This is a genomic window from Psychromonas sp., from assembly GCF_047632995.1.
Lineage (GTDB): Bacteria > Pseudomonadota > Gammaproteobacteria > Enterobacterales > Psychromonadaceae > Psychromonas.
In genome coordinates this window covers 1-44,068 of record NZ_JBLIEK010000021.1, presented here as the reverse complement: position 1 = coordinate 44,068, position 44,068 = coordinate 1, and the positions used below count along the sequence as shown (strand labels likewise).

General features: G+C 41.3%; 44 protein-coding genes. 38 read left to right on the top strand and 6 right to left on the bottom strand.

Annotated features, from left to right (window positions below; translation table 11 throughout):
• Positions 1-131: 131 nt before the first annotated feature.
• A complete protein-coding gene (locus tag ACJAT7_RS05865; RefSeq protein ID WP_415225870.1) occupies positions 132-1,022 on the bottom strand; it encodes a LysR family transcriptional regulator in 891 nt (296 codons plus the stop codon).
• Between the two features lie 140 nt (positions 1,023-1,162).
• Between ACJAT7_RS05865 and ACJAT7_RS05860 the strand changes: the two genes are divergently transcribed.
• From ACJAT7_RS05860 to ACJAT7_RS05850, 3 genes are all read left to right on the top strand, one after another.
• The gene (locus tag ACJAT7_RS05860) at positions 1,163-2,584 is read left to right on the top strand and encodes a coniferyl aldehyde dehydrogenase (RefSeq protein ID WP_415225869.1); all 1,422 of its coding nucleotides are present in this window, start codon (positions 1,163-1,165) and stop codon (positions 2,582-2,584) included.
• A gap of 78 nt (positions 2,585-2,662) precedes the next feature.
• The gene (locus ACJAT7_RS05855; RefSeq protein ID WP_415225868.1) at positions 2,663-3,568 is read left to right on the top strand and encodes an HlyD family secretion protein; all 906 of its coding nucleotides are present in this window, start codon (positions 2,663-2,665) and stop codon (positions 3,566-3,568) included.
• Positions 3,568-4,575 carry a DUF2955 domain-containing protein gene (locus ACJAT7_RS05850; RefSeq protein WP_415225867.1) on the top strand — a complete coding sequence of 336 codons (1,008 nt, stop codon included), beginning with the start codon at positions 3,568-3,570 and terminating at the stop codon, positions 4,573-4,575. Before ACJAT7_RS05855 ends, ACJAT7_RS05850 begins: the two co-directional genes overlap by 1 nt.
• 403 nt (positions 4,576-4,978) lie before the next feature.
• Here the strand turns inward: ACJAT7_RS05850 and ACJAT7_RS05845 are convergent, their stop codons facing one another.
• From ACJAT7_RS05845 to ACJAT7_RS05825, 5 genes are all read right to left on the bottom strand, one after another.
• On the bottom strand, positions 4,979-5,548 hold the full coding sequence (locus ACJAT7_RS05845; RefSeq protein ID WP_415225866.1) for a hypothetical protein: 570 nt from the start codon (positions 5,546-5,548) through the stop codon (positions 4,979-4,981).
• Positions 5,549-5,682: 134 nt separating this feature from the next.
• Positions 5,683-6,651 (bottom strand): lipoyl synthase, encoded by a 969-nt coding sequence (gene lipA, locus ACJAT7_RS05840; RefSeq protein WP_415225865.1) that lies wholly within the window; start codon positions 6,649-6,651, stop codon positions 5,683-5,685.
• A complete protein-coding gene (lipB, locus tag ACJAT7_RS05835) occupies positions 6,644-7,294 on the bottom strand; it encodes a lipoyl(octanoyl) transferase LipB (protein WP_415225864.1) in 651 nt (216 codons plus the stop codon). Before lipB ends, lipA begins: the two co-directional genes overlap by 8 nt.
• A gap of 16 nt (positions 7,295-7,310) precedes the next feature.
• The gene (gene ybeD, locus ACJAT7_RS05830; RefSeq protein WP_415225863.1) at positions 7,311-7,580 is read right to left on the bottom strand and encodes a DUF493 family protein YbeD; all 270 of its coding nucleotides are present in this window, start codon (positions 7,578-7,580) and stop codon (positions 7,311-7,313) included.
• Between the two features lie 75 nt (positions 7,581-7,655).
• Complete coding sequence (locus tag ACJAT7_RS05825) at positions 7,656-8,813, bottom strand: serine hydrolase (RefSeq protein ID WP_415225862.1); 1,158 nt, start codon at positions 8,811-8,813, stop codon at positions 7,656-7,658.
• Between the two features lie 425 nt (positions 8,814-9,238).
• On the opposite strand from ACJAT7_RS05825, the gene ACJAT7_RS05820 reads away from it, so the two are divergent.
• The 35 genes from ACJAT7_RS05820 to ACJAT7_RS05650 form a co-directional block, all read left to right on the top strand.
• Entirely contained in the window at positions 9,239-9,577 is a 339-nt protein-coding gene (locus ACJAT7_RS05820) for a P-II family nitrogen regulator (RefSeq protein WP_415225861.1), read from the top strand.
• Between the two features lie 32 nt (positions 9,578-9,609).
• On the top strand, positions 9,610-10,827 hold the full coding sequence (locus tag ACJAT7_RS05815) for an ammonium transporter (RefSeq protein WP_415225860.1): 1,218 nt from the start codon (positions 9,610-9,612) through the stop codon (positions 10,825-10,827).
• Positions 10,828-10,995: 168 nt separating this feature from the next.
• Positions 10,996-13,791, top strand: a complete 2,796-nt coding sequence (locus ACJAT7_RS05810) for an EAL domain-containing protein (RefSeq protein WP_415225859.1) — start codon at positions 10,996-10,998, stop codon at positions 13,789-13,791.
• A gap of 207 nt (positions 13,792-13,998) precedes the next feature.
• On the top strand, positions 13,999-14,325 hold the full coding sequence (gene fliE / locus ACJAT7_RS05805; protein ID WP_415225858.1) for a flagellar hook-basal body complex protein FliE: 327 nt from the start codon (positions 13,999-14,001) through the stop codon (positions 14,323-14,325).
• Between the two features lie 30 nt (positions 14,326-14,355).
• Complete coding sequence (fliF, locus tag ACJAT7_RS05800; protein ID WP_415225857.1) at positions 14,356-16,071, top strand: flagellar basal-body MS-ring/collar protein FliF; 1,716 nt, start codon at positions 14,356-14,358, stop codon at positions 16,069-16,071.
• Complete coding sequence (gene fliG / locus ACJAT7_RS05795) at positions 16,061-17,140, top strand: flagellar motor switch protein FliG (protein ID WP_415225856.1); 1,080 nt, start codon at positions 16,061-16,063, stop codon at positions 17,138-17,140. The genes fliF and fliG overlap by 11 nt, the downstream gene beginning before the upstream one ends.
• A gap of 30 nt (positions 17,141-17,170) precedes the next feature.
• A complete protein-coding gene (fliH, locus tag ACJAT7_RS05790; RefSeq protein WP_415225855.1) occupies positions 17,171-18,091 on the top strand; it encodes a flagellar assembly protein FliH in 921 nt (306 codons plus the stop codon).
• Positions 18,084-19,415 (top strand): flagellar protein export ATPase FliI, encoded by a 1,332-nt coding sequence (gene fliI, locus ACJAT7_RS05785; RefSeq protein ID WP_415225854.1) that lies wholly within the window; start codon positions 18,084-18,086, stop codon positions 19,413-19,415. Before fliH ends, fliI begins: the two co-directional genes overlap by 8 nt.
• Before the next feature lie 31 nt (positions 19,416-19,446).
• Positions 19,447-19,893: a flagellar export protein FliJ gene (gene fliJ, locus ACJAT7_RS05780; RefSeq protein ID WP_415225853.1), complete on the top strand. Its 447-nt coding sequence runs from the start codon at positions 19,447-19,449 to the stop codon at positions 19,891-19,893.
• Positions 19,894-20,053: 160 nt separating this feature from the next.
• Positions 20,054-21,802 (top strand): flagellar hook-length control protein FliK, encoded by a 1,749-nt coding sequence (locus ACJAT7_RS05775; RefSeq protein ID WP_415225852.1) that lies wholly within the window; start codon positions 20,054-20,056, stop codon positions 21,800-21,802.
• A gap of 95 nt (positions 21,803-21,897) precedes the next feature.
• Positions 21,898-22,428 (top strand): flagellar basal body-associated FliL family protein, encoded by a 531-nt coding sequence (locus ACJAT7_RS05770; protein WP_415225851.1) that lies wholly within the window; start codon positions 21,898-21,900, stop codon positions 22,426-22,428.
• Between the two features lie 168 nt (positions 22,429-22,596).
• A complete protein-coding gene (gene fliM, locus ACJAT7_RS05765; RefSeq protein WP_415225850.1) occupies positions 22,597-23,625 on the top strand; it encodes a flagellar motor switch protein FliM in 1,029 nt (342 codons plus the stop codon).
• A gap of 100 nt (positions 23,626-23,725) precedes the next feature.
• Positions 23,726-24,124 (top strand): flagellar motor switch protein FliN, encoded by a 399-nt coding sequence (gene fliN / locus ACJAT7_RS05760; RefSeq protein ID WP_415225849.1) that lies wholly within the window; start codon positions 23,726-23,728, stop codon positions 24,122-24,124.
• The gene (gene fliO / locus ACJAT7_RS05755) at positions 24,121-24,534 is read left to right on the top strand and encodes a flagellar biosynthetic protein FliO (RefSeq protein WP_415225848.1); all 414 of its coding nucleotides are present in this window, start codon (positions 24,121-24,123) and stop codon (positions 24,532-24,534) included. The genes fliN and fliO overlap by 4 nt, the downstream gene beginning before the upstream one ends.
• Positions 24,527-25,270 (top strand): flagellar type III secretion system pore protein FliP, encoded by a 744-nt coding sequence (gene fliP, locus ACJAT7_RS05750; protein WP_415225847.1) that lies wholly within the window; start codon positions 24,527-24,529, stop codon positions 25,268-25,270. The genes fliO and fliP overlap by 8 nt, the downstream gene beginning before the upstream one ends.
• Positions 25,271-25,278: 8 nt before the next feature.
• Positions 25,279-25,548 (top strand): flagellar biosynthesis protein FliQ, encoded by a 270-nt coding sequence (gene fliQ / locus ACJAT7_RS05745; RefSeq protein WP_415225846.1) that lies wholly within the window; start codon positions 25,279-25,281, stop codon positions 25,546-25,548.
• Positions 25,548-26,339, top strand: a complete 792-nt coding sequence (gene fliR, locus ACJAT7_RS05740) for a flagellar biosynthetic protein FliR (protein ID WP_415225845.1) — start codon at positions 25,548-25,550, stop codon at positions 26,337-26,339. Before fliQ ends, fliR begins: the two co-directional genes overlap by 1 nt.
• Positions 26,340-26,407: 68 nt before the next feature.
• Positions 26,408-27,547, top strand: a complete 1,140-nt coding sequence (gene flhB, locus ACJAT7_RS05735) for a flagellar biosynthesis protein FlhB (protein ID WP_415225844.1) — start codon at positions 26,408-26,410, stop codon at positions 27,545-27,547.
• A gap of 148 nt (positions 27,548-27,695) precedes the next feature.
• On the top strand, positions 27,696-29,792 hold the full coding sequence (gene flhA, locus ACJAT7_RS05730; protein ID WP_415225872.1) for a flagellar biosynthesis protein FlhA: 2,097 nt from the start codon (positions 27,696-27,698) through the stop codon (positions 29,790-29,792).
• A 13-nt stretch (positions 29,793-29,805) separates the two neighbouring features.
• Positions 29,806-31,269, top strand: coding sequence for a flagellar biosynthesis protein FlhF (gene flhF / locus ACJAT7_RS05725; protein WP_415225843.1), 1,464 nt, complete (start codon positions 29,806-29,808; stop codon positions 31,267-31,269).
• A 48-nt stretch (positions 31,270-31,317) separates the two neighbouring features.
• Positions 31,318-32,187: a MinD/ParA family protein gene (locus tag ACJAT7_RS05720; RefSeq protein WP_415225842.1), complete on the top strand. Its 870-nt coding sequence runs from the start codon at positions 31,318-31,320 to the stop codon at positions 32,185-32,187.
• Positions 32,188-32,898 carry an RNA polymerase sigma factor FliA gene (locus ACJAT7_RS05715; protein ID WP_415225841.1) on the top strand — a complete coding sequence of 237 codons (711 nt, stop codon included), beginning with the start codon at positions 32,188-32,190 and terminating at the stop codon, positions 32,896-32,898.
• A gap of 166 nt (positions 32,899-33,064) precedes the next feature.
• Positions 33,065-33,448, top strand: coding sequence for a chemotaxis response regulator CheY (cheY, locus tag ACJAT7_RS05710; protein WP_238740426.1), 384 nt, complete (start codon positions 33,065-33,067; stop codon positions 33,446-33,448).
• A gap of 11 nt (positions 33,449-33,459) precedes the next feature.
• Positions 33,460-34,215, top strand: a complete 756-nt coding sequence (locus tag ACJAT7_RS05705; protein WP_415225840.1) for a protein phosphatase CheZ — start codon at positions 33,460-33,462, stop codon at positions 34,213-34,215.
• 11 nt (positions 34,216-34,226) lie between these two features.
• On the top strand, positions 34,227-36,416 hold the full coding sequence (locus ACJAT7_RS05700; protein WP_415225839.1) for a chemotaxis protein CheA: 2,190 nt from the start codon (positions 34,227-34,229) through the stop codon (positions 36,414-36,416).
• A gap of 18 nt (positions 36,417-36,434) precedes the next feature.
• A complete protein-coding gene (locus ACJAT7_RS05695) occupies positions 36,435-37,625 on the top strand; it encodes a protein-glutamate methylesterase/protein-glutamine glutaminase (RefSeq protein WP_415225838.1) in 1,191 nt (396 codons plus the stop codon).
• Positions 37,618-38,370 (top strand): flagellar motor protein, encoded by a 753-nt coding sequence (locus ACJAT7_RS05690; RefSeq protein ID WP_415225837.1) that lies wholly within the window; start codon positions 37,618-37,620, stop codon positions 38,368-38,370. The genes ACJAT7_RS05695 and ACJAT7_RS05690 overlap by 8 nt, the downstream gene beginning before the upstream one ends.
• Positions 38,370-39,302 (top strand): flagellar motor protein MotB, encoded by a 933-nt coding sequence (locus ACJAT7_RS05685; RefSeq protein WP_415225836.1) that lies wholly within the window; start codon positions 38,370-38,372, stop codon positions 39,300-39,302. The genes ACJAT7_RS05690 and ACJAT7_RS05685 overlap by 1 nt, the downstream gene beginning before the upstream one ends.
• 2 nt (positions 39,303-39,304) lie before the next feature.
• Complete coding sequence (locus tag ACJAT7_RS05680) at positions 39,305-40,078, top strand: ParA family protein (protein WP_415225835.1); 774 nt, start codon at positions 39,305-39,307, stop codon at positions 40,076-40,078.
• The gene (locus tag ACJAT7_RS05675) at positions 40,079-40,768 is read left to right on the top strand and encodes a chemotaxis protein CheW (RefSeq protein WP_415225834.1); all 690 of its coding nucleotides are present in this window, start codon (positions 40,079-40,081) and stop codon (positions 40,766-40,768) included.
• A 68-nt stretch (positions 40,769-40,836) separates the two neighbouring features.
• A complete protein-coding gene (locus ACJAT7_RS05670) occupies positions 40,837-41,325 on the top strand; it encodes a chemotaxis protein CheW (RefSeq protein WP_415225833.1) in 489 nt (162 codons plus the stop codon).
• A gap of 12 nt (positions 41,326-41,337) precedes the next feature.
• Positions 41,338-41,730, top strand: coding sequence for a DUF2802 domain-containing protein (locus tag ACJAT7_RS05665; protein WP_415225832.1), 393 nt, complete (start codon positions 41,338-41,340; stop codon positions 41,728-41,730).
• A 191-nt stretch (positions 41,731-41,921) separates the two neighbouring features.
• Positions 41,922-42,557, top strand: a complete 636-nt coding sequence (gene ccmA / locus ACJAT7_RS05660; RefSeq protein ID WP_415225871.1) for a cytochrome c biogenesis heme-transporting ATPase CcmA — start codon at positions 41,922-41,924, stop codon at positions 42,555-42,557.
• Positions 42,550-43,218 carry a heme exporter protein CcmB gene (ccmB, locus tag ACJAT7_RS05655; protein ID WP_415225831.1) on the top strand — a complete coding sequence of 223 codons (669 nt, stop codon included), beginning with the start codon at positions 42,550-42,552 and terminating at the stop codon, positions 43,216-43,218. The genes ccmA and ccmB overlap by 8 nt, the downstream gene beginning before the upstream one ends.
• Before the next feature lie 119 nt (positions 43,219-43,337).
• A partial coding sequence (locus ACJAT7_RS05650; RefSeq protein ID WP_415225830.1) for a heme ABC transporter permease occupies positions 43,338-44,068 on the top strand: 731 nt, incomplete at its 3' end.

Genomic DNA, 44,068 nt, shown 5'->3' with positions numbered 1-44,068 from the left:
CTAGGTTCGGCATGTTATACGTCAGAATCATGCGCTTTGAGCAGGCAACGAAAGGTTACTAAATGAGTGTAAGTGACCTCGTTAAACATGTTGAAGGCGATGCTCTGTTTGTTATTGAAAATGTACAGGGCTTATCGGTAATATCGTAATCCTTGTAGTAATGTTTGTCTAGCATGAGCAACTCGGACTTGACGAAGTGCGCTTGGCGCCCAAATAAGATAATAATGAACTTCGCAGGTTCCAACCGGAGAGGGAATTTCAACAAGTTCATTCTTTTCAATTTGATCCCTACACAAAAATTCTGGTATGACAGACCAACCAAAACCTTGGATAAGCAGTTTTCGTTGCGCCCTTAAGTCCTGACTAACAACAGCCGGGATTAAGCGTTCACTTTTTAATTTATTTTTTATTATCCAATTATCAATCAACGAGAGTTCTAAATTGTAAGCCAGCATAGGCTCTGTTGTGAGCGCTAAGGTCAAATATTCCGCATCAATAATCCGCTGTGCAACGGCAGGCGAAGCGACGGGTAACGCACGGCTGGTCATGATTTTTTCACTTTTTAAGCGACTGTCGATAACGGGATGAGCTGAAATACCAAGATCACAATGCCCTTCAATGAGCATATTATTGACAAAGGGGCCATCACCGGTATGCATCCTAACCCGTATTCCCGCTTCGAGGAGCGGTAAAAGTTGTTCTGATAACACCTCGGAAATAAAGTCCGCATGGCCAACAAACTGCAATACACCGGCAACATCCATCGACCTTGCTCTTGCTGAGGCTAAAGCGGCTTCCGCTAAATCTAATTTATCACCGATATCAAGTGCTAATTCATCGGCTGCGGCAGTAGGGCTAACACCTGTTGCTAATCTTTCGAATAAAGGACGACCAACGGCGACTTCTAATCCTGCAATATGTTGCGATACAGCAGGCTGGGTAAGATTGAGCATGCGAGACGCGCTACTGATGGATCGTTGGCGATATACTTCGATAAAAGTGCGCAGACGAACAAGTGACATTAGAAACCTCAGTGGGTTAGCTACCCATAAATTTATTTATACCCCTATGAAAATAACACTGTTGGTAGCAGGGCACCACTTTTATTACTATTAACGCATCAAAGCAAACGAAACTCTTTTACGTACAAGGATTTATTATCATGATGAAATCATCAAACTCGCATTTAGAATTACAGCAAGTATTACAAACAATGAAACGGGCGCATTTAACCCATGGTCCTGCCGATGTTAAACTTCGTCAAGATCGCTTACTGCGCAGTATCAATTTAATCCGCACAAACTATCAAAGACTCACCGAGGCAATGAATGCCGATTTTGGACATCGTAGTTCATACCAATCACAGGTCGCCGATCTGGCAACTACCATGAAGATGCTGCAGCATGCACTTGAAAACCTGCCATCGTGGATGGAAGCAACACTCATTGATCCCCCAGAGTCTGGTATGCAAACGCGTATTCAACACCAGCCTCTTGGTGTGGTTGGTATCATCAGTCCATGGAACTTTCCCATTAACCTTGCTTTTGGTCCGCTTGCGGGGGTTTTTGCGGCAGGTAACACTGCTATGTTAAAACCATCGGAGCTGACACCACGCACATCCGAATTGTTAGCCGAACTGGTGGGCGCGAGCTTTGGCCCCGATGAGCTGGAAGTTGTTTTAGGAGACGCAGAAGTCGGCCAAGCCTTTAGTGCATTACCTTTTGATCATTTGATTTTCACCGGTAGTAGCGCTGTTGGTAAACATGTTATGCGCGCTGCAGCAGAAAACTTGGTGCCCGTTACCCTTGAGCTAGGGGGGAAATCACCTGTGATGATTGATACCGATGCTGATATTACTGACGCTGTAGAAAAAACTTTAACGGTGAAAACCTTCAATGTAGGGCAAATTTGTCTCTCCCCTGACTATGTACTGCTTGCAGAAGATAAATTAGCCGGTTTTGTTGAAGCTTCGAAACAGTTTGTTAATAAAGCCTTCCCGTCTATTGCGGATAATCCAGATTACACCAGCATCATCAATGATAAACATTACCAGCGTTTACTTGGTTTATTAAAAGATGCCGAAGACAAAGGGGCACAAATTATCAGTTTAGCGCTTGCGGGAGAAGCACCTTACAATGCGCTTACCCGCACTATCGCACCCCATTTGGTGATTGGCGTAAATGATCAGATGGCGATTATGCAGGAGGAGATCTTTGGACCGCTATTACCGATTAAAACCTATACGGATCGCCTGGATGCGATTGCCTACATCAATGCCAACGCACGGCCTTTAGCTGCATATTATTTCGGTAATAATCCGGAAAATCAGCAACATTTTGCCGATCATACTACCTCAGGTGGTTTGGTCATCAATGATGTGATGACGCATGTCAGCATCGACAGCCTGCCTTTTGGTGGTGTTGGCCATTCAGGCATCGGCGCCTATCACGGAGAGCATGGTTTCAAGCAATTTTCTCATGCTAAACCCGTTGTTATTCAAAGTGCAACTAATGCAGATACGTCACGTTTAAGAGCCCCTTATGCTGACAAACAAATCGCGCTCGAAGCACTGTTGAAAGGTTAAATAAACATTCCCCCTTTTTTTGTACTATAAATCAAGGGGTTATTAATCATTGAAAAATAACATGCAGGTACATAATAAATGAAACGTGATGTTTATGCATATATAACCACAGTCACACTGGTGATTGCATTCGGGTTTAGTGCATTCCTTATTTACAGCGATAATGTTTTGCCGTTCACCACGCAAGCAACAGTCAAAACCACATCGGTGAATGTTGTGCCGGAAGTGAAGGGTTATATCCAGGAGCTGTTTGTTCATGAAGGTGAGAAAGTTGCACCAGGGACAGCACTGTTTCAAATTGATCCACAACCCTATCAGATTGAAAAGCAAAAATCACAAGCCGCCGTTGTAAAGATGAAAAGTCGTTGGACTCAGGCGCAAAATTATTTAAGACGCGTTAAATCATTAAGTAAAGATTCATCTGTCAGTAAAGAAGCACTTGATGATGCACAATCAGATGAAACAATTGCCTATGCCGAGTATTTATCAGCGCAAGCCAGCCTAAAAATGGCGCAACTTAATCTTGATCGGACGCTGGTTAAAGCAAAAGAAATCAGTATCGTCACTAATTTGAGTTTCACCGAGGGGATGTATGCCTCACCATTAATCTCTGTGATTCATTTGGTTAAAGATGGTAAACAATGGATTGAAGCCGATTTTACTGAAAAAGGGTTAAGCGCGTTGCAACGCGATCAAGAAGTAAATATTGTTTATGATGCGCTGCCAAATAAAGTCTTCAGAGGAAAAATATCATCGATAGATCAAGCCATTAGTAGTGGCTTGAGTGATCCTGATCACCTGGGTGAAATAACCTCAGAAACGCGCTGGATTCGTCCTCAACAGAAGATACGAGTGCGCGTGATCCCTCTGCAAAAATTAAATTCAATCGTTGCAGGAAGTCGCGCAAGTGTAATGCTCAGAGGTGGCTCGATCATTTCAGATAGTTGGATGAGACTATTAAGCTGGTTAAGGTTTATTTATTAATGTATGAGTTAATTCGCAAAACACTGATTATCGTATTGTGTTTGATGTTAAGTAAAATGCTTCATCTAACGGTCAGTGTTTATATCGTGTTATTTTCTATCGTGATTGCAACGAGCTGTGATTCCAGCCATATTTGGGAAATTACTAAACGTATATTGCCCTCGTTATTTGCGGCTTTGGGAGCGGTAGTGGTAAATCAAGTATTTGCGACCCACCCTTTTATCATTTGGACATGCAGTATTTTGTACTTCGACCATGTACGCCGTAAAGTCGATTCAAACCTGAAAGCAAGAATGGTAACCCTGCCGCTATTTATGATCATCTTCATTGATACCTATGCCAATAGCACTGCATATATCTTATCGATACCCGATATTGTAAGAGATCTTGTTTTAAGCACTCTTATTACCGCTTTAGCTGCCAGTTTTATCAACCATATTATGCCCATAAAACAAAAGATGCCCATGGTGCATATTGTTTCCATGCCGGTGAGTGGGGCGGATCGTTTGAAAATGCTGCTGCTGGTGGGTGTTGGTCTGGCGTTTATTATGATTAACCAAGTGACCAGCGCCGTATTTTGTTTAGTGCCACTTATTACATCGGCAATGCAACCGACACACGATCTGATGAAAACACATTCCCGAAATAAAATGCTTTCACAGGTGGGAGGATGCAGTCTTGCCATTATTGTTTCGATGTTTTTTTCCGGTACTGAAATTAACTTATTTACCTATTTATTTATTTCCAGCGTATTGGTTTTCACCATTTTATGGTGGTGTAACCATCCGGATAAAAATGAAGGACTGATTCACAGCGACGCATTAATGGGTTTTTTAATTCCATATCAACTTTATATTGGCCAATATGGTAATAACTTTGGACTAAATTCAATCATTTTGCGTGCCTTTGAATTGCTTGTCGTGCTGTTAATTATTTACGCCACCGCGTATTGGTTAGAGAGGTTAACAACAAATAGTGAGGAAGGTGTAAAACCCATTGTAATGTAGAATTAATTGCTCAGGATATGATAGCGCGATGAAAGGGCGCTAAGCTGCTATCGTGGCTAGTCTAAATGTAAAATTTAGTATGCCATTATTCACTTCGCCCCCGCTTTTTTTTGGGGGGGGGGTAATACTTAGAATAATAGTTTATTGATAGGCTTCGCTTGTGCATGTTCGACGTATCGTGCATCGCTGGGTTTCGCCATGAGTGCGTGTAGACGATAAGAAACTTAAGCTCAGTTTCGCAATTCCAAAGAGTCATGCTCTTTGAAGCGCCAAAGAAAAGTGACACGCCGTCAAGAGCGGAAGACCAACAAAGAAAGTTACATCAAGCGCTCACAAGCGAAAGCTTATGCGTTATCGACATACCATGTAGAGCACTGCCATCTAAAGCTCCATGCTTGTTGTTTTATTTAGTTTCATCATCGATTTGTTGTTCAATATCATCAACAACTTCTATCGTGGCATCTGCGCTGTCATCGTAAGCATCCATGGTCGCATCCGTTACATCATCGGCCATCTCTTGCGTCGCATCGACTGCATCATCTAAGGCATCTGCGCTGTCATCGTAAGCATCCATGGTCGCATCCGCTACATCATCAGCCATCTCTTGCGTCGCATCGACTGCATCATCTAAGGCATCTGCGCTGTCATCGTAAGCATCCATGGTCGCATCCGCTACATCATCCGCCATCTCCTGCGTACCATCGACTGCATCCTCTAAGGCATATTCGTTGTCATCGTAAGCATCCATAGTCGCATCCGCCACATCATCCGCCATCTCCTGCGTAGAATCTACTGCATTCCCGGCGGTATCTTTGACGGTATCAAGCATGTTTTTTGTCTTATTATGAATATCTTCATTAAGCTGCTCTACGGGCATCTCTTCAGCTTTGTCTTGGTCGATGGCTTTATCATTACGGTCACAAGCTGTGATCGCGCTTAATATAAACGCGCTAATTAAAAAATTACGTATCATAGTAATTACCCCTACGGATCTTGTATTGGAAGGCATCGTTGGCTCAGCTTAATAATCGCTGCGCCTTAGAGGATAGCAGTAAATATAAAAAAAAAGAGCGCATTAAGCGCTCTTCTTATTGCATGAAGGGAGAGTTATTTAACCTCTTCACCCGCTGCTTGTAAGTCTGCATGGTATGAGGAGCGAACAAACGGACCGCATGCTGCTTGGTCGAAACCGATTGCTTTGGCTTTTTTGCCCAGTTCATCAAATTCAGCGGGCGGCACATAACGCTCCACGGGCAGATGTTGCAAGCTAGGCTGCAGATATTGCCCTAAGGTCAGCATAGTAACGCCATGATCTGCTAAGTCTTGTATGACTTCCTCAATCTCTTCATTGCTTTCACCCAGACCCACCATTAAACCTGATTTTGTTGGAATCTGCGGATGTTGTTCTTTGAATTTTTTAAGCAGCTGTAGCGACCATTTGTAATCCGCACCCGGGCGTACCTGTTTGTATAGGTGTGGCGCTGTCTCTAAATTATGGTTAAAGACATCCGGCAGTTCGGTGTTGAAACAGGCTAATGCTTTATCCATTCTGCCTTTAAAATCAGGCACTAATATTTCAATTTTGATATGCGGATTGAGCAGACGAATTTCACGGATACAGTCGGCAAAATGCTGTGCTCCACCATCGCGCAGATCATCTCTATCAACGGATGTGATAACCACATATTTAAGCTTCATATCTTTAATTGTTTCTGCTAATTTTTTCGGCTCTTCACTGTCTACGGCAAGCGGTTTGCCATGTCCAACATCACAGAATGGGCAGCGGCGTGTACAGATATCCCCTAAAATCATAAACGTGGCCGTACCATGATTAAAGCATTCATTGAGATTCGGGCATGACGCTTCTTCACAAACAGAGTGCAGTTTGTTTTTACGCAGTGCCGCCTTAATTTCATTAACACGGGTGTTATCTGTTTTCAGCTTAATTTTCATCCATGATGGTTTTTTTAAAACGCTGCCTTTATCTGAAGGGATAACTTTAATTGGAATATGAGATAGCTTATCGGCATCGCGCAGTTTTTTTCCGGCGCTTAATTGGCTTGGTTTATTAGTCATGAAAAAAGCTCTCTATCTGTGAATAATTTAGTTGCTGGTTTAATTTTTCAATTAATAACGGTGCTAATTCGGTTACTGAAAGTTTGATACCTTCATTGTTACATTGGGTCATTTCCAGTCCGGCATAACCGCAGGGGTTAATTTGTAAAAAAGGGGATAAATCCATATCAACATTTAAAGCAAGTCCATGAAAAGAGCAGCCTTTACGAATTTTCAATCCCAATGAGGCGATTTTTTTGCCATTAACATACACACCGGGTGCATCAGCTTTGGCCAGAGCCGTCACTTTATAGTCCGCTAATAGCGTGATAATACTCTGTTCAATAATTGAAACTAAACGGCGTACATTGAACTCTTTACGGCGGATATCAATTAACAGGTAGGCAATCAATTGGCCCGGGCCGTGGTAGGTTATCTGTCCACCCCGATCGCTTTTTACAATGGGGATATCGGTTTGCTGCAATAGATGTTCCGCTTTACCTGCAATACCTTGAGTAAAAACGGCAGGGTGTTCAACCAACCAAATTTCATCAACACAGCTTTCATCGCGCAGCGTCGTGAAGTCGCTCATTTTTTGCCATGTTTCTAAATAGGGTTGCAGTCCTAAATAGCGCACATGCAGTTGTTTTTCGATAGCAGTCATCTTATTTATCTACAAATCAAAGAATACAACGAACCAGTTCAAGATCGTTTAATTCTGTGTAAATGGTTTCAATATGTTCTTTACTGGTGACGGTAACCGGAATACTGAGTGCCTGGTAGGTCCCTTTTGAGCTGGGTTTTGTTTTTGGGGAATAATCCCCCGGTGCATTTTTTTGAATGACGGCGATCACATCCAGTGTCATTTTCGGATCAGCAACACCCATTACTTTAAATGCAAAAGTGCAGGGGAATTCTAAAAGCTCGTCAAATTTTGTGTTTAATGCCATTTGCAACTCCGAAAGCTAAGTAAACGAAAAGTGAGGCGAAAGCCTCACTCTGTTATCTATTATATGGGGATTGGATTAAGCAAACCAACCGATAAATAATAATTTGACATAATCAATCAAACGGCTGAATAAGCCACCTTCATCTATCGTTTCTAAAGCGACTAAGTCATAAGTGGCAATGGGCTCATCTGCGATGGAATAATGCACTTCGCCAACTTTTTCACCTTTTTTAATCGGTGCACGTAATTCATCCTTGATAATGAAATCGGCTTTTAAGTTTTTAGCCTGGCCTCTCGGCAGAGTGATCGGGGTATTTATCGCCACACCTAAACGGATCATCTCTTGCGCGCCCATCCAGATTCGTTCACTAGCAAGTTGATCGCCTGCATTGTAAGGGGTAATAGTTTCAAAAAAGCGAAATCCCCAGTTAAGTAATTTTTTACTTTCTACTTTACGTGAAGTTTCAGATTTAGTCCCCATTACTACGCTGATTAAACGCATCCCCTCTTTGGTTGCAGAGGAGATAAGGCTGTAACCTGCCGCGCTTGTATGGCCTGTTTTAATGCCATCGACATTTAAACTTTTATCCCATAACAGGCCGTTACGGTTATATTGAACAATGCCGTTATATTTGAATGATTTTTCACTGTAAATACGATATTCATTAGGTACATCGGTAATTAATGCTTTGGCTAAGATAGCCATATCATGCGCTGTGGTGTAGTGATCTGCAGAATGTAAGCCGTGGCTATTAACGAAATGGGTGTTATTCATACCCAACTGCACAGCCCAAGAGTTCATTAAATCGGCAAATGCATCTTCACTGCCTGCAATATATTCCGCCATTGCCACACAAGCATCATTACCTGATTGTACAATAATGCCACGGTTAAGGTCTTCAACCGTTACCTCTTTACCTACTTCAATAAACATTTTAGAAGACTCGGGGAAGTTCTTCGACCATGCTTTCTCGGAAATCGTAACCTTAGCTGTTGGGCTCAAATTGCCTGATTTTATTTCTCGACCTATGATGTAGCTGGTCATCATCTTAGTTAAGCTCGCAGGCTCCAATCTTTCCTCACTGTTATTCTCAGCAAGAATTTTACCCGAATCAAAGTCTATTAATAAGTAGCCCTTTGCTGCGATGGCAGGAGCATTCGGGATAACACGCGGGGTCGCAATAACATTAAAACTTAGAACGAAAGTGATAAGCAGTAGGCTTATTTTTTTCATGAAGGTTACCTTTGAGTTGTTTTACCCAACTGCTTTGGGCATAGATGCGGAAAATTGTTATGCACTATATCAGATGCCCTCTTTGTTTGCTAAGAGGCGAATAAAAAATTATCGATTAACTTGCCCGGCAAAGAGAGCGGATGGGGATTAAGCGCAGGGAGATATCTGAGCTGCCTCTTTTTAGTGAGGTGATTTGTTGCGGTGCATCAGTTAATGCACCTTTGCACTATTGTGGTGCGATTTATTGTAAATACTTCGCGGTTAAAATTTAACTTGTTGTTTATTAAGAGTTTAATTTTTGGCATGGTAATTGTACTTAGAAGTGTAGGGAGCGATATAGCAGCCTATAGTAATAGTTGAATAGGTATTGATTTTGCTCTATCGAGATACAAGTTGTTCAATTTCAATTTAAAAAAGGAATCACCATGAAAATGTTAACCGCAATCATTAAACCATTTAAGTTAGATGAAGTAAGAGAAGCGATTATGGATGCCGGTATTGCAGGTGTAACCGTTTCAGAAGTAAAGGGTTTTGGTCGTCAAAAAGGGCATACAGAATTGTATCGTGGCGCTGAATATCAAGTTGATTTTTTGCCAAAAGTAAAATTAGAAATCGCTGTCAAAGATGAAGATGTTGATCGTCTCGTTGAAGCAATCACCTCTGCTGCCAACACGGGGAAAGTTGGTGACGGAAAAATATTTATTCAATCACTTGAGCAAGTGGTACGTATCCGTACTGGTGAGCTTGATGATGAAGCACTTTAATTTAGTTTAATATTTGTAGGAAGGAACTTATTATGGAAAACACAGTACTTGAACTTAAATTTGCGCTGGATACCTTTTATTTTTTAATATCAGGTGTCTTAGTTATGTGGATGGCGGCAGGATTTGCGATGTTGGAAGCGGGGTTAGTTCGCTCTAAAAACACCACAGAAATTTTAACCAAGAATATCGTCTTATATGCAATTGCTTGTACCATGTTTTTATTAGTGGGTTATAACATTATGTATGTTGATAATACGGCGGGTGGTTGGTTACCATCATTAGGAGGGTTAATTGGCACACAAGCGGCTGATGCGAATCATTCTCTTGAATCTGATTTCTTCTTCCAAGTAGTATTTGTTGCGACGGCCATGTCTATTGTATCAGGGGCTGTTGCTGAGCGAATGAAATTGTGGGCATTCTTAATCTTCTCTGTTTTCCTTACGGGCTTTATTTACCCGCTAGAAGGTTACTGGACTTGGGGCGGCGGTTTCCTTACTGAAGCTGGTTTTAGCGACTTTGCAGGTTCAGGTATCGTTCACATGGCGGGCGCTGCAGCGGCATTATCTGCGGTTATCTTACTCGGTGCTCGTAAAGGTAAATACGGTAAAGATGGTTCAATCCACCCAATTCCAGGGTCAAATATGCCTTTAGCAACACTGGGTACATTAATTCTATGGATGGGCTGGTTTGGATTTAACGGTGGCTCGCAGTTGCTTATCTCTGATGCAGAAAATGCAACAGCGGTCGGTCTTATCTTTTTAAATACAAATGCGGCCGCAGCTACTGGTGCAATTGCTGCACTGTTAGTCAGTAAATTGAAATGGGGTAAAGCGGATTTAACTATGGTGTTAAATGGTGCATTAGCTGGTTTGGTTGCTATTACCGCCGCACCTGACTCACCTTCACCACTGCTTGCAAGCATGATTGGTTTAGTTGCCGGTGTGATTGTTGTGTACAGTATTATCACTTTTGATAAATTAAAAATTGATGATCCTGTGGGCGCGTTATCAGTTCACGGTGTATGTGGTCTGTTTGGTCTGTTAGTTGTGCCACTAAGTAAAGAAGGTACTACATTTGCGAGCCAACTATATGGCGCAGCCGTTATCTTTGGTTTTGTATTTGCCGCTTCGTGGATAGTCTGGGCAGTTATAAAAGCGACAATGGGGATACGCGTTACTGCAGAAGAGGAAGAAACAGGCATGGATCTACATGACTGTGGTGTGGAAGCTTACCCTGAGTTCACCGATTAAATAACAATCAATATTCATATGTTAAATAAAAAACCTGACTTGTAATTAAGTTAGGTTTTTTTTTGTGCCGAGTGTTTGATAAAAATGAGAGGAAGTAGTTTAAGATTGACATGTTAATGGCTATCATTTATAAAATATATAAATGGAAGTATGAGATTAAGGGCGTTAATGACTGGTTTTAAATTTTTATCAGATGCTTTACTGCCATCCTTAATTTTGCTGATACTGTATTGGCTGGGAACTTTTAGTCAGTATTTGATCTTCCATTTTTTTGCAGAGTTTTTTGCTATTATTGTGGCGCTCAATATAGGCATTATCTCCTACTTCACTCATCCCTTTAGCAAAAATGATTATTTGAAGTTTTTGGGGCTCGGTTATTTTGCCGTCGGTTTGTTAGATACTATGCACGTATTAACATATCCGGGTATGCCCTTTATTGGCTTTGCAACGGCCAATACCACGCTCACTTTTTGGGTTTTTACCCGTTTATTTGAAAGTCTTATTTTATTATTTGCGACCTTTCCTTTATTCAATAAAAGCAAGCTGTTACCTATAGTAATCATCTATTCCTTAATTCCGATCACCATAACCTACTTGTCTTTCTTTAATCCATTACCATTATTTAGCGCTGCCGAGGGTTTAAGCTCTTTAAAGACTGAACTAGAGTATCTCGTTATTTTTATCTTAGTGGCGGTCTTGTTTGTAAACCATAAACAGAAAAGACTGTTTTATCATTCTGTTTATTGGAAAATTCAACTCTCTATTTTATTAACCATCAGCGCTGAATTTTTCTTTACCCTGTACGGTGATTTTACGGATATCTTTAATATACTGGGTCACTTAACAAAATTTTTATCTTTTTGGTTCATTTTTAGTGCCGTCATAAAACGCACATTACAGCAGCCGATGGAGATGATGAAAAAAGATCTAAGCAGTTACGATGCTATTCCTCTTCCCGTTATGATTATTGCTAATAATGGTCGCGTTCGCCAACTTAATAAAGTGGCTGAAAATTTAATTAACCTCCCGAGAAATCAAATTATAGGTGTAGATAATCATCAGTTTCTTCATCCTGCCTCTATCAATAAATCTGAGTGTCCAATTTGCCTGGCTGTTAAAGAACATAGATCATTAAAAAATGTGCGGCTTACGGATAAAGACAAATCGATAACTAGCCTTTACTCAGTGAGTCTTATTGGCGATTCTAAAGTATTTGGCATGATTCAAGTGAGCCGGGATATCAGCGAGGAATTAGAGAGTAATGAGAAAATATTGAGCCAAAATGCCATTTTAAGCTCAGTACTCAACGGTACGCCCGATTTTATTTTTTACAAAGATTACTTATATAAAAACGGCGCCTATTTAGGGTGTAATAACGCGTTTGAACTGTTTGTCGGCAAGCCTAAAGAACAGATAATAGGTCGGACGGATATTGAACTGTTTGGGGCGGAAGTAGGAGGGGGGTTTCAAGCTTATGATAGAGAAGTATTAAGAGAGAAACAGACTAAAATTAATGAGGAGTGGGTAACTTACCCCAACGGTCAACGGGTACTGCTTAACACATCAAAATCACCTTTGTATGACAGCCAGGGGCAAATATTAGGTGTGTTGGGTATGGCTCGTGATATTAGCCAATATACACAATTGCAAAGCGAAATACAGGACCAAAAACAAACGCTGGAATATAATAACTATTACGATCTGCTTACCTCACTCCCCAATCGCACACTATTTTCAGATCGCATTGACCACGCTATTAAATTATCGCAACGAATCAGCCGCGGTGTGGCCGTTATATTGATCGATATTGATCACTTTAAAGCGATCAATGACTCTCTGGGTCACCATATTGGCGATCAGGTGATTAAAAAGGTCGCCCTTAGATTACAACAGATAGTCATGGAAACAGATACGGTAGCGCGATTTATGGGGGATGAGTTTTCTATCTTACTGAGTGAATTAGCTAATACCAATGTAGTTGTTGATATCATTGAAAAATTACAACAGGCTATGAAACAAAGTATTGATGTGCTTGAACATCGGCTTTACTGCACTGTCAGTTTAGGTATCGCCCTTTACCCCAGGGATGGCGAAAATGCGGAAGCGCTGCTTAAAAATGCCGATGCAGCTATGCATAAAGCAAAGAATGAAGGACGTGATACTTATCGCTATTATACACAAGAGATGACGGAAAAGGCATTTGCGCGAATTGTTATGGAAAGCAGTTTACGCAACGCTATAAAAAATGACGAATTTGTTGTTTATTACCAACCGCAAGTTGATGCGCGAACCGGAAAGTTAATGGGTATGGAAGCGCTCATTCGTTGGCTTCATCCCCAAATGGGTATGGTTGAACCTGCTAAATTTATTCCCTTGGCTGAAGAAACTGGATTTATTGTTGAGCTTGATAGATGGGTAATGTCTCATGCGATGCGGCAGATGGTTTTATGGCATGGGATGGGGCTTAACCCAGGGGTTCTTGCCCTTAATCTTGCTATGAAGCAGCTACAGGAAAAAGATTTTATCGACGTTTTAAGTAATACACTAAAAGAAAGCGGGTGTGCGGCACATTGCTTAGCATTTGAAGTAACCGAAGGGCAGATTATGGAGAATCCGGAAAATGCTATTTTGATACTGCAAAATATTAGTGCAATGGGGATTGAATTAGCGATTGATGATTTCGGTACGGGTTACTCTTCTTTGTCCTACCTGAAACGTTTGCCAATTAATAAATTAAAAATAGATCAGTCTTTTATACGCGGTTTACCTGAAGATGAGGATGATGCTGCATTGACTAAGGCCATTATTTCATTGGCTAAAAATCTTCATTTAAGTGTTATTGCTGAGGGGGTAGAAACCATTGAGCAGGTCAACTTTTTGATTGATCATGGTTGCTGTAATATTCAGGGCTATTATTACGCAAAACCACTCTCTTGCGCAGAAATGACTGCGTATTTAAAATAACAGTACATTTAAACTGACATTAACATATAATTATTACTCTTCTATTGCTGCAATTTGATGCGGTATCTTGGATTAGCTAGGTTGCAATAATTAACATATAAAAATATTGACTGCATTTATTGCTAAGGGCGCGGATTAATTAGCGCCCTTTTTTATGGCACAAAAATTGCTTTTATCTGGGTATGTGTCAATAAATGGATAAAAATTATGAACCTTAATTCTTCTGCTTTATTTAATGATTTATCTGTGCAAGGTTTGCAGGGTAAAAGTCTAGGTAGTGAACTTTCTAGCCAATCTGTGAACTCTTCACATGCAGATTTTTCAAAAATGTTGAAGCAAGCGATAGATAACGTAAATGGTCTGCAGCAAAACACCTCAGAATTACGTAATAGTTTTGAAATGGGTGATAAAGAGGTTAGTTTAGGTGAAGTTATGATCGCGGCTAATAAATCAAGTTTAGCATTTGATGCAACCGTACAAATACGCAATAAAATGGTCGAAGCATATAAAGAAGTAATGAGTATGCCTGTTTAGGCGTGTTGGCTAAGATAAAAGGGAAAAACAGTGGCTGAATTAGGCAACAATGCAGATATGTTAATTGAGAACAGCAGCTTTGATGGCGATGATACGCATGCGCATTCAGAAAAAGGTGCATTGGTGTCATTCTTTTCAAATGTTGATGTGTTACGCCAAATTAGCATGATTATCGGTTTGTTAATTGTATTGGCAATTGTTGTGATTATTTGGTCGTGGGGAAAAGAAGTTGACTATCGCCCGCTTGGCCGTTACCAAACAGATGAGTTAATTAGCACGCTAGATTTCCTTGATAAACAACAGATTCAATACGAGCTCGAAGGTGATTCCATTCTCGTCGTTTCCGATCAATATCAAAAAATTAAACTTTTGATGACACGCGCAGGCTTAGTGACTGATGATAATGATAGCGGCGATGATATTTTATTACAAGATATGGGTTTCGGTGTTAGCCAGCGAGTGGAAAAAGAACGCTTAAAATTAAGCCGAGAACGTCAGTTAGCATTAGCGATTAAAGAGATGAAAAACATCACCAATGCGCAAGTACTATTGGCGATTCCCAAACAGAGCGTATTTGCACGAAAAGAGCGAAAAGCCAGTGCAACCGTGGTCGTGACCACTAGCCGCTCTTATGCACTGTCAGCACAAGAAGTTGACTCAATTGTTGATATTGTCGCCTCTGCCGTACAAGGTTTATCCCCTAATAGCGTGACGGTAAGTGATCAGCGGGGGCGTTTATTACACTCCGGAAGTCAAAGTGGATTTTCTGCACAATCAAGTAAAGAGTTTGCTGTTGTCCGTGCTCAAGAAGATGAGTATAAAGCAAAAATCGATGCTATTTTAATCCCTGTTTTAGGACTCGCAAATTATACCTCTGAAGTTGATTTGGCGATGGACTTTACGGTTGTCGAAGAAACTAAAAAAACCTTCAATCCAGTAAACCCGGCGATTCGTAGTGAGATGTTGGTTGAGAGTAAATCATCCAGCTTTGTGGTCGGCTCTGTACCTGGTGCATTAAGCAACCAGCCTCCGACTAATTCATCTATTCCAGAAGAGTTCAATCTCAGCAAAAAATCATCCGATGGCGCAGACGGAACCACTCATAATGAATCAACGCGAAATTATGAAGTGGATAGTACGGTTACTTATATCAAACATAAAGTCGGCAAGGTGGAGCGCTTAGCCGTTTCCGTTGCGCTCGATTATGTTGCGACAACCAATGAAGCGGGGGAAGTTTCATATCTCCCTCGCCCGCAAGAAGAAGTGGAGAATATCCGCCGTTTATTGCAAGGTGGCCTAGGTGTTAACAGCGAACGTGGCGACATTTTAGAAATTGCTTCGGTAAGTTTTAACCGCCCGGATCTAGAGAATATTGCAGAAGAAGAATTTTGGAAAACAGAAACGTTCCAAAGTTATGTCCGATTTGGCGGTAGCATGTTAGTTATTTTGTTAACGCTATTATTGATTGTTCGCCCCATCATGAAAAAACTACTTTACCCTGAAGCGATAGAGCATGTTGATGAATATGATTTAGGTGGTGCAATCGGAGCAATGGCTGGGGATAACTTGAACATGCTGAGCGATGAAGATGAAGGTGTCGAATTTGGTCTGGGCAATGGACAGATTAAATTACCTGATTTACATAAAGATGAAGATTTACTTAAAGCCGTACGTGCATTAGTGGCCAATGAACCAGGCTTATCTGCACAAGTAATTAAAGAGTGGTTATCAGTCGATGAAAAATAAAGAGACGAAAGACACAAAAGACACGAAAGATACGACAGAAACAAAACCGATCGCAACGGGTGATTTTGACGTTAGTGCATTAAATGGTGTCGAAAAATCGGCACTCTTGATGCTGAGCTTGACGCCTCCCGATGCTGCGCAAATATTTCGTAATTTAGAGCCCAAACAGGTACAAAAATTAGGTATGGAGATGGCGGCCCTTAAAGACTCGTCGCAGAATCGTGTATCCAGTGTGCATCGGGCCTTTATCGAAGATATTCAAAAATACAGTAATATCGGTTTAGACAGTGAAGACTTTGTCAGAGCATCATTAATTGCAGCGTTAGGTGAAGATAAAGCGGGTAACTTAGTTGATCAAATTATTCTTGGCAGTGGTTCGAAAGGTCTTGATTCATTGAAATGGATGGATGCACGACAAGTAGCCGCAATTATTCAAAATGAGCATCCGCAAATTCAGACGATTGTTTTATCCTATTTAGATCCAGAACAATCAGCTGAAATATTAACCCAATTCGCAGAGAAAAATCGACTTGATCTGTTGATGCGTATCGCTGATTTAGAAGAGGTGCAACCTGCCGCATTGCAGGAATTAAATGAAATAATGGAGAAACAGTTTGCCGGTCAGGCAGGGACGCAGGCTGCTAAAATGGGTGGTGCTAAGGCTGCCGCAGATATAATGAACTATTTAGATACCGGCATTGAAGGCCCGCTAATGGATTCGTTACGTGAAACTGATGAAGATATGAGCCAGCAAATTCAAGATCTTATGTTTGTCTTTGACAATCTTATTGATCTTGATGATCGCGGAACACAAACGCTGTTGCGCGAAGTCCCTGGCGAGCAGTTACAGCGTGCAATAAAAGGTGCGGATGAGCAGCTTAAAGAGAAAATATTTAAGAATATGTCTAAACGTGCAGCCGAGATGTTACAGGATGATCTTGAAGCAATGGGGCCCATTCGTATTAGTGAAGTGGAAGCTGCTCAGAAAGAGATTCTTACCATTGCGCGTCGTTTATCCGATGCGGGTGAGATCATGCTCGGCGGTAGTGGTGGTGATGAGTTCTTATAAAAATAAAACGGGTAAACGGAGAGCCTGCGCATGATAGATAACGACACTGAATTCAAACATTGGCCTCTGCCTGAACTTGAAGAAACGGCAAAAAATGAGAGCGAAGAAAAAACTTTGTTTGGCAAACCAGCCAGTTGGTATCAGAGTGAGCCGGAGGAAAGTGAACCGCTGGCTGTTGAAGATGAGCTGAAACCTTTAACACTTGATGATATTGAAGCTATCCGTCAGTCGGCTTACGAAGATGGCTTTAAAGAAGGTAAAGAGGCCGGATTCACAGCAGGCACAGAAGAAGGCAAAAGCGAGGGCTTCAAGGATGGATTTTCCCAAGGCATTGAGCAGGGGACAGAAGCCGGTTTACTGGCAGCTCAGGGGCAGATAGATGAACAACTGACCGTTTGGCAATCATTAATCGAGCGCCTGCATAATCCACTGGAAAAATTGGATGATAACGTTGAATATCAACTTATCCGTTTAGCCACTACGCTTGCTGAACAAATTACCCGCTGTGAAGTACAGACCAATCCGCAAATTATTTTACAGGCTTTAAAGCAAGCGGTAGAAGCATTGCCTCTTTCAGAGCAAACATTAAGAATTTTACTCCATCCGGATGATCTTAAATTTGTGCAAAGCGCCTATTCAGAGGAAGTTTGTTTAAAACGCGGCTGGGATTTACAAGCAGAGCCGGCTCTCGCGCGAGGTGATTGCCAAATTCAAACACAAACATCGAGTGTAGACTACGCATTCACTACCCGTATTGAACAAGTGTTAAAACATTTTTTTAAAGAAAACCATCAGCAACTTCCAGAAAAAAATGATGACTCAAATTTGCTCAATGACCATCCTCTTGCAGATAAACCCGTTTCCACAGAGCCAGAAGAGATGTCGGAATCCGAAATGACGGAGCAGCAGGAGAGCAGTAGAAGTTCAAACCAAGAAATTGTAAATGAATAAATTAGCGCAGCGGCTGGCACAATACCAAACGGGTGAGTCGATCACTCACCCTATCGTATCAGGAAAGCTGGTGCGTGTGGTGGGGTTGACATTAGAGGCTATCGGCTGCACTGCGGCGGTGGGCAGCTTATGTCGCGTGGAAACAAGCGATGGTTTTATTGATGCCGAAGTGGTTGGTTTTTCTGGTGAACGTCTGTTTTTAATGCCCAGTGAGCGTTTAACTGGCGTTCTGCCGGGCGCAAAGGTAATTCCCCAAACAGAAGCACAAGGCATCCCCGTTGGTATGGAACTATTAGGGCGAGTGTTAGATGGTCTTGGTCAACCTATTGATGGCAAAGGCGAAATTATTACCGCACAAACCAGCCAGTATAGTAATCCGCGAATAAATCCACTCAGCCGTAAAGCGATTAAAGATCCCCTTGATGTAGGTATCAAAGCAATCAATGCTCTGCTTACCGTCGGGCAAGGTCAACGAATGGGACTTTTTGCCGGATCGGGGGTGGGTAAGAGTGTGTTATTAGGTATGATGACACGCGGCACAAATGCGGATGTAGTCGTGGTTGGTTTAATCGGTGAGCGTGGCCGGGAAGTTAAAGAGTTTATCGAAGAGATATTAGGACCTGAGGGGCGTAAACGTGCGGTGGTCATTGCCGCACCTGCGGATTCATCGCCTTTAATGCGTTTAAAGGGGTGTGAAACATCACTTACCATTGCCGAGTATTTTCGAGATCAGGGCTTAAATGTTTTGCTGCTAATGGATTCGTTAACACGTTTTGCTCAAGCACAACGTGAAATAGCACTCGCAATTGGTGAACCCCCTGCGACTAAGGGGTATCCGCCATCGGTCTTTGCAAAATTACCGGCCTTAGTTGAGCGTGCTGGTAACGGTAATGAAAACCAGGGATCAATCAGCGCTTTTTTTACCGTATTAACGGAGGGAGACGATCTTCAGGATCCTATCGCGGATGCATCAAGGGCTATTCTTGACGGCCATATTGTTTTATCACGGGATCTTGCAGATTCAGGGCATTTTCCCGCCATTGATGTCGCTAAATCAATTAGCCGAGTGATGCCAATGGTTACCTCTGATGAGCACCAAACGCTGGCTCGTGTATTAAAGCAAGCTTACTCTTTATACCAAGAGAACAAAGAGTTAATTACTATTGGCGCATATGCCAAAGGAAGCGATCCGCGCATTGATAAAGCGATTGTTATCAGACCTATGTTGGACCATTTCTTGCAACAAGGGATGAAAGAGAGCATTAGCTATAACGATTGTTTGACGCAGCTTGCCACATTAACGCAGCGTTTTGTAAATAGCTAGTTTATAGATCCCCCCTTTGAAGGAGCTTTTTATGGCGACAGATGCATTACAACTTGTTTACGAACAGCGAGAAAAACAAGTAGATCAAGCATTACGCGCCTATCAAAAAGCGCAGCAGGCTCTATTTGAGCAGCGCAACCAACTGCAAAACCTTGGCCAGTATCGTCGTCAATATATTTCCCAGTTAACGACAAAAGGGTCACAGGGTTTGTCTATTGCAGAACTTGGTAAATACCAACAGTTTATTGTGCAGATAGATCAAGGTCTAAGTAAGCAACAAGAAGGTTTGGTGAAGTTTGAATACGATGTTCATGCACAAAAAAAATTGTGGGTGGAAAGTCAAGTAAGCTGTAAAGCACTGGCGATGTTACTTGAGAAAAAAGCGCGGCAAAAAATAAAAATTGCGGATCGTAAAGAGCAACAACTTCTCGATGAATTCGCCACCTTCCAATTTTTTCAGAAAAGATCCACTAACTGATCTGATAACCGTAGAACTGGTCTGTAAATTGCTTGCTTATTTATATTAAGCGCTAATTAATAAAGCAATCATAAATTAGCCCACCTGTTTTAAATTGAAAAAGAGGCAGTAAACGCCTCTTTTATTCGCCTGCCATTAAATGGTAAGAGAGAGCTATTGTATGATGCAATCAATATTATTAACCAACCCGGTCAAATCACAAAATAATGAACGTTTATCTGATACTTCTAACGTTGATGGGGAGTTGACAGGTGACGGTTTGCGGGCAGAAGAAAGCGAGTTCAAGCTACGTTTCGCGGATCTGTTTGATTCTCTATTAGTAGGTAATGGAAAAGTAGCCGGTAATGGCAAAGACGTCGTAGGTAATGAAAAAGTAGACGGTAATGGCAAAGAAGTCGCAGGCAAAGGAAAAGAGGATCAGGATATTGTCGTTGAGGGAAGCGCAGAGCGCAAAGGGACAATTGATAGCTCACAACTGCTTGAGAACAGCACTGTTCAGGTTGACAGTGGCGTTGCAACTGAAAACAGTGATGCTGACTTAGCGGATCTGAAAGATAAAAATGAAGCCGAGACCTTCGGCGGTGAATTGTTATCTGCGCAGGTTAAAAATGTTGAGCCTGCAAAAAATAGAGAAGCGATAGATAATTTAGAAAATGTAAATCAGATCGAAAGGCTTGCTGATAGCGGGGATGCACAAGAGGCAGAAGGGAAAAATAAAACGGAAAATGTTGCACAATCATCAATGCTCGAACAAATAGAAACGGCAAAAAAAATCGACACACAAGTGACTGGACCGCAAAAAACGGATCAAGTGGACAATGTTATTCCCGAGTTAGCCTCTCAGGTAAAAAAAGGTCAAGAAAAACAGCACAGTAGTTACAATGAACCTGAAAGTGTTGCCATGCAACAACCTAATTGGGATCCTAGTCTGCAGGGAAATAGGACGGGTGATAAACTGGATGGACTACAGATTGAAAGATTTGATGAGAGCGTAGATGCAGAAGATGCTGTAGAGTCGGAAGGGAAAAATAAAGCGGCAACTTTTGCACAATCGCCCATGTTCGGACAAAAAGAAGCGGCAACAAAAATCGATACACAAGTGACTGAACCGCAAAAAATGGCGGAAGTGGACCGTGTCATTCCCGAATTAGCCACTCAGATAAAAAAAGGGCAAGAAAAACAGCCCATTAGTTCAAAAGAATCATCATTAGCACCTGAAAGTAAGATTTCAAAAGCAAGCGAGACTGAAACGAATCGTGTGTCTGAATCTTTAAAAACAGAAACTGGCCAAACGATGACAGATAAAATAGAACCCTTTTCATTGGCGAATAAAAGCGAAATAGAGCGAAACCCGCTAACATCTCCGATTGATGCGAGTGCGCCACGTTCAACGAATCTAGATATTTCCAATCTAAGCAAGTCAATTAATCAAAATATAGCAACTGCCCCGCAACCATCAATACTGGGTCAACCCTTAGATCTACAAGCAAAACATGCTTCAGCTTTATTAGGTGAACGCATTCTGATGATGATTGGGCAGGGCAAACAAGAGGTAAGTATTCGCCTTGATCCTGCCGAGCTCGGTTCAATGCATATTAAATTACAACTGCAACAGGATCAGGTACAGTTAACTATTCATACACAAGTGGCGCAAAGCCGAGATATTATTGAGCAGAACTTACCCAGATTACGAGAGCAGCTTGCACAACAGGGCGTTAGCTTAGGGGAAACGAGTGTTGAGCAACAGAGTCAGCAGCAAAACCAAAAAAATAATCAAGGGGAAAATGGAGTCCAAGATAGTGGCCAGATGCTCGCCGGTGATAGCTCGTTGCAAGCTACGGGTGATAAAACAGAGTGGACCACCTCTAAAATAGCACTTCCAGCTCAAGGAATTGATTATTATGCGTAAAGCTTTTTAATTGTTACTGAATTCAGAGTAAAGATGGATTAAAATCAGTGCCAATATTTTAACAATAACAATTACAATAATCAGGACGGAATAGCATGGCGGAAGAAGAACAAGAAGATCTTTCATTACAAGCAGAAGAAGTGCCACAAGGCGCCGGTAAAAAAAAGCTTATTATCATTATAATTGCCGCTGTTTTGGTGTTAGCTGCAGCGCTTACTACTTACTTTCTATTTTTTAATGGAGGTGGGGAGGTAACAACTGAGCAGACAGAGGAGCAGATGCCCGCGGAGGATACAAATGAAATTATTGCCAGCACCTATGTGGCCATGCCGCGGCCTTTTGTTTTTAATGTGCAGGATGGGAAGCGTGATCGTTTAGTGCAAATTAAAGTGCAACTTATGGTGCACGGCAGTGGTAATGCAGATCTGGCTAAAAAACATATTCCTTTATTAGAGGGGACATTAGTTCGCGTATTTGGCGCAGCGACAATTGATCAATTGCGTAGTCCTGCTGGTAAAACTCAGCTCAGAGTGGCTTCATTAGAGGCATTAAATGCAGCCACCTCTCAGGTTGAGCAGAAAGCACTAATTGATGCCGTATTATTTACCGGCTTTGTTTTACAGTAGTTTTTTTTATAATAAGGGAAGGATTTTTTATTACAGATCTATTATCCGAAAATGAATTAGCAAGGTTTAATAAAGTAACCGTAAAATTAGAAAACAAAGCATTAATTTATATCACATTATGTGCGGTCTTTTTTTTACAGCCGTTTTTTTACAATAGCAGGGTTTTTCATGGCAGATCTATTATCCCAAGACGAAATTGATGCACTTTTACATGGTGTCGATGATGTTGAAGATGATCTTGTTGAAACTGATGAGGAGGGGGATGATGCCCTTGTCCATTTCGATTTTTCATCGCAAGATCGTATCGTACGTGGTCGAATGCCGACGCTGGAGTTGGTTAATGAGCGTTTTGCCCGTCATTTAAGAATTAGTTTATTTAATATGTTACGCCATACAGCAGAGGTCTCCATTAATGGGGTACAAATGCTTAAATTTGGTGAATATTTGCACACGCTGTTTGTCCCTACGAGTTTAAATATGGTACGTTTCCGGCCATTAAAAGGTACTGCGCTGGTTACTATGGAAGCGCGTTTAGTTTTTATTTTAGTGGAAAATTTTTTTGGCGGTGATGGTCGCTATCATGCAAAAATAGAGGGCCGTGAGTTTACGCCTACAGAGCGTCGAATAATCCAAATGCTGCTAAAAATAATTTTCGAAGACTATCACGATGCGTGGGCACCCGTAATGGATGCTGATTTTGAATATCTCGATTCTGAAGTAAATCCGGCGATGGCAAATATTGTCAGCCCAACCGAAGTGATTGTTGTCAATTCCTTTCATGTAGAGCTTGATGGTGGTGGCGGAGATTTCCACATAGCGATGCCTTACGCAATGTTAGAGCCCATTCGAGAATTACTTGATGCAGGTGTGCAAAGTGATAAGGAAGATACTGATCAACGTTGGTGTCAGGCGCTAGAAGATGAAATTATGGATGTGTCGGTTGATTTCACGGCGAAAATATTGGAAAAAGAGCTGTCGTTACGTGATCTGATGGGGCTAAAGGCGGGAGATGTTATCCCTGTTGATATGCCTGAAGCAATATTGGTGTCTGTTGAAGGTTTACCTACGTTTAGAGCTCACTTAGGCCAAGCAAATGATAATTTGGCATTAAAAATAACTGAACGGATCAGTCGACCCGAGATACAAAATAGCAAGCTGCAACTCGATAAACTAAAAAAGAAACAAGATAGTATATAAAGGTGTATGCCTAAGCTAGCTGAAAATACAGATTTCTGCATCTTCAGGTAGCTTGGATATAGATTAAAAGAATTGCAAAATTTATAAACAGGAAAAAAATATGAGTAATGAACAAGATATGGCTGATGAGTGGGCTGCTGCGCTTGAAGAATCTGGTGATGAGGGAACATCTGATGATATCAATAATGTTGAACTTGATGAGCTTACGGATACATCAGCTCCAATTAGCAAAGAAGAGCATGACAGGTTAGGTAGTATTCTCGATATCCCTGTGACTATTTCAATGGAAGTGGGTCGCAGCAAAATTAACATTCGTAATTTACTGCAATTAAATCAAGGCTCGGTTGTTGAGCTTGAACGTGTGGCTGGTGAACCGTTAGATGTGCTCGTTAATGGCACCTTAATCGCGCATGGTGAAGTGGTGGTGGTCAATGATAAGTTTGGTATTCGTTTAACAGATGTTATTAGCCAAACAGAACGGATTAAAAAGCTCAAATGAAGGTTTTTTTTATTGCTCTCGCTGCTTTCTTTCCTATCCGTGCGTTAGCGTTGGAAGAAAGTACCAGTCGCCCCGATTTAGCAATAGGTAGTATGCTTGGCTCTTTGCTGTTGGTGATTGCCTGCATTTTTGTTTTTGCTTATTTAATGAAAAAAACTAATTTATTAAAAAATGGCAAAGGACGAACGCTGATTAAAATTGTTGCAACACAACCCTTAACCAATAAGGGGCGAGTGCAAATGATTGAAATTAATGGCCAGCAATATTTGTTAGGGGTTACTGAGCAAAATATTACGCTGCTTGATAAATTAGATAAACCTTTGCTGGTAGAAAAAACGCCCCAGAGTGAAAAGACAGCAACGCCTTTTTCAATGTTATTATCTAAAATAAGCAATAAAACCAATGAATAAAATATTACCCATAGTTGCCCTAATATTACTCTTTGTGTCACCGCATCTGTTTGCACAATCGGGGGCGTTATCCGCGGTTACTGTGACGACCAATGCAAGCGGTGAGCAGGAATATAGCGTAACGTTACAAGTCTTAGCCTTTATGACGGCGCTAAGTTTTTTACCTGCGATGCTGATCTTAATGACCTCTTTTACGCGCATTGTCGTGGTTATGTCGATTTTGCGGCAAGCGATGGGATTGCAGCAGACGCCTTCTAACCAAGTCGTTAACGGCATTGCCCTCTTTTTAACTTTTTTTATTATGGCCCCCGTATTTGATCGCATTAACGAAAGCGCGCTGCAGCCCTACCTCAAAGAAGAGATGACCATTACCCAGGCACTTGAAAAAGGTAAAAAGCCGTTGATGGAATTTATGCTTGCACAAACGCGTCTTAAAGATTTAGAAACATTTCTGGAAATAGCGGATATACAAGTAAATACACCCGAAGAGGTGCCGATTACGGTACTTATCCCTGCATTTGTGACCAGTGAATTGAAGACTGCTTTCCAGATTGGTTTTATGATATTTATCCCTTTCTTAATTATCGATTTAGTGGTTGCGAGTATTTTGATGGCGATGGGGATGATGATGTTATCCCCTATGATTGTCTCTTTGCCCTTTAAGTTGATGTTGTTTGTGTTGGTTGATGGTTGGAATTTGATAATGGGCAGTTTGGCCAATAGCTTTGGCCTCTAGGATAGCTGATGGAACCCGAAGTATTTGTAAATATTTTCCAGCAAGCTCTGTGGCTTGTACTGCAATTAGTTTCTGCTGTTATAGTGCCAAGTTTACTGATTGGTTTGGTTGTGGCTATTTTTCAGGCGGCCACCTCGATTAATGAGCAAACGCTAAGCTTTTTACCCCGTTTAATTATGACCCTTACCTCATTAGCATTCGGCGCGCACTGGGGATTTGGCAAGTTGATGGAATTTTTTATCGCCATGATTAACCAGATCCCCCAAGTGGTTGGTTGATGACTTTCTCTGCAGAATTTTTACTCGATTGGTTAGCGACCTATTTATGGGCTTTCTGCCGTATTGCCGCGATGTTAATGGTGATGGTTGCAATCGGATCGAGGACTACACCGACACGCATTCGCCTTTTCTATGCCCTTACTATCACGCTTGCTGTCTTACCCGTTCTTCCGCCTGGCCCCGCTGGTATTGAACTGTTCTCACTTGCCAGTGCTTTAGTGATTTTGCAGCAAATTTTAATCGGTATTGCTATTGGTACTATCTCTGTTTTTGTGGTGCAAACCTTTGTTGTTGCCGGGCAAGTTATTGCGATGCAAACCAGTTTAGGCTTTGCATCAATGGCAGATCCTATGAATGGTCAATCATCTCCTGTTGTTGGTCAGTTTTATGTGCTCTTAGTAACCCTGCTCTTTTTAAACCTTGATGGGCATCTGTTAATGATTGAGATGATTGTTAGAAGCTTTGATACCTTACCTGTTTCAATGGAGGGGTTGTTAGCCACTGATTATGAAAAAATCGCAGCTTGGTTTTCTTTAATGTTTAGCGCGGCGCTGGCATTTTCCATTGCCTCAATGGTGGCGATGTTATTGGTGAATTTATCCTTTGGTATTATGACCAAAGCCGCGCCGCAATTGAATATATTCAGTATGGGCTTTTCAGTCAGTATGGTCTTTGGCTTGTTTGTCTTATGGGTAACTCTGGTCAATGTGCCTATCCACTTTGAAAACCAGTGGTTACGTGGTATTAATTTGATGTGTGAATTGCTCAATAATGTGTGTGAAAAACCGTGATGAACAAGTTGTTAACTCAATACTTAACTGACGACTTAACTCATGACTTAACAATAGGAGCGTAATGCATGGCTGAAAATGAAAACGGCACAGACCGCTCCGAAGACGCCACCCCGGAACGGATCAGAAAATCCAAGGAAAAAGGTCAAGTTGCGCGTTCTAAAGAGTTAGCAACCGCTTCTGTACTGATCTCTGCTGCGTTTGCATTTATTGTTTTTGGTGATCGTTTGGCTTATGAATTATCTGTGATGATGAAAAATGCCTTTACGTTTGAACGCGCCGCACTTTTTGATCCTGAGCAGATGTGGTTACACCTTGCTGGCAGTTTTTCTGGTCTTGCAGTGCCAATGTTTACTATTTTATTTATGCTTTTTGTGGTCTCAATATTAGGCAGTGCCTTATTAGGAGGCATCTTATTTAGCACAAAAGCGATGATGCCGAAATGGAGCCGTATGAGTCCTGCCGCCGGATTAAAGCGGATGCTCGGGATGCAGGCATGGGTGGAATTATTAAAATCTATATTAAAAGTAGCAGTTGTTGTGGGCATGGCGTGGTGGATATTGGGTGTCACCTTTGATCATATTTTACAGCTTTCAGTTACCCCATTACCGGGAAGTGTTTTTGAAGCGTTAGATATGATCTCTTGGATGTTTACAGCTTTATGTTGTTCACTGTTAGTGATTGTTGCGGTTGATGTACCGTATCAAATTTATAAACATAGCGAAGAGCTAAAAATGACCAAGCAGGAGGTCAAAGATGAATATAGAAACTCCGAGGGTAAACCGGAAGTAAAACAAAGAATTAGACAGCTTCAGTATGAAGCATCACAGCGTCAGATGATGGGCGATGTGCCAGATGCCGATGTTATTGTTACCAATCCAACACATTATTCTGTCGCGCTAAAATATGACCAAGATGGTGAACGCGCACCTTATGTCGTTGCGAAGGGGGTTGATTTTATGGCGCTTAAAATTAGAGAGGTTGCCCGTGAAAATGAAGTCCCTATTATGCAGTCACCGCCATTATGTCGTGCTATTTACCATACCACGGAAATTAATGGTGAAGTGCCTGATGAATTGTTTGTTGCGGTCGCACAGATCCTGGCATACATTTATCAACTCGATCAGTTCCGTAAAGGACGTTCTGGACGGCCGAAATCACTGCCGGATCAGTTGCCAATTCCAGAAGAGTTTCAATATAAAGATTGATTTATGATCTCAGGCGGTTATTTAATTAGAAGTTGTTCAAGTTATTGTAAATATTTCACACTCCAACCCTTATGATTGCGGCATGATTTTACTATTTGTGGCATTATCCCCCTTCAGACAAATCATTTAATAATTGTAGGTTACTAACATTAAGACTGTATTCATCTCTTTATGGGCAAATAAATTAAAGATACTGGGAGGCCTTGGCACTCCTATTCTGGTTTTAGCGGCGTTGGGTATGGTGATTTTGCCTATGCCAACCCTGTTATTAGACATATTATTTACCTTTAACATTGCGCTTGCGTTGGTTGTTTTACTGGTCAGTGTTTATACTCGCCGGCCATTGGATTTTGCTGCTTTTCCTACCGTTTTATTAATTGCAACCCTGTTACGTCTTGCACTAAATGTTGCTTCTACACGAATTGTTTTATTAGAAGGCCATCAAGGTGGGGCTGCTGCCGGACGTGTTATCGAAGCGTTTGGTTCGGTCGTTATCGGCGGCAACTTGGCAGTGGGATTAATTGTTTTCCTTATTTTAATGATCATTAACTTTGTCGTTGTTACCAAAGGTGCGGGTCGTATTTCAGAAGTAAGTGCCCGTTTTACCCTAGATGCTATGCCCGGTAAACAGATGGCGATTGATGCCGACCTGAATGCGGGGCTTATCGATCAAGATCAAGCTCGAACACGGCGCGAAGACGTTACCATGGAAGCCGATTTTTATGGCTCTATGGATGGTGCGAGCAAATTTGTAAAAGGTGATGCGATTGCCGGGATCATGATTTTATTTATCAATATTATCGGTGGGTTTGTGATCGGTATGGTCCAGTATGATTTACCTTTTGCGCAAGCTGCTGAAATTTACACTATTTTGACTATTGGTGATGGACTGGTTGCACAAATCCCATCCTTGCTGCTGTCAATTGCCGCTGCCATTACGGTTACGCGTGAAAATACCGATGCTGATATGGGCGGGCGCATGCTTGGTCAAATGTTTGACGATCCGAAAGCATTAATGATCACAGCGGCTCTTTTATTGATAATGGGTATTGTCCCTGGCATGCCTCATCTGGCTTTTTTGACGCTTGGCGGTATTTCTGCTGGCGGTGCTTATTGGCAGTTTAATCGCGTTAAACAAAAAGCCTCAACAGAGATGCAAGCCCAAGAAGGTGATGCTAGCGGCACAGCTGGGCCGACAGAAGCTAAAGAGCTTGGTTGGGATGATGTGCGCAGTGTTGATACGATAGGACTGGAAGTGGGCTACCGCTTAATTCCATTGGTTGATAAAAGCCAAGGTGGTCAGCTCCTAGATCGTATTAAAGGCGTGCGTAAAAAACTATCGCAGGAGATGGGTTTTTTGATTCCCCCGGTGCACATTCGCGACAACTTAGATTTATCGCCAAATAATTATAATATTTCATTAATGGGCGTAAGTTGTGGATTTGCTGATATTTACCATGATAAAGAGATGGCTATCAATCCTGGACAAGTATTTGGTCCGATCGATGGCGTGACGGGTATTGATCCGGCTTTTGGCCTAGAGGCTGTCTGGATCGATGAGGCGCAGCGCGAACAGGCACAAGCTCTGGGGTATACTGTTGTTGATACGGCTACCGTTGTCGCAACTCATTTAAGTCAGATTTTAAGTAATAATGCGGCGCAGCTATTGGGCCATGAAGAAGCGCAAAGTTTATTGGATTTACTCGCTAAAAAGCACCCTAAACTGGTTGAAGGTTTGGTGCCCGAAATATTGTCATTGAGCACTATTGTTAAAGTATTACAAAGTTTATTGAATGAAAATGTCGCCGTCAGAGATATTCGCACCATTGTGCAAACATTGGTCGATTATGGGCCGCGCACCCAAGACGCCGAGGTGTTAACCGCAGCGTGTCGAATCTCATTAAAACGTATGATAGTGCAAGAGATCATAGGTAATGAACCTGAGTTACCTGTTATTACTTTGTCAACCGAGTTGGAGCAAATATTGCATAAGTCTATGCAGGCGGGGGGGAATGAAGGTGCTGGTATTGAACCCGGGCTTGCAGAAAGAATTCAAAACTCATTAGTGGAGGCATCACAGCAGCAAGAGTTGCTTGGTCAGGCCTCCGTATTATTAACGTCAGGTGTATTACGTAGTACATTAGCCAAGTTCGTAAAACATACAATTCCGAGTTTGCATGTACTTTCCTATCAGGAAATACCTGACGATAAACAGATAAAAATAATCAGCTCAATAGGGCAGTAATTGGTCGTAATAAATGAAAATTAAACGTTTTTTTGCAAAAGATATGCGCACCGCCATGACCGAAGTAAAAGAGGTACTCGGACCTGATGCGGTTATTATGTCTAATAAAAAAGTGGTCGGTGGAATTGAAATTGTCGCTGCGGTTGATTATCAGGCAGAGCAAGCAGAGCAACAAAAAAACAAAGGGAAAGACGATCCGTTTGCATCAATGCTCGATGATAATGTGCAACTTTCTTCGCAAGCCAGTAAAGCACAAAAAGCACCATTAAAGCTGCAAAAAAGCACAAGCAATGGTGTGAAAGAGAGTGGTGAAGACTTTGCTAAATCACTGCACTCATTTTTTGGCAAGGTGAATGCGCAGCAAGCAAAGAATAATGGCCAGAAAAATCCGCAAATCAGAAATGATTCAGCCGATTTTTCACTGCCAACGGGTCAACCCGACAGAGTGCCAAATCAGCCTAAAACACTTGCAGAGCAGCAGCATTGGCAACAAAAAAAAGAACGGGCACAAAGCAGTGCTGCGCCACGCAGAAGTGCACCTGCTAGCCGTAATAATGATAACGAGATTGCTAAAATAGGCGCAGAGGTCGCCTCTTTGCGCAAATTGCTGGAGCATCAAGTCTCAGGGCTGATGTGGCAAGAGATGGAACGTAAAGAGCCTATTCGAGCGATGGTTATCAAATGGTTACGTACAGCTGGTTTTTCAGACGATATAGCAGACCAACTTGCGAGTTATATCCCAGAAGATGCCTCTGCCACTGAAGTTCAGGATTATATTCAAGCATTATTGCAAGATAAGATTTATATTGGCAAAAATGAAATTTTAGCACAGGGCGGGGCTATTGCTCTATTAGGCCCTACTGGTGTGGGTAAAACAACAACGATTGCAAAACTTGCAGCACAATTCGGTATAAAATACGGTGCTGATCAAGTGGCACTTATTACCACAGATACTTACCGTATTGGCGCACATGAGCAGTTGGCGACCTATGGTAAAATTATGGGCTGTGCGGTACGTGTAGCTAAAGATGCAGATGAACTTTCTGATATTTTATACCAGTTTAGAGAAAAACGGTTAGTATTGATAGATACAGCCGGTATGGGGCAGCGCGATGTCCGGCTCTCAGAACAATTAGATACGCTGATGCGTAATAGTCGAGTTAATATTCACAGTTATTTGGTTATCTCTGCCACATCACAACGCAGAGTTATTGAAGAAGCATTCGAACACTTTAAACGAATAACACTTTATGGCTGTATATTAACCAAAATAGATGAAAGTGTTGGTTTAGGGGAAGTGCTGAGCGTTACTATGCAGCATGCATTGCCAATTACCTATGTAACAACTGGGCAGAGAGTGCCCGAAGATATTGAAATAGCGAAAACTGATACGTTAATTAGTGGCACTTTGGATATGATGAATAAGATATTTGAACATCAGCAGCACGATTGGCATAGCGGCTTTGATAACGAATAAGCCTTATTGGGTATATTGAATTAACAATTTTAGATAATGAGTAAAATAATGATTTCAGATCAAGCAAGCGGCTTAAGAAGAATGAAAAATAACCAGGTGAAAGTCATTGCTGTCACTGGTGGTAAAGGTGGCGTTGGTAAAACAAATGTTACTTTGAATATGGCGGTTTCGCTTGCACAGCGCGGTAAGCGCGTGTTGGTACTTGATGCCGATTTGGGGCTCGCCAATGTGGATGTTTTATTAGGCATCCGTGTGACCAAAAATCTTTCGCATGTATTGTCTGGTGAATGCACGTTAGATGAAGTCATTGTGACGGGGCCTGATGGCATAATGATTGTGCCTGCAACGTCCGGTACCCAGTCTATGGTTGAGTTAACCGATATTGAACATGCTGGCTTGATTCAAGCATTTAGCTCTCTGCAAACACCTATTGATATGTTATTAATTGATACCGCTGCTGGTATTTCCAATATGGTTGTGAGTTTTGCTCAAGCGGCACAAGATGTGGTGATGGTCGTTTGTGATGAGCCTACATCAATCACGGATGCGTATGCGTTAATTAAAATATTAAGCAAACAAAACGGCGTTTACCGCTTTAAAATTGTTGCCAATATGGTACGTAGTTTACGTGAAGGACAAGAACTTTTCACCAAACTAACACGTGTAACAGACCGTTTTTTAGATGCTTCTTTAGAGTTAGTTGCATGCATCCCATTTGACAACAATGTTCGCCAAGCAGTAAGAAAACAAAAGGTTGTTGTGCAGGCATTTCCGAAAACACCCGCTTCCTTGGCATTTAAGGCGTTGGCTAATCGTGCTTGTGATTGGCCTATTCCACATCAACCTGGAGGACACCTTGAATTCTTTATTGAAAAATTACTGCTTAATGACGTTGAGCAACTAAGAGAGTCGCTATAAGTGATAAAAACGCATGGCTATTACAGTAATACATCTGATTTAATTGAGCGTCATTCTGAATTAGTTAAAAAAATAGCTTATCATCTACTGGCTCGATTGCCTGCTAGTGTACTAGTTGATGATTTAGTACAATCGGGGATGATTGGTTTACTGGAAGCGGCAAGAAACTTTGATGGTAATAAAGGCGCTAGTTTTGAAACATTTGCGGGGATCCGTATCCGTGGCGCCATGTTAGATGAGATGCGCAGAGGGGACTGGGTTCCTCGCTCAGTGCATAAAAATAGTCGCACTATTGCCAGTGCTATTGCTGATGTGGAAAAACGTACGGGACGCAATGCTAAAGAAGCAGAAGTTGCAGAGCAGCTCTGCGTTACATTAGCTGAATACCAACAGATGTTACATGATGTGAATTGTGCAAAGCTGGTTGCATATGAGGATATACCCGGTGCAGAAGATCTTTTCGGTACAGGCTCAGTCAATCATGATGCCACTTTTAACGAAGTGAGTGAAAATCAGTTTTCAAATAAACTGGTTGCTATGATTAAACAGTTGCCTGAGCGTGAAGCATTGGTACTGTCTTTATATTATGATGAAGAATTAAATTTAAAAGAGATTGGTTTGGTGCTTGATGTCAGTGAGTCTAGAGTTAGTCAAATTCATAGCCAGGCGCTACATCGTTTAAAGGCGAAGGCGAAGGCACAAGCCGCTTAGATTCTAAGCGATATGGGTAGTTTGATAAGAGATGAGTCACAGATGCTCCAAGAAGCCTAGAAATCTAAGGTTATTATGGTGTAATTTTTTTTATATTTACTTATATTTACTTAAAGTTATTTTAAGTAAATTAATTGCGAGATAAGTTTTTACTTAGGGGTATGTTTTGAACAGAAATATGAAAGTACTGATTGTTGATGATTTCTCAACAATGAGAAGAATAATCAAGAACTTATTACGCGATCTTGGTTTTACAAATACATTTGAAGCTGATGATGGCAATACAGCTTTACCCATGCTCAAAGAGGGGGATTTTGAGTTTGTTGTAACAGACTGGAATATGCCCATTATGCAGGGGATAGATCTTTTAAAAGAGATCCGCAAAGATCCGAAATTAAAGAATCTACCTGTGTTGATGGTAACCGCCGAAGCGAAACGTGAGCAGATTATTGAAGCGGCTCAGGCAGGAGTAAATGGTTATATCGTTAAACCTTTTACCGCTGGCACACTAAAAGAAAAGTTAGATAAAGTTTTTGAGCGATTAGGTTAAAGGAGATGGAGATGGCAAATGAATTAATGCCACTGCTATCACTTTCACAAGCAAAAGCACTCGTTGCTCATTTGGAAGCGCAAGAGATAAGTGCCGCAAATGAAATTGTAGAAGGCGCAAGCACACCCACAGCAAATGAAGATGGCGTGTTTGATAAAGTTGGTGAGTTAACGCGTGAGTTACACGATGCATTACGAAGTTTTCAAAATGATACTCGGTTGATTGATATGGCGGGGAACGATATTCCTGACGCTAAAGACCGTTTGAATTATGTTATTGAAATGACCGATAGTGCGGCCAATAAAACAATGGATGCGGTTGACACTTGCTTACCCATTGCAGATAAACTTATCGAGGATATCGAGGCGGTTACGCCGAATTGGCAAGGGCTAATGAGAAGAGAGCTCGCCCTTGGTGAATTTAAAATTCTCTGTCACCAGATTGATTCTATTATTACAGAATCGAAAAGCAGTGCATTAACGTTAAGAACTTCCCTTACAGATATTTTAATGGCTCAAGATTTTCAAGATTTAACAGGGCAAATGATTCGACGTGTTATTGCATTAGTGCAGGAGATTGAATCTAAACTTGTTGGTATTTTGACTGTATGCCACACAGATAGTGCCGTGTTTAAATCTGATAGGAACGTAAACAATACAAAGAAAGATATTGAAGCTGAAGGTCCCATTCTGAACGCAGATGAGCGTGATGATGTTGTAAATGGACAGGATGATGTTGATGATTTGCTTTCTAGTTTAGGATTTTAAGGAAACGGGAAATGACATTTGAAGTAGATGAAGAGATCCTGCAAGACTTTTTGGTCGAAGCGGGTGAGATTTTAGAATTATTATCAGAACAACTGATTGAATTGGAAAATAATCCAAACGACACAGAATTACTCAATGCCATTTTCCGTGGTTTCCACACTGTAAAAGGTGGGGCTGGTTTTTTATCCTTAACCGAATTGGTGCAAACTTGTCATGGCGCTGAAAATGTATTTGATTGTTTGCGTCAACATAATCGCAGCCTTAACGCAGCACTTATGGATACTATTTTAGCCGCGCTAGATGTTATTAATGAGCAGTTTGATGCCGTAAAATCGGGCGATACTGTTACCGCTGCTCCTGCTGATATTCTCGAACAATTACATAAATTAAGTCGGCCTGAATCGGAAGATAAAGTGACTGCTCCGACTGCTCCGCCTGTCGATGCAGTCAAAAAACCTTCTGCTCAAGCGGCAACGGTAGACTTGAATGATGAGTCTAACAGTAGCATTGATGAGATCAGTGAATCTGAATTTGATGCATTATTAGATGAATTGCATGGCAAATCGGGCTCAACCGTCACCGCTCCCGCCGCGGCACCTGAAAGTGGTGACATCAGTGACGATGAATTTGAATCCTTACTGGATGAACTGCATGGTGTGGGCAAACACTCAATGGCAGCTACTGCTGAAGTGGAAACTTCTACGGCCAGCGTAAGTGATGATATTGATGACGATGAGTTTGAATCATTACTTGATGAACTTCACGGAAAAGGGGTACATGGCGCTATTTCAACGCAAGCGCCTGCAGCTGATAATAATAGCTCTGCTGATGAGATAACAGATGATGAATTTGAATCATTACTTGATGAATTGCATGGCGCGGGTAAAAGTGTCCAGACTAGTGCAGAAATTAAGCCACCAGCAGTGAAAACGCCACCACCAGAGGCGCAACCAAAACCACAGCCAGAAGCTGTAACAGAGAAAGTTGTTAAACCGGCTCCAACAGCAGCAGTTGCTAAAAAAACGGCCGTAGCTAAAGCTGAGCCAACGGTACGCGTTAATACCGCCACGCTTGATGAAATAATGAATATGGTTGGCGAATTAGTATTAGTACGCAATCGTTTGGTAAGCCTTGAATCAACCTCTGAAGATGAAGAAATTTCACGTGCAGTTGCTAATCTTGATATTGTAACTGGGGATTTGCAGGGCTCGGTAATGAAAACGCGGATGCAGCCAATTAAAAAAGTATTTGGTAAATTCCCGCGTGTTGTACGTGATATGGCACGCACATTAGGTAAAGATATTCGCCTTGAGTTGGTCGGCGAAGAAACTGATTTAGATAAAAACTTGGTAGAGGCACTTGCCGATCCTCTGGTGCATTTAGTGCGGAATTCAGTTGACCATGGCATCGAAATGCCAATTGTTCGTATGCAATCAGGAAAAGAGAAAGAAGGGCGTATTTTACTGTCGGCATCACAGGAAGGTGATCATATTCTTCTGGTCATCGAAGATGACGGCGCGGGTATGGATCCCAATAAGCTAAAACAGATTGCGATGGATAAAGGTATCTTAGATCAAGATGGTGCTGATCGCATGTCAGACACAGAAGCGTTCTCACTTATTTTTGCACCTGGCTTTTCTACTAAAGTTGAAATTTCTGATATTTCTGGTCGCGGTGTAGGAATGGACGTGGTTAAGACCGGGATCACCAAATTAAATGGCACGATCGCGATTGATTCTGCAATGGGTAAAGGAACGCGATTAGAGATTAAAGTGCCTCTAACACTTGCGATCCTTCCAACGTTAATGATAGTGGTGGCAAAGCAAACCTTTGCATTACCGCTGACCAATATCAATGAAATTTTCCATTTAGATCTAGGTAAAACAAATATTGTTAACGGTCAAATAATGGTAGTGATACGTGGCCGTGCAATTCCTCTGTTTTATCTGCGCGACTGGTTAGCACCCAATGCAGAGCCGATTGAAAAAAGTAAAGGCTTAGGACTCGTTGTGATAGTACAGTTAGGCATTCAGCAGGTAGCCTTTGTTGTTGATGCACTACTTGGTCAAGAAGAAGTGGTTATCAAAGCGTTAGATAAACTGTTATCTGGTACACCAGGAATGGCAGGCGCGACTATTACCAGTGATGGTGGTATTGCTCTGATCCTTGATTTGCCAAGTTTGTTAAAACATTACGCATAATAAAAAATAGGATTTTGCATGGTGGTAAAAGTATTAGTTGTTGATGATTCAAGTTTTTTTCGCCGTCGAGTAAGTGAAATCATTAACAAGTCACCTGATTTAGAAGTGATTGGGACCGCAAATAATGGTTTAGAAGCGGTAGAGATGGTTGCTAAATTGAAACCTGATGTCGTCACTATGGATATTGAAATGCCTGTTATGGACGGCATTACTGCGGTGAAAAAAATAATGGCAAGCAATCCATTGCCTATTCTGATGTTTTCTTCTTTAACGCATGATGGCGCAACGGCTACATTAGATGCATTAGAGGCGGGCGCTGCGGATTTTTTACCGAAAAAATTTGAAGATATTGCGCGTAATAAAGATGAGGCAATACTGTTATTGCAGCAGCGCATTAAAGCGATAGGACACCGACGGGCCTATCGCCCCATAACAAGACCGGCAGCGCCAGAAAAATCTGCCATGGCACCAACAAGAGTGCAAACCAGTCCGGCATTGTCCGCATTACAAAAATTAAAAAAAAGCACTGATGCGAGAAGCAGCGGGGCGTTAAGCAAACCCGTTACAAGTAAAGGGAGCGCCAGTAGCGCGCCACTATTAGCAACGAACAAACATTTCAAAGCCTCCGGTAAGTCATATGATATTTTAGCTATCGGTACTTCAACGGGCGGTCCAGTTGCATTGCAGACTATTTTGTCAGATTTACCCGCTAATTTTAAATTACCAATAGTGCTGATTCAGCATATGCCAGGTACATTTACTAAAGCATTTGCTGAACGTTTAAACGGTATTTGTAAAATTAAAGTAAAAGAAGCAAGCGATGGAGATGTGTTGCAAGCCGGCTGTGCATACCTGGCACCTGGTGGCAAACAGATGTTGATAGATGGTAGAACCGGGCATGGTAGAATTCGCATTCATGAAGGAAGTGAAAAACTTAATTACAAACCCAGTGTTGATATCACCTTTGCATCACTATCAAAATTTTATGGTAATAAAGTACTTGCTGTCGTTTTGACCGGAATGGGCGCAGATGGTCGAGATGGTGCGCGCATGTTAAAAGATAAAGGCTCAGTTATATGGGCGCAGGATGAGGAAAGCTGTGTTGTTTACGGAATGCCACAAGCCGTTGTTAAAGCCGGTATTGCGACAGAATCTCTGGCAATCGATCAAGTGGCTAAACGTATCAAAGTAGAACTTAAACATGAATAAGCTGGGTTTTTTCGGCTTTTTTATTATTATAGCGAGCTTGCTATTTGCACAAATTTATCATGGTTCATCAATAAAGGGCCTGTTTGATTTACCTGCTTTCCTGATCGTCTTCGGCGGGACTTTGGGCGCTGTTTTGGTGCAAACATCGAGTAAACAGTTCCTGCATGCATTAAACCTTCTGCCGCAAATATTTGTTACACCGTCCCTTTCACTTATTGAACAGTCTAGGCGAATTCAAGATTGGTCCTATCAATCACGACAACATGGTTTATTAAGCTTAGAGAAAGAAAATGATGAAAATATTGATCCATTTACCCAAAAAGGGTTGGCAATGTTGGTTGATGGTTGTGATCAATTGGCTTTGCAGGATATCCTACAGCAAGATATAGAGCTTGATAGCGAACATCATGAACGTAGCGCCCAGATTTTTGAATCAATGGGTGGGTACAGCCCAACGATTGGTATTATTGGTGCTGTTTTGGGATTAATCCAAGCTATGGGGTATTTAGATCAACCTGATAAATTAGGTGAGGGTATTGCTGTTGCATTTATTGCTACTATTTATGGTGTTGGCTTTGCCAATTTTATTTATTTGCCTATTGCGAATAAAATCCGATTGTATTATCAATATGTGGCTTTGTATAAAGAGATGACGTTAATTGGACTGATTGCCATTGTTCATGGCGATAATAGTTTGCTCCTCGATCGCCGTTTAAGCAGTTATATTGATAGAGCATCTTATTAATGCGCGTTAGGCCGCGCTCCCGTTTACAAATGCATTCTGGCAATGATCTAAATCGTTGGACTGTTTCCTTCGCTGATTTTATGACCTTAATGTTCGCTGTGTTTGTTGTTCTATATGCCGTGTCATCCAGTAAAGAAGAAAAATATAAAGATGTCATAATAGGTATTCAAAATGCCAGTAAACTGCTTAATCAATCTGTTTTTAGCTCTTATCAAGAAGGTATCTTAACTAAAGATAGTAACAGTATTATTGAAGATGCGGGACCTGCAATACTTTCTGATGGAGTGGTTAATCAGGCAAACAATGAGCTTTCCAATGTTGATACATTAAAGACAGGTTGGGAGCTTAGTCAATTAAAATTAGAATTAGAAACGTTATTCTTATCCGAGCTAGAGAGTGAATTGGTCAAATTAGATCTTGATGGTGACTGGCTAACGATTGAACTGGGCGGGCAGTTACTGTTTTCAGGTGGAAGTCATACGCTGTTAGACTCTGCTTCCGATCAAATCGACAAATTAGCCGGTGTATTAAAACCGATAAATAATATGCTAAGAATACGGGGATATACAGATCAAGAGGCAATTTCCAATGAAATTTACCCATCTAATTGGGAACTTTCGGGTGCCAGGGCATTCAGTGTGCTACATAGATTAAATAAGCTTGGTATTGCGGGGCAAAGAATGGTGGTGGAAGCCTATGGTGAATATTACCCTGTAACCCAGAAAAATGGTGATATTGATGCAATAAAGAGCAGACGAGTGGTTATTGCTATATCTAAGTACGCTTTGCTGGATAGCGCCTCACAAAACGCTTTGCCGGAGGATGGGAAAAACAGATCTCAACCAGCAGCTTTAGCAAAGCCAGATAGTAAAGAGATGCATGAACTGCATTTACCGAATAACCGATTAATTATCACAACAAGGCAGGAATAAAGTTGTTAGTTTGGACAGTGGCAAATCAAAAAGGTGGTGTAGGTAAAACAACAACAGTTATCTCCTTGGCGGGTCTACTTGCTGAGCGTGGTTTTCGAGTTTTACTTGTTGATACCGATCCACAGTCATCTTTAACCAGTTATATGCAGTATGATTCCGATGAGCTTCCTGTCAGTTTGTATGATCTATTTGTGGAGCCTGCGCAGACCAAAGCGGATCTGCAGCAAGTTATTTTACCCACTGAAATTACCAATATTTCATTGATCCCAGCTTCGATGGCACTGGCAACGTTAGACCGTTTGCTAGGTGACAAAGAAGGAATGGGGCTTTTTATGAAAAAACAGTTATCATTGGTGGAAGATGACTATGACTTCGTTTTAATTGATTGCCCGCCAGTATTAGGGGTGATGATGGTAAATGCTTTAGCCGCTTGCGAAAGAATATTGGTACCGGTACAAACAGAATTTTTGGCCTATAAAGGGCTAGAGCGGATGATAAAAACGCTTAAAATCATGCAAAAACCGGGAGTTGGGGATTTTGATTATTGTATTATTCCAACTATGTATGATAAACGAACTCGTGCGTCCTTTAATACGCTTGAAGTATTAAAAAAGAGCTATGCAGATAAAGTTTGGAATGGTGTAATTCCAGTTGATACAAAGTTTAGGGACGCAAGTTTAGATCATTTACCTGTTTCTATGTATTCACAACATTGCCGAGGTGCATTTGCTTATGAAACATTACTTAATTACTTGTTACAAATAGAGCAGTACTAAATGAAAAATCATAATGATAAAGCAATGGAAAGTTATTTTACCTCCATGCTACGTGAAGAATCAGATCAAGGTAGTGAAACACTCGTCAATGATGTCCAAGAGCAATTAGAAAGTCTACAACCTGTGCATACTGTTTTGCCGCAAACGCTGGTTTTTTCTGAGCAAGAGGAGATGATCGCGGCTGATGCAAAAGAGCAATTGCCTGAACCGGTTGCACCGTTGAAACAACAGGAAGAGTGGAAAAACTTAGACGTTGAGAATGAATTTCAAGTACTGTTTTTTGAGTTGGCAGGGTTAACCTTTGCGGTGCCATTAACCGATTTAGGTGGTATCCATCATTTAGACAAATCGCTTAATTTTCTACTTGGTAAGCCTGATTGGTTTTCCGGTGTGATGACGCACGGTGAATCACTGTACAATATTGTTGATACGGCTAAATGGATAAATATAGAGGGTTCTAAAGCACAAAATTATACCCATTATATCTTACTCGGTTCAACAGAATGGGGGCTCTCTTGTGAAAAACTATTGGGCACCGAAACATTAACGAGTTCACAGATAAAATGGCGGAAAGTGCAAGGTAAAAGACCCTGGCTGGCGGGCATGGTTAAAGAAAAAATGTGCGCTTTGATCCATGCTGAAGAATTAGTTAAGCTATTGAATAGCGGAATGAATATTCACGGTCATTAAGTGCTGGATAAATTAAAATTAAAAGCTAAGATAAACTCATTAACTCACCAAATTGAACAGAGAATATTATGAATAGAGATGGCAAAGCATCAAAGAACGCTTCAGATGATGAAGTATTCCAACGGGTTACTTTTCAGTTAGAAAATGAAACGTACGGTATTAATGTAATGCAGGTCCAAGAGATCCTGCGCTACACTGATATTGCCGCTGTACCTGGCGCACCTGATTACGTGTTAGGAATTATTAATTTACGTGGTAATGTCGTAACCGTTATTGATACTCGCTCTCGATTTGGTTTAATGCCTGCAGATGTTACTGATAATAGCCGCATTGTGATTATTGAAGCTGAAAAGCAGGTTATTGGGATTTTAGTTGACAGTGTTGCTGAAGTTGTTTACCTGAAAAAATCAGAAATAGAAGCCGCGCCGCATGTTGGCACCGAGGAAAGCTCGCAGTTTATTCAAGGTGTTACCAATCGTGATGGTGGTCTGCTTATTTTGGTTGACTTAAATAAGCTACTCAGTGATGACGAGTGGGACGAGTTAAGTCTTTTATAAATTGAGTCATAAATGTATTTACAATATATCCCTTGGCTAGCCTTAGCGTTAGCCATTGTTTTTTTTATTATCAGTTACATTTTAATAAAAAAACAAATGAAGAAAACGGATGCGCTACAACTGCTTGTGAAATCGCTGCTTGCGAGTAATGAATCATTTAAAAGACAATTTACTGAAATTCACTCTGGCACAGTGGGGCTGGGTAAAAAAATTCAGCAATTAGACTCGATGGTAAAACAGACACAGGAAAATCAGTTAAATCTTGTGGCCCAAGCTCCTGAAAATAGACCCTATACTCGTGCTGCTAAAATGGTTGAATTAGGTGCGTCAATTGAAGAGTTAATGAATGAATGTGAGTTACCAAGAGCAGAGGCTGAATTGCTGCTCAATTTACATAAAAAGTAACTTATCCCGCGCTCAATTCCCTAGTAAATGTAAGTGTAATCGTTTGTTTTATCGACTGTTTTTGTAGAATAAACGCTTGCTCATATTAACGCTTTATCTTTATTACTTAGCATTATTATCTGTGCTAGGATCTGAACTACACTCATTTTAGGTCCGGGCGATTGCTCTATTTTATTAGTTAGGTTGTAATGATGCTCCACTGCAAAAAACTAACTTGCGTCCATGAGGACAGAATCTTATTTAAAGATCTGAGTTTTACCGCTAATCCGGGCATGATAGTACAAGTTGAAGGGCTTAATGGCGTGGGGAAAACATCCCTTTTTCGTGTGATTATTGGTTTGTCGACACCCTATGCAGGCGATATTTTTTGGCATGGGAAATCTATATCCACTGTGCGTGACTCATTTCATCAGCAACTTTTATATATAGGTCATAAAACAGGTATCAAACCGGAGTTAACTGCATTAGAAAATCTACAGTTTTTTCAAGCGATGCATGCAAGCCATTTGCACCTTAATTTATGGGATATTTTAGAAAATGTCGGATTAGCAGGTTATGAGGATATTACAACCTCTCAACTTTCAGCGGGGCAACAACGCCGGGTTGCGCTGGCTCGATTATGGCTCAGTGACTGCCCATTATGGGTGCTTGATGAACCATTTAGTGCAATTGATAAGTCAGGTATTGCCGTTTTAGAAGCGCTTTTTATTAAACATGCCCAAAATGGCGGAATAGTTTTACTGACCACGCATCAAGACTTGACTATCGACGATAGCTTGCTCTCAAAAATAATACTGACGAAAACAATCGGTAACGCCTATGTTTAATGCTTTTTTGCAGGTTGTCAGTAAAGAATTAAAAGGCGCTTTTCGTCGCCAGAGTGATATTTTAAATCCAATCTGGTTTTTTGTTATCGTTGTTACTCTTTTCCCTCTTGCTATTGGAACCGACCCTGTATTGTTAAAACGGATTGCCCCCGGTATTATTTGGGTTGCAGCATTACTGGCTGCTCTTTTATCTTTTGAACGATTATTTAAAGATGATTTTATTGATGGCACGCTTGAGCAGTTAATGATCACGCCATTCCCGCTCGCCTGGCTGGTGTGCGCCAAAGTATTTGCGCATTGGTTACTGACGGGGTTACCTATATTGTTAGTATCGCCACTGTTAGCGCTGTTTTTATCGCTTGATATGGGGACTTATATTGCGTTATTTTTAACCTTGTTAATTGGTACGCCGATTTTGAGTTTATTAGGTGCAATTGGTGTCGCGTTGACTGTGGGTTTACGTAAAGGCGGGATCTTATTAAGTTTAATCATGTTACCTTTAAGTATTCCTATTTTGATCTTTTCAACGATGGCCATTGATGCTGCCGCATACGGGCAATCATATTCAGGGTTATTAGCACTATTAGGTGCAATGTTAGTGGCTGCAATCACCTTGGCGCCTTTTGCTATTGCCGCTTCACTGCGTGTCAGTGTAAGTTAAAGTTTATGTAATTATTCAGATAGTCACCCTGAGTATTTACAATCTTATATTTATAATAAAACAGCTCAATTTTTTGGGCTAAATAGTTACAAATTTATTAAAGTAGACAGAGAACAATTATGTGGAAATGGTTACATCCTTACGCAAAGCCTGAAAAAAGTTACCAATTAGCGGGCAGATTATTACCTTGGTTTGTGGCAGCTACCGCGCTCGCTTTCGCAGTGGGGACGGTGTGGGGGCTATTATTCGCCCCTGCTGATTACCAACAAGGGGATAGTTTCCGAATTATTTATATTCATGTCCCGGCTGCAATGATGGCAATGGGGGCCTATTCAACGATGGCTATCGCCGCTTTTATTGCACTAGTTTGGCAAATTAGATTGGCAGAGATGAGCGTTGCCGCAACGGCACCCGTTGGCGCTGTTTTTACTTTTATCGCTTTAGTGACTGGCGCTGCATGGGGTAAACCTATGTGGGGAGCATGGTGGGTTTGGGATGCGCGTTTAACCTCTGAGTTGATTCTCTTATTTGTTTATTTGGGCATTATCGCTTTATATAACGCTTTTTCAGATAAGGTCTTAGCAGGACGAGCCGCTTCGATCCTTACAGTAGTCGGGGTGGTTAATTTACCCATAATTCATTATTCTGTTGTCTGGTGGAATACCTTACATCAGGGCGCGACTATCAGTAAATTTGAAAAACCGTCAATGGCAGCAGAGATGCTTTGGCCACTTATTATTATGATAATCGCTTTTGCTGCATTTTTAGGGACACTTACTTTGATGCGTTTTAGAAATGAAATTTTAGCTAGAGAGAGTCACCGGCCGTGGGTGCTTTTGTTAATAGAAAA

Coding starts and splice junctions, on each gene's coding strand:
- ACJAT7_RS05865 (WP_415225870.1), bottom strand. CDS start 1,022: ATGTCACTTGTTCGTCTGCGCACTTTTATCGAAGTATATCGCCAACGA.
- ACJAT7_RS05860 (WP_415225869.1), top strand. CDS start 1,163: ATGATGAAATCATCAAACTCGCATTTAGAATTACAGCAAGTATTACAA.
- ACJAT7_RS05855 (WP_415225868.1), top strand. CDS start 2,663: ATGAAACGTGATGTTTATGCATATATAACCACAGTCACACTGGTGATT.
- ACJAT7_RS05850 (WP_415225867.1), top strand. CDS start 3,568: ATGTATGAGTTAATTCGCAAAACACTGATTATCGTATTGTGTTTGATG.
- ACJAT7_RS05845 (WP_415225866.1), bottom strand. CDS start 5,548: ATGATACGTAATTTTTTAATTAGCGCGTTTATATTAAGCGCGATCACA.
- lipA (WP_415225865.1), bottom strand. CDS start 6,651: ATGACTAATAAACCAAGCCAATTAAGCGCCGGAAAAAAACTGCGCGAT.
- lipB (WP_415225864.1), bottom strand. CDS start 7,294: ATGACTGCTATCGAAAAACAACTGCATGTGCGCTATTTAGGACTGCAA.
- ybeD (WP_415225863.1), bottom strand. CDS start 7,580: ATGGCATTAAACACAAAATTTGACGAGCTTTTAGAATTCCCCTGCACT.
- ACJAT7_RS05825 (WP_415225862.1), bottom strand. CDS start 8,813: ATGAAAAAAATAAGCCTACTGCTTATCACTTTCGTTCTAAGTTTTAAT.
- ACJAT7_RS05820 (WP_415225861.1), top strand. CDS start 9,239: ATGAAAATGTTAACCGCAATCATTAAACCATTTAAGTTAGATGAAGTA.
- ACJAT7_RS05815 (WP_415225860.1), top strand. CDS start 9,610: ATGGAAAACACAGTACTTGAACTTAAATTTGCGCTGGATACCTTTTAT.
- ACJAT7_RS05810 (WP_415225859.1), top strand. CDS start 10,996: ATGACTGGTTTTAAATTTTTATCAGATGCTTTACTGCCATCCTTAATT.
- fliE (WP_415225858.1), top strand. CDS start 13,999: ATGAACCTTAATTCTTCTGCTTTATTTAATGATTTATCTGTGCAAGGT.
- fliG (WP_415225856.1), top strand. CDS start 16,061: ATGAAAAATAAAGAGACGAAAGACACAAAAGACACGAAAGATACGACA.
- fliH (WP_415225855.1), top strand. CDS start 17,171: ATGATAGATAACGACACTGAATTCAAACATTGGCCTCTGCCTGAACTT.
- fliI (WP_415225854.1), top strand. CDS start 18,084: ATGAATAAATTAGCGCAGCGGCTGGCACAATACCAAACGGGTGAGTCG.
- fliJ (WP_415225853.1), top strand. CDS start 19,447: ATGGCGACAGATGCATTACAACTTGTTTACGAACAGCGAGAAAAACAA.
- ACJAT7_RS05775 (WP_415225852.1), top strand. CDS start 20,054: ATGATGCAATCAATATTATTAACCAACCCGGTCAAATCACAAAATAAT.
- ACJAT7_RS05770 (WP_415225851.1), top strand. CDS start 21,898: ATGGCGGAAGAAGAACAAGAAGATCTTTCATTACAAGCAGAAGAAGTG.
- fliM (WP_415225850.1), top strand. CDS start 22,597: ATGGCAGATCTATTATCCCAAGACGAAATTGATGCACTTTTACATGGT.
- fliN (WP_415225849.1), top strand. CDS start 23,726: ATGAGTAATGAACAAGATATGGCTGATGAGTGGGCTGCTGCGCTTGAA.
- fliO (WP_415225848.1), top strand. CDS start 24,121: ATGAAGGTTTTTTTTATTGCTCTCGCTGCTTTCTTTCCTATCCGTGCG.
- fliP (WP_415225847.1), top strand. CDS start 24,527: ATGAATAAAATATTACCCATAGTTGCCCTAATATTACTCTTTGTGTCA.
- fliQ (WP_415225846.1), top strand. CDS start 25,279: ATGGAACCCGAAGTATTTGTAAATATTTTCCAGCAAGCTCTGTGGCTT.
- fliR (WP_415225845.1), top strand. CDS start 25,548: ATGACTTTCTCTGCAGAATTTTTACTCGATTGGTTAGCGACCTATTTA.
- flhB (WP_415225844.1), top strand. CDS start 26,408: ATGGCTGAAAATGAAAACGGCACAGACCGCTCCGAAGACGCCACCCCG.
- flhF (WP_415225843.1), top strand. CDS start 29,806: ATGAAAATTAAACGTTTTTTTGCAAAAGATATGCGCACCGCCATGACC.
- ACJAT7_RS05720 (WP_415225842.1), top strand. CDS start 31,318: ATGATTTCAGATCAAGCAAGCGGCTTAAGAAGAATGAAAAATAACCAG.
- ACJAT7_RS05705 (WP_415225840.1), top strand. CDS start 33,460: ATGGCAAATGAATTAATGCCACTGCTATCACTTTCACAAGCAAAAGCA.
- ACJAT7_RS05700 (WP_415225839.1), top strand. CDS start 34,227: ATGACATTTGAAGTAGATGAAGAGATCCTGCAAGACTTTTTGGTCGAA.
- ACJAT7_RS05695 (WP_415225838.1), top strand. CDS start 36,435: ATGGTGGTAAAAGTATTAGTTGTTGATGATTCAAGTTTTTTTCGCCGT.
- ACJAT7_RS05690 (WP_415225837.1), top strand. CDS start 37,618: ATGAATAAGCTGGGTTTTTTCGGCTTTTTTATTATTATAGCGAGCTTG.
- ACJAT7_RS05685 (WP_415225836.1), top strand. CDS start 38,370: ATGCGCGTTAGGCCGCGCTCCCGTTTACAAATGCATTCTGGCAATGAT.
- ACJAT7_RS05675 (WP_415225834.1), top strand. CDS start 40,079: ATGAAAAATCATAATGATAAAGCAATGGAAAGTTATTTTACCTCCATG.
- ACJAT7_RS05670 (WP_415225833.1), top strand. CDS start 40,837: ATGAATAGAGATGGCAAAGCATCAAAGAACGCTTCAGATGATGAAGTA.
- ACJAT7_RS05665 (WP_415225832.1), top strand. CDS start 41,338: ATGTATTTACAATATATCCCTTGGCTAGCCTTAGCGTTAGCCATTGTT.
- ccmA (WP_415225871.1), top strand. CDS start 41,922: ATGCTCCACTGCAAAAAACTAACTTGCGTCCATGAGGACAGAATCTTA.
- ccmB (WP_415225831.1), top strand. CDS start 42,550: ATGTTTAATGCTTTTTTGCAGGTTGTCAGTAAAGAATTAAAAGGCGCT.